The following is a 55954-nucleotide window of genomic DNA, read 5'->3' as shown; positions in this document are numbered from 1 at the left end:
AACGCCGAGAACCTGCGCGAGGCGCTCCGCGTGCTACCGCGGGAGCTGCTCCTCGTCGAGACGGATGCCCCGTACCTGACCCCGGTGCCGCTGCGCGGCCGGCCGAACGCCCCGTACCTCGTGCCGCTCACGGTGCGGTTCATGGCCGAACTGCTCGAGGTGCCGCTCGACGGGCTCTGCGCCCAGCTCGCGGAGAACACCGAGCGCGTCTACGGCTCGTGGCAGGAGGGCCTCGCATGACCGCACCGCGCCAGGGGCTCCTCGGCCCCGCCGAGATCCGCGACCTCGCCGAACTGCTCGGCGTGACCCCGACGAAGAAGCTCGGCCAGAACTTCGTGCACGACGGCAACACCGTGCGGCGCATCGTGCAGCTCGCCGGCGTGCAGCCGGGCGAGACGGTGCTCGAGATCGGCCCGGGCCTCGGCTCGCTCACGCTCGGCCTCACCGAGGCTGGGGCCGACGTCATCGCCGTCGAGATCGACGGCCGGCTCGCCGAGCAGCTCCCGAAGACGGCCGAGCTGCTGCAGCCCGGCGCCGCGCTCCGGGTCGTGCACCAGGACGCGCTGCGGGTCACCGAGCTGCCGGGCGACCCCGTGCGGCTCGTCGCGAACCTGCCGTACAACGTCTCGGTGCCGGTGCTGCTGCACCTGCTCGAGCACTTCCCCTCGCTCCGCGCCGGCATCGTCATGGTGCAGGCCGAGGTCGGGCACCGGCTCGCCGCCGGCCCCGGCTCGAAGGTCTACGGCGCGCCGAGCGTCAAGGCCGCCTGGTACGGCGACTGGCGCATCGCCGGGCAGGTCTCGCGGCAGGTGTTCTGGCCGGTGCCGAACGTCGACTCCGTGCTCGTCGGCTTCGAGCGCGATGCGGAGCCGGGCACCGAGGCCGAACGCCGGGCGACCTTCGAGCTCGTCGACGCCGCGTTCCAGCAGCGCCGCAAGATGCTGCGGCAGGCGCTCTCCGGCGTGCTCGGCGGCAGCGCCGCCGAGGCATCCGCGGTGCTCGAGCGCGCCGGGGTCGACCCGCAGTCGCGCGGCGAGCAGCTCGGCATGCCGGAGTTCCTCGCGATCGCGCGGGCGCGCGGCACGGCGGGTGACGCCGCGGGCGGAGCCGAGCTCGGCTAGCGTGGACGCATGACGATCGCCGCAGCCCAGCCGTCGGTGCACGTGCGGGCGCCCGGCAAGATCAACCTCTTCATGCGCGTCGCCGAACCGGGAGACGATGGCTACCACGACGTCGCCACGACCTACCAGGCGGTCTCGCTCTACGAGGACGTCGTCGCGACGCCCGCCGCGGGGTTCGAGGTCTCCTTCTCGGGCAGCGTCGACGTGTCCGGGCTGCCCGTGGACGACTCGAACCTCGCGATCCGCGCCGCCCGCCTCCTCGCGGAGGAGGCCGGCGTCACCGAGGGCGTGCACCTCGCGATCGACAAGCACGTGCCGATCGCGGGCGGCATGGGCGGGGGGTCGGCGGATGCCGCTGCCGCCCTCGTCGCCTGCGACGCCCTCTGGGGCACCGGGCTCACCAAAGACGAGCTGCACGGCCTCGCCGCGCAGCTCGGCGCCGACGTGCCCTTCGCGCTCGCCGGCGGCACCGCGATCGGCACCGGTCGCGGCGACCGGTTGAGCCCCGTGCTCGCGACGGGCTCCTTCCACTGGGTGCTCGTCTTCGCCGAGTTCGGCCTCTCGACCCCCGCGGTGTACGGCGAGCTCGACCGGCTGCGGGGCGAGGGGCAGGTGCCGCCCGACGCCCTCGCGCCGGCCGGGGCGCCCACCGTCGATCCCGCGGTGCTGCAGGCGCTGCGCGCGGGGGATCCGGCGCTCCTCGCCGGCGCGCTGCACAACGACCTCGCCGCCGCGGCGATCGGGCTCGCGCCCGAGCTCGACGAGGTGCTGCGCCTGGGGGCCTCGGCCGGCGCCCTCGCCGGGCTCGTCTCGGGCTCCGGGCCCACGCTCGCCTTCCTCGCCGAGGGCGGGGACGAGGCGATCTCGCTCGCCGTCACCCTGTCGTCGGCGGGGCACACGGCCGCGCACGTGCACGGACCCGTGCACGGCGCCCGCGTCGTGCGCTGAGCAGGCGGTACCCGGGGCACGGGCGGCGGGGGCCGACTGGGCCCGCGCTGCCGGCGCACGGCTCGCGCACGGCGAGAGCAACTAGGCTCGACGGGACATGGCACACCTCCTCGGCGCCGAGCGCCTGCATCTCGAGTTCCCGACGCGCACGGTCTTCGACGAGGTCACCCTCGGCCTCGACGAGGGCGACCGGATCGGCATCGTCGGCCGCAACGGCGACGGCAAGTCGACCCTGCTGAAGCTCCTCGCCGGCCGGCTCGAACCGGATGCCGGGCGGGTCACGGTGCGCCGCGGCATCCGCATCGGCATGCTCGACCAGACCGACACGGTCGACCCGGACACAACGGTCGCCGAGGCCGTCGTCGGCGGCATCGACGAGCACGTCTGGGCGGGCGACCCGAAGGTGCGCGACGTCATCGCCGGGCTCCTCGGCGACGTGCCCTGGGACGGCCGCGTCGGCGACCTCTCCGGCGGCCAGCGCCGCCGCGTCGGGCTCGCGGCCCTGCTCGTCGGGGACTGGGACGTGCTCTTCCTCGACGAGCCCACGAACCACCTCGACGTCGAGGGCATCGCCTGGCTCGCCCGGCACCTGCAGGAGCGCTGGAACCGCAGCGACGGCGCGCTCGTCGTCGTCACGCACGACCGGTGGTTCCTCGACGAGGTCTGCACCGGCACCTGGGAGGTGCACGACGGCATCGTCGAGCCCTTCGAGGGCGGGTACGCCGCGTACGTGCTGCAGCGCGTCGAGCGCGACCGGATGGCGGCCGCGAGCGAGGCGAAGCGGCAGAATTTGATGCGCAAGGAGCTCGCCTGGCTGCGCCGGGGCGCGCCCGCGCGCACCTCGAAGCCGAAGTTCCGCATCGACGCCGCCAACCAGCTCATCGAGGACGTGCCGCCCGTGCGCGACCGGGTCGAGCTCAGCCGGCTCGCCGTCGCCCGGCTCGGCAAGGACGTCGTCGACCTCCTCGACGCCGGCGTCGACTATCCGGCGCCCGGCGGCGGCACCCGCACCGTGCTGCGCGACGTCGAGTGGCGCATCGCGCCGGGGGAGCGCACCGGCATCCTGGGTGTGAACGGCGCCGGCAAGTCGACCCTCCTCGGCCTCGTCACCGGGGCCGTCACGCCCACCCACGGCCGGGTGAAGCGCGGCACCACCGTGCGCATCGCGACCCTCAGCCAGGAGCTCGCCGAGCTGGCCGAGTGGGCCGACGAACGCGTCAGCGCCGTCGTCGCCGCGCAGCGCGCGAGCTACACGATCGGCAGCGGTTCGAAGGCCGTGGAGCTCACGCCCGGACAGCTCCTGGAGCGCCTCGGCTTCACGAACCAGCAGCTCTCGACGCCCGTGCGCGACCTCTCCGGCGGGCAGAAGCGGCGGCTGCAGCTGCTGCTCATCCTGCTGACCGAGCCCAACGTGCTCATCCTCGACGAGCCGACCAACGACCTGGACACCGACATGCTCGCCGCGATCGAGGACCTGCTCGACTCCTGGCCCGGCACCCTCCTCGTCGTCAGCCACGACCGCTACCTGCTCGAGCGGGTCACCGATCAGCAGTTCGCCATCGTCGACGCGAAGCTGCGGCACCTGCCGGGCGGGGTCGACCAGTACCTGGAGCTCCGCGCGCAGCAGCAGCGCGGCGGTGGCGCGGGTGGCGGTGCGGCGAGCGGGGCGGCGCGGGTCGCGGCGAGCGGGGCGGATGCCTCGGTCGGCGCAGCCTCGGCCGCCGCTCCTGCGCTGTCGGGCGCCGAGCGGCGCACGGCCGAGAAGGAGCTCTCGTCCGTCGAGCGGCGGATCGAGAAGCTGCAGCAGCAGATCGCCGCGGCCCGCGACGGCTTCGCCGAGCTCGACCAGAGCGACTACGAGCGGCTGAACGCCGAGATGGCGAAGGTGACCGCCGCCGAGGACGAGGTCGCCGAGCTCGAGGAGCGCTGGTTCGCGCTCACCGAGCAGCTCGGCTGAGCGGGCGGCGGCGCCCGGCGGCGCGGTGCTCGGCGGCGCGGTGCTCGGCCTCCCCGTTCAGGCGGATGCCTCGCGCGCGGCGCGCTCGGTGAACCAGTCGAGCGCGTGCCGGCCGGAGGAGAGACCGTAGTCGAGCGTGGCGCGCTGGTAGGCGAGCACCTCGCGGAACTCCTCGGGCACCTCGAGGCCGGCGAGCTGCCGCTCGACGGCCTCGAGCTCGGCGACGTTCGCCGCCGCCCGCTCGCGGATGCGGTCGAGCACGCCTGCCCGTTCCGCGGGGTCGAGCAGGCCGAGGAAGAACAGTCGGGAGAGCGCCGCCGTCTCGAGGTCGGGCCCCTCGATGGGTCCGTCGATCCACTGCCGGAACGCCGCGCGGCCGGGCTCGGTCGTGCGGTACACCTTGCGACCCCGGCCGCCGGGCTCCACGCTCTCGACCTCGATGAGCCCGCTCGCGAGCAGCCCGTCGAGCGCCCGCTTGATGCTGCCGGAACTCGCGCTGTAGACCAGCCCGACGCCCGCCTCGAAGCTCTTCACGAGGTCGTAGAGGCTCTGCGGGGCGAGCATGAGCAGCCCCAGGATCACGTGTGCCACGAGCCGAGCCTAGCTGCTTGACGCTCGTAGACATGTCTACTAGACATGTCTACGAGAGTGATTGGACCCAGTAATGAGCTTCGCCACCGCCGCGGCCGCGGCATCCGTCCCGCACGAGCTCGACCGCGAGCTCACCGCCTTCGTCAAGCGGCTCGCCGCCCGCCGCCTGCACCACGTGAGTCTCGCCATCGCCGACGAGCGCGGGCGGAGCTGGTCGGGCGCCGCCGGGCCCGGCGCGAGCATCGACGCCCCGTTCTTCATCGCCTCCATCACGAAGCGCTTCATCGTGACCCTCGTGCTGCAGGCCCACGAGCGCGGCGAGCTCGACCTCGACACCGCGATCCCGGCGTACCTGCCGGCCGAGGTCACGACGCGGCTGCACGTCTGGAAGGGCGTCGACCGCACGCCGGAGATCACGGTGCGCCACCTCGCGAGTCACACCTCCGGCCTGCCCGACTTCTACGAGCGGCGCAGCGGCGGGACGAGCCTCTACCGGCAGCTCCGCGCCGGCCACGACCTGGATTGGACCTTCGAGGACGCGATCGCGATCGCGCGCGACGAGCAGCGCCCGCACTTCCCGCCGCAGGACCTCGCCGCGCCGAGGCAGCGGGCCTCGTACTCCGACACCGGCTTCCTGCTGCTCATCCGCATCCTGGAGCTCGTCACCGGACGGAGCTTCGCGCAGCTCGTCGCCGAGCGCATCGCCGCGCCGCTCGGGCTGGGCCGCACCTGGCACCCCGGCGGCGCCCCCGCCGACCCGGCGACGCCGGCGCCGCTCCCGCTGCACGTGCGGCGGCGGCCCGTGCAGCTCGACGGCGTGTACGCCTCGAGCCACGACCTGTTCAGCACGACGGCCGAGCTCATCGCCTTCGAGCGGGCGCTCGTGGCCGGCGAGCTGTTCGTGGACCCCGCGACGAGCGCGCTCCTGACCGAACGGCGCAACCGGCTGCGGAACGCCCCGAGCCTGCGCTACGGCCTCGGCACGATGAGCTTCGGCGTCAGCCGATTGAACCTGCCCCGCCGCGGTCCGGTCACGCTCGTCGGCCACTCCGGCTCGACCGGCACGTGGCTGTTCAGCTGCCCGGAGCTCGGCGTGGTGCTGGCCGGCACCGTGGACCAGACGCAGGCGCAGGTGCTGCCGTTCCAGATCATGGTGCGCTGCCTGCAGCGCTGGACGCGGTGACCCGCGGCGCTGGACGCGGTGACCCGCGGCGCGGAGCCGAAGCATCCGTCGTCATATATGACGTCACTCGCAGAAGCTGTGACGCCATGTGACCAGGTGGTCAACAGCGCGAAGAACCTTCGCCTACCGTAAGAGGGCACCCGCGTTCGCGGCATCGAAGCCCCCACCGACATCCTCCGTGGCGGAGCCATGCCGGCCCACAGCCCAACGGCCCTCGAACGCGCGCCCACCACGAGAGGACCCACCATGTCACGACGTTCCCGCATCACCTCCGTCATCGCCGCGCTCGCCGCGGTGCCCCTCGTCGCCTCGCTCGCGGCCTGCGCCGCCACCGGCGCGGCCGACGACGGCGGCGAGACCGTGAAGATCGGCGTCGTCGGCAAGTCCGACCCGCAGTGGGCGCCGTTCGTCGAGGCCGCCGCCGAGGAGGGCATCACGGTCGAGCTCGTCGACTTCGGCGACTACAACCAGCCGAACCCCGCGCTCACCGAGGGCGAGCTCGACCTCAACCAGTTCCAGCACATCGTCTACCTCGCGGACTACAACGTGAACGCCGACGCCGACCTCACCCCGATCGGCTCGACGCAGATCTACCCGCTCGGCCTGTACTCCACGAAGTACGACGACGTGAAGTCGATCCCGGCCGGCGAGACCGTCGCCGTGCCCGACGACCCCTCGAACCTCGCCCGTTCCCTGCTCGTGCTGCAGTCGGCCGGGCTCGTCGAGCTGAAGGGCGGCGGCTCGATCTTCTCGACCATCGCCGACATCGACGAGGCGAAGTCGAAGGTCAAGGTCACGCCGCTCGAGGCCGCCATCACGGCGACCTCGCTGCCCGACGTCGCCGCCGCGATCATCAACAACGACTTCGTCGAGGACGCCGGGCTCACCTTCGCCGACGCGATCGCGCAGGACGACCCGAGCGACCCCAACGCGCTGCCCTACGTGAACATCTTCGCCGCGCGCGCCGAGGACAAGGACAACACGACCTACGCGAAGCTCGTCGAGCTCTTCCAGACGAACGAGAAGGTCCAGGCCGGCCTCGACGAGGCATCCGGCGGCACCGGCGTCTCGCTGCAGGTCCCGGTCGCGGAGCTCGAGCAGTCGCTCGCCGACGTCGAGGCCGACACGGCCGCCCAGAAGGGCTGACCGACGCCCCACCAATCGGCTCCCGGGCGGCGCGCACCGCGTCGCCCGGGAGCCGTCGGCGCGTTCCGCGCCGCACCCGAGGAGGAACCCGCATGGCCATCGTGAGCCTCGCGAACGTCAGCAAGTCGTACCCGTCGCCCGAACGGGGCGCTCCGCGCATCGTCGCCGTCGACGACGTCAGTCTCGAGATCGAGGCCGGCGAGGTCACCGGCATCATCGGCTACTCCGGCGCGGGCAAGTCCACGCTCGTGCGGCTGATCAACGCGCTCGAGCCCGCGACCGACGGCACCGTCACGATCGACGGCCGCGCCATCACCGGGCTGCCGGAGCGGGAGCTGCGCGCCGTGCGGCTCGGCATCGGCATGATCTTCCAGCAGTTCAACCTCTTCGAGGCGAAGACGGTGGCGCAGAACGTCGCGTATCCGCTCAAGGTGGCCGGCTGGGGCAAGGCCGAGATCACGGCGCGCGTGCAGGAGCTGCTCGACTTCGTCGGGCTCGCCGACAAGGCCCGCGCCTACCCGGATCAGCTCTCCGGCGGGCAGAAGCAGCGCGTCGGCATCGCCCGGGCGCTCGCCACCCGCCCGCGGATCCTGCTCGCCGACGAGGCGACGAGCGCGCTCGACCCCGAGACGACGCAGGAGGTGCTCGCGCTGCTGAAGCGAGTGAACGAGGAGTACGGCGTCACCATGGTCGTGATCACGCACGAGATGGACGTCATCCAATCGATCGCGACGAAGGTCGCCGTGATGGACGGCGGCCGGGTCATCGAGCAGGGTGACGTCTTCGACGTCTTCTCCGATCCGCAGCACGCCTCCTCCCGCAAGTTCGTCTCGACCGTCGTGCAGGGCGTGCCCTCGCCGGCGGAGCTCGCGGTGCTGCGCGAGCGCCACGCGGGCCGGATCGCGACGTTCTCGTTCCGCGACGGGGATGCCGCGCAGGCCCGCGTCTTCGTCGAGCTCGCACAGGCCGGGCTCGAGTTCGAGCTCGTGTACGGCGGAATCAACGACATCCGCGGTCGCGCCTTCGGCCACCTCACGCTCGCGATCCGCGGCGAGGAGGCCGCGATCGACCGGGCGCTCGCCCGCATCGGCGAGCTCGTGGCGGTCACCGAGCCGCCGATCGGGGACGGCGCGGTCGGCGACGGTGCGGTCGGGGGCGGCGCGGTCGGGGACGGCGCGGTCGGCGACGGTGCGCAGGACGGGGAGGCCCGCTGATGGACAAGCTCATCGACCTCGGACCCGAGTTCTGGACCGCCGCCGGAGAGACGCTCTACATGGTGTTCTTCACCATGCTGTTCGGCGGGCTCGCCGGCCTCGTGCTCGGCATCGGCCTGTACGTCACGCGCACGGGCGGGCTGCTGCCGAACGTCGTCGTGAACAACGTGCTGAACGTGCTGATCAACTTCTTCCGGCCGATCCCGTTCATCATCTTCATCGCCGCGGTGCAGCCGCTCACCCGCGCCGTCATCGGCATCGGCATCGGCACGAACGCCGCGGTGTTCGCCCTCTCGCTCGCGGCCTCCTTCGCCATCGGGCGCATCGTCGAGCAGAACCTGCTCACCGTGAAGCCGGGCGTGATCGAGGCGGCTCGCTCGATGGGCGCCGGCCCGTGGCGCATCCTCACCACGGTCGTGATCGGCGAGGCGCTCGGGCCGCTGATCCTCGGCTACACCTTCATCATCGTCGCGGTGATCGACATGTCGGCGATGGCCGGATTCCTCGGCGGCGGCGGCCTCGGCTACTTCGCGCAGCTCTACGGCTACCGGCAGTTCGAGCCGATCGTCACCTGGGCGGCGGTGCTGCTCATCATCGTGTTCGTGCAGATCGTGCAGTACCTCGGCAACTGGCTGGCCCGCAAGGTGCTGCGCCGCTAGCTGTGCTTGGTCGGCTGGCCGAACGCAGCGCCGCCCGCGCCGGGTCGGCGCGGGCGGCGAGGCGATCAGTGCGCGGCGGCGACCGTCGAGAGCTCGATCGGCGCGGCGGGCAGCTTCACGCTCTCGACGACCTCACCGGCGTCGAGGTCGACGAGGTGGACGGTCGAGGCGGCCGGATCGGTCACGTAGGCGCGGTGCCCGTCGACCCGGAGCGCGGGCCGGGCCTGCTGCCAGTCGAGCGGCTCGGTCCACTCGTGGAGCACGGGGATCGTCGCGGTCACCGCGCCGGCGGCCGGGTCGATGACGTGGATCGCGCCGTCGGTGCCGAGCACGAGCGCCTCGCCGTGCGGGCCGCGGGCGAGTGAGCGGAAGGTGTAGCTCGTGCCGAGCTCGACGAGCCGCAGTGCGCCCGCCTCGGTGTCGACGAGGCTCACCCGGGTCGGCCGTTCGAGTTCCGCCTCGGCATCCGCCTTGTAGTCGCCGAGCACGACGGCCGACTCCGGCGAGCCGGCCTGCGTGCCGATGCGGCCGTAGGTGTCGGGCGAGGCGACCTTCGTGAAGGCGCCGTCTCGGAAGACGAGCGCGCCGTCCTGGCAGCCGACGACGATCGCCCCGCCCGCAGCCACGGTCTCGCCGTGCACGCCGGGGCAGCGTTCGTCGCGGGCGAGCTCGGCACCCGAGGCGTCGACGACGGCGACGCCCGTGCGCGTCTCCTCGGTGCCGAGCGTCGCAAGGACCGCACCGCCCGGCAGCGCGACGGCGACGCCGTGGTGCGCCGCCGCGCTCTCGTGCGTGCGGAGTTCCAGCGTCTCCAGCCCGCCTGCGGCGACCGCGTCGGCGAGCCCGGATGCCTCGAAGAGCTGCACCTCGCCGGTGCCGTCGGCGAAGAGGGCGGTGACGCCGTCGTTCGTGGTGACGTGCCCCGGGTGGTCGGCCTCGAAGACGAGCTCGGTGAGCTGCGGGGTCTCACCGTAGTAGTGCGCGTGGTCGCCGTGCTGCTCCGCCTCGAGGCCGGTGTCGAGCACGCGGAAGCCGGCGTCCGTGGAGACGAGCACGTGCCGGCCGTCGCCCGCGGGGTTCACCCGGAGGAAGCCGGGCAGTTCGAGCTCGGCGGCGACCTCGAGGGTGTCGCCCTCGAGCACGAGCAGGCCGCCGTCGTAGCTCGCGACGAGGCGCGGGGCGGCGAGCTCGCGGGCGGCGGGCTCGGTCTCGGTCTCGGGCTGGGCGGCCGGCGCCTGGCCGCCGGGGGAGGCGCAGGCAGTGAGGGCGAGGAGCAGGACGGGCGCGGCGGCGGCGCCGGCCAGGCGGAGGCCTCGACGACGAGGCGGGGGACTGGTGCGTGTGATCATGGCCGTCACGCTATCGTTAACGATAATCATTCTCAAACACGGAACCACGGGCCATCGAGTTGCCCGACTTTCATCAAAGTCGGGCAACTCGGTGGGGCGCGGGTCAGGCGAGCGGGCCGTGCACCGGCCTGGCGTGTTCCGGGGGCTCGCCGATCTCCTCGACGGTATGGCCGCTGCAGGCGATCGCGGTGACGCTGGCCCGCTCGACGCGCGACACGGCGAACCACCGCATCGCGTCGCGCAGCCGGCACCAGCCCACGAGGTACCATCGGCCGTTCGTGGCGGCGAACAGCACGGGCTCGACGTCACGGGTGGTCGAGACGCCGTCCGCCGCGGTGTAGCGGATGCGGACCACCCGCTGCTCGGCCAGCCCCTCCTCGAGCGCCGAGCTGACGGCGCGCGAGGAGGGCGGGAGCGCATCGACCCAGATGCGGTGGGCGAGCTCCTCGGCTCGCGCGCGGGTCCGCGGGTCGAGGACGTCGAGGATCTTGCGGATGCCGGCGGCCGCCAGGTCGGCGTACGGGGCGTCGGCTGCGGCGGAGGTCGCGGCGAGGAGCGCGACGGCCTGCGCAGGGGAGAGGGTGACGGGCGGCAGCGTGGCGCGTTCGGCGAGCCCGTAGCCGCCGCCCGGGCCGGGGCGGGACCAGACCGGCGCCCCGCTGCGCTCCAGGGCATCGAGGTCGCGCTTGACCGTGCGCACCGACACCTCGAACTCCCGCGCCAGGCGGTCGGCGGAGACGCCGCGGGCACCGCTGCGTCGCAGCATCTCGGACAGGGCGTGCAGGCGTTCGGCGCGCTTCACGATCCGGTCTCAGCGAGATCCGACAGGAATCGAATTCATGTCAGAAATAGTGACACACCGGTGTCCGCGAGGACTGCGAGGGTGGTCGTATGACCACCACTGCGAACCACCCGCCCATCGTCCTCGTCGCCGGGCACTGGCTGGGCGCCTGGGCCTGGGACGACGTCCTGGCCCACTTCGGAGCCGACCGCGCCCGCGCCGCCGCACTGACCCTGCCCGGCCTCGACCGGGCCGACCCCGAGCGCGCGTCGAGGACGCTCGACGAGCAGGCGGCCGCGATCCTGGACGCGATCGCGCAGCACGGCGACCGCCCCGTCGTCCTCGTCGCCCACAGCGGGGCCAACGCGCCCGTGAGTCTCGTGCTCGACCGTCATCCCGAGCTCGTCGCCCGCGTGGTCTGGGTCGACTCCGGCCCCGTGGCCGACGGCAGCGCGTTCGCCCCCGGTCTCCCGGACGAGCTCGACGAGCTGCCCCTGCCGGCGTTCGAGGCGCTCGGCGAGCAGGCGAGCCTCGACGGGCTGAGCGTCGCGGACCTCGACCGATTCCGGGAGCGGGCCGTGCCGCAGCCCGCGCCGGTGCTCCGTCAGCCCGTCGCGCTCCGGAACGAGGCCAGGCACGGCGTCCCCACGACCCTGGTGTGCTGCTCGATCCCGGGTGAGCAGGTGCGGGAGCTGGTGCAGGCGGGGCACCCCATGTTCGCCGAGCTCGCGAAGCTCGACGGCTTCGACGTCGTCGACCTGCCGACCGGGCACTGGCCCATGTGGAGCCGGGCGGCCGAGCTCGCGGAGGTCCTCCTCGCGGAGGCGTCCACGACGACGGTCGACGCCTAAGCGGGCTCCTCGAAGCTCACGATGAGCTTGCGCAGGAGCCCCGCGAGGCGCTTCTGCTCCGCGGGCGGCAGGCTGCCGAGCAGCTCCGCCTCCGCGTCGACGAGGCGGGTGATCGCGGCATCCACCCGGGTGAGCCCGGCCTGGCTCATCTCGACGAGGATGCCTCGGCCGTCGTGCGGGTCGGTCTGCCGGCTGACGAGCCCGCGGGCGACGAGCCGGTCGATGCGGTTCGTCATGGCGCCGCTCGAGACGAGCGTCTGCTGCAGCAACGCCTTCGGCGAGAGGCGGTAGGGCGCACCCGCGCGGCGGAGCGCGGAGAGCACGTCGAACTCCCACGACTCGAGCTCCGAGCGGGCGAAGGCCTGCTTGCGCTCGCGGTCGAGGTGCTTCGACAGCCGGGCGACCCGGGACAGCACCTGCAGCGGCGAGAAGTCGAGGTCCGGGCGCTCCCGCTCCCAGTCGGCGACGATCCGATCCACCTCGTCCGCGTGCGTCATCCGGCCATTATCGCCCGAGCCGCGGTCGCGCTCACGCCGCAGCGCCACTGGCCGTCACGCCGCCGCCCCGCCGGCGACATGCCGCGGCGCGCGCCGTGGCAGACTTGATGGCGCGCCCGGCACGCCGCGGCGCGGTCCGCCATGGTGTAACGGCAGCACGACAGCCTTTGGAGCTGTGAGGCCCAGGTTCGAATCCTGGTGGCGGAGCATGAGCGATCAGAACCTCGCGATCATCGTCCTCGCGGCAGGACAGGGCACCCGCATGAAGTCGGCGACCCCGAAGCTGCTGCACCCGCTCGCCGGCTCGCCGGTCGTCGGGCACGTGCTGCGCACCGCGCGGGCGCTCGACGCCGCGCACGTGCTCGCCGTCGTGCGCCACGAGCGCGACCGCGTTGCCGAGACCATCGAGGCGGAGCTGCCGGGCACCACGATCGTCGACCAGGACGAGATCCCCGGCACCGGCCGCGCGGTCGAGCAGGCCGTCGCCGCGCTGCCCGCCGACTTCGCCGGCGAGGTGCTCGTGCTGAACGGCGACGTGCCGCTGCTCGACGCCGACACCCTCGCCGCGTTCCTCGCGCAGCACCGCGACACGGGCTCCGCGGCATCCGTGCTCTCGGCGATCTACGACGACCCGCACGGCTACGGCCGCATCGTCCGCAGCGCCGCCGGCGCCTTCGACCGCATCGTCGAGCAGAAGGACGCGAGCGAGGTCGAGCGGGCCATCCCCGAGATCAACGCCGGCATCTACGCCTTCGGCGCCGCCGCGCTCCGCGACCAGCTCGCGAACCTCACGACCGAGAACGCCCAGGGCGAGAAGTACCTCACCGACGTCATCCAGCTGCTCCGCGAGGCCGGCAGCGAGGTCGAGGCCGTTCCGGTGGCCGAGCCGTGGCTCGTCGCCGGCATCAACGACCGCGCGCAGCTCTCCGAGACGGCGGCCCGGCTGAACGCGCTCATCGTGCGCGGCTGGCAGCTGAACGGCGTCACGATCGAGGACCCGGCGACCACCTGGATCGACCTCGCGGTGACCATCGAGGCCGACACCACCATCCGCCCCGGCACGCAGCTGAAGGGCGCGACCACGATCGCCACGGGCGCGGTCGTGGGCCCCGACACCACCCTCGTCGACTGCGAGATCGGCGCCGGCGCCCACGTGAAGCGCACCGACGGCACGCTCGCCGTGATCGGCGCTGGGGCCGAGGTCGGCCCGTTCTCGTACCTCCGCCCCGGCACGGTGCTCGGCGACAGCGGCAAGATCGGCGCCTTCGTCGAGACGAAGAACGCCGAGATCGGCCGCGGCAGCAAGGTGCCGCACCTGAGCTACATCGGCGACACCCGCATCGGCGAGCAGTCGAACGTCGGGGCCGGCTCGATCACCGCGAACTACGACGGCGTGAACAAGCACCGCACCGAGATCGGCTCCCACGTGCGCACCGGCTCGCACGGGGTCTTCGTCGCGCCCGTTACCATTGGAGACGGCGTCTACACGGGCGCCGGAACGGTCGTCCGAAAAGACGTCCCCGCCGGAGCGCTCGCCGTGAACGTCGCACCGCAACGCAATATCGAGGGGTGGGTCACGACGCATCGTGCCGGGACCGCGGCCGCTCAGGCGGCCGAGGCCGCGGGCACGGCCGCCGCGACCGACGCCGAGTGACACGAGGCCGGACCGGCTGAGAGGACGAACACATGTCGGGTATCGAGACCACCGGATCCAAGCGCCTCGTGCTGGTGTCGGGGCGCGCGCATCCGGAGCTCGCGGAGCAGATCGCCCACGAGCTGGGCGCCGACCTGGTGCCGACCGATGCCCGCACCTTCGCGAACGGCGAGATCTACGCCCGCTACGACGAGAGCGTGCGCGGCTCCGACGCCTTCGTCATCCAGTCGCACACCTCGCCGATCAACGAGTGGCTCATGGAGCAGCTCATCATGGTCGACGCGCTGAAGCGGGCCTCGGCCAAGCGCATCACGGTGGTCGCCCCGTTCTACCCCTACGCGCGTCAGGACAAGAAGGGCCGCGGCCGCGAGCCGATCTCCGCCCGTCTCGTCGCCGACCTGTTCAAGACCGCCGGCGCCGACCGCATCATGTCGGTCGACCTGCACGCGGCGCAGATCCAGGGCTTCTTCGACGGCCCCGTCGACCACCTCTTCGCCATGCCGGTGCTGCTCGAGGAGTTCAAGAACTCGCTCGACCCCGCGACTCTCACGGTCGTCTCGCCCGACATGGGCCGCGTGCGCGTCGCCGACATCTGGAGCGACAAGCTCGGCGCGCCGCTCGCGATCATCCACAAGCGCCGCGACCCGCTCGTGCCGAACCAGGTCTCGGTGCACGAGATCGTCGGCGACGTGAAGGGCCGCGTCTGCCTCCTCGTCGACGACCTCATCGACACCGGCCGCACGATCGTGAAGGCGGCCGAGGCGCTCAAGGCGGCCGGCGCGATCGGCGTCGTCGTCGCCGCGACGCACGCCGTGTTCTCGAACCCGGCCGTCGAGATCCTGCAGTCCGACTTCATCGACCGCGTCGTCGTCACCGACACCCTGCCGATCCCGGCGGAGAAGCACTGGGACCGGCTCACGATCCTGCCGATCGCGCCCCTCCTCGCCCGCGCCATCCACGAGGTCTTCGAGGACGGCTCCGTCACGAGCATGTTCGACGGCGCGGCCTGATGGCCGAGCCCGGCGAGCAGGCGGCGTCCGGGCGCCCGGCGCTGCCCGGCCGTCCCTGGGTCGCGAGCTACGCCGAGGGCGTGCCCGACGACCTCCCCGCCGCCGAAGGCTCGCTGTACGACCTCATCCGGCACTCCGTCGAGACGTACCCCCAGCACGTCGCGCTCGAGTTCTTCGGGCGCGAGACGACGTACGCCGAGCTCGGCGCCGAGATCGAGCGGGCCGCCGAGGGCCTCCGCCTCCTCGGCGTGCAGAAGGGCGACCCCGTCGCCATCGTGCTGCCGAACTGCCCGCAGCACATCGTGGCGTTCTACGCCGTGCTCCGCCTCGGCGGCATCGTCGTCGAGCACAACCCGCTGTACACGCCGCGCGAGCTGCGCCACCAGTTCGAGGACCATGGCGCGCGGGTCGTCATCGCCTGGGACAAAGTGGTCGACACCCTGCAGGCGTTCCCCGCCGACCTGAAGCTCGCGCACATCGTCTCGGTCGACCCGACCCGGGCGATGCCGTTCGGCACGCGCCTCGCGCTCCGGCTGCCGATCGCGAAGGCCCGCGAATCCCGGGCCGCGCTCACGACGAAGGTGCGCGGCACGGTGCCCTGGCCCGAGCTCGTCGAGGCCCAGCCGATCGACGCGCACATCATCGCGCCCGAGGTCGACGACGTCGCCCTCATCCAGTACACGAGCGGCACGACCGGCAGCCCCAAGGGTGCGACCCTCAGCCACGCGAACCTCATCGCGAACGCGGCCCAGGCGCGCAGCTGGGTGCCCGAGATCCCCCGCGGCAGCGCCGTCGTCTACGCCGTGCTGCCGATGTTCCATGCCTACGGGCTCACCCTCTGCCTCACCTTCGCCATGAGCATGGGCGCCCGGCTCGTGCTCTTCCCGAAGTTCGACCCGGACCTCGTGCTGAAGGTCGTGAAGCGCCGACCGCCGACGTTCCTGCCGGCCGTCCCGCCCATCTACGAGCGGCTCACCGCCGCCGCGGCCGCCGAGGGCGTGCCGCTCGCCGGCATCCGCATCGCCATCTCCGGCGCCATGCCGCTCTCGCCCGCCGTCGTCGAGCCGTGGGAGGCCGCGACCGGCGGCTACCTCGTCGAGGGCTACGGGCTCTCCGAGTGCTCGCCGGTGCTGATGGCGAACCCCGTCGCGCCGAACCGCAAGGCCGGCACGGTAGGCCTGCCGCTGCCGGGCACGGAGTGCCGCGTCGTCGACCCGGAGGAGCCGACGCGCGACGTCGAGCCGGGCGCCGAGGGCGAGCTCGTCGTGCGCGGCCCGCAGGTCTTCTCCGGGTACTGGAAGAAGCCCGACGAGACCGCCGCGGTCTTCGTCGAGGACCCCGACGGCGGCGCGCCGTGGTTCCGCACGGGCGACATCGTCTCGATCGACGACGAGGGCTTCGTGCGCATCGTCGACCGCATCAAGGAGCTCATCATCACGGGCGGCTTCAACGTCGCGCCGAGCGAGGTCGAGGAGGCGCTGCGCACGCACCCCTCCGTCGCCGACGTCGCGGTGGTCGGGATGCCGGACGCGCACTCGGGCGAGCAGGTCGTCGCCGTCGTCGTGCTGAAGCCGGGCCAGCAACTCGACGAGGCCGGCATCCGCCAGGCGGCGCGCGACCAGCTGACGCCCTACAAGGTGCCCAAGCGGGTCGTCGCGGTCGACGAGCTGCCGCGCTCGCTCATCGGCAAGGTCATCCGGCGCGAGGTGCGCACGCGCCTCATCAACGCCGAGGCCGGCCAGGGCTGACGCGGCCGAGTGCGCCGGGGGTGAGCTGATGAGGTTCCTCGATGGGGAGACCAGGGCGGCGCTCGATGCGCTCGCGGCGCTCGACGGCGGGACCGCACCGAGCGGGCGAGCGGATGCCGCGGCGGCGCTCGAGCGGGTCCGCGCCGTCCGACGGCTGCTGCGCGCGCTCGAGGCCGAGCCCGCCGTGCTCGCCGCGGTGCGCGAGGCCCGCGACGGCGGGGCGGACTGGGCGGAGGTCGCGGAGGCCGCCGGGCTGAGCGAGGGCGCCGCGAAGCAGCGCTGGGCGGGCGACGACGCGGCCATCGCCGAGCGGCGCGAGGCGAGCCGCAAGCGCAAGCGCGAGCGGCCGTCGAGCCGGCCGAGCGAACTGCCCGGACTCTCCGTCGCCGAGGCCGCGGCGAAGCTCGGCGTCACGGCGCAGGCGATCTACCTGCGGGTCAGCCGCGGCCAGCTCGCGTCGCGCACGGTGGAGCTGCCGGACGGGCGCAAGTACAAGCGGGTCTTCCCGGACGGCGACGCGCCGGAGGACTGAGCCCGAGGCGCGAGGCGCGAGCTATGCGGGCACCTCGTCGGGGCCGAGCACGCGGGGCGGCGCCCCGGGCAGCAGGCCGAGATTCGCGACCGGGCGGGGTTCGCCCGAGGCGTCCGCATAGCAGATCCAGCCCGCTCCGCCCGGGCCGAAGAGCTCGAGCGCCACGTGCGAACCGGCCGCGTCGCGGTCGTACGCCGAGACGATGACGGCGCAGCTGCGGGCCGCGCTCGACTGCGCGACCGAGACGGTCGAGAGCACGACCGGGGCGAGCATCGCCACGAGCGCGACGATGACGGTGACGCGGATGACCCGGCGCCGGCGCTCCCAGCGGCTCGGGCCCTCCGGGGCGGGGCCGTCGTCGGCGAAGGCGAGCTCGGCGGGCACCTCGTCCCAGTCGCGCGGGCCGCGCGGGCCCGGCTCGCCGGGCTCGGCGGGGTGGCGGGGTTCGAGGTCGCGCGGGGCCATGGGATCCAGTCTCGCATCCGCGGCTGGGAGCGGGGCGGCGCGCCCGCGCAGTGCCCCCGCTCAGCGCGCCCGCGCAGTGCCCCCGGCTCAGGGACCCGCGAACACCGAGGCGATCCCGGCGGCGGCCGCGGCGAGCGTCGCCGCCGAGACGGCGAGCATGAGCCAGGGAGCGGGCGTGTAGCGGCCCGCGCTGAGCTCGCGGCGGCGGATGCCGCCGACCGCGCCCACGGCTCCGGCCGCGAAGAAGAGCACCGTGCCCGTCGCCACGAGCCACGGTTCGCCCGCGACGAGCCCGGTGCGCAGCGCGAGCAGCGCGTTCACGGCGACCACGAGCGCCGTGCGCGTCCACGACAGCGCCGTGCGCTCGGGCTGCAGCCCCGGGTCGCGGATGACGGCGCTCACGGCAGGATCAGGAACACCGTGAGCACGACGGAGGTCACGAGGCACACGCCCGCGAGCACCGGCAGCGACCAGCTGAAGCGCAGCGGCCGGTCGTGCCGCATCGCGATCTCGTTGCTGCGCCAGCGGAAGTACGAGAGCAGCCCGAGCCCCGCCGCGGCGACCCCGAGGCCGACCGAGAGCACTGTGACGACCGCGCGCGGGCCGATGCCGGCGGCGAACTCGTGCAGCAGCACGCCGCCGGCGATGAGGGCGAGCGCCGTGCGGATCCAGGCGAGGAAGGTGCGCTCGTTCGCGAGCGAGAAGCGGTAGTCGGGGTCCTGCCCCTCCTGCTTCCAGCGGGGTTCCGGCATGCGCGGCCTCCTCGGCGGTGTCTGCGGTGTGCGTCGCGGGTCGTCGCGAGCCTAACGGCCGCGAGCCCGGCCCGCGTGCAGCGGGGCCGGGCTCGACGGGTCATCCTGCGTTCAGTGCGACGAGGGCGTCGTCTCGATCTCGCTGCGGTCGCCCGACCAGAGGGTGTGGAACACGCCCGGCTTGTCGACGCGCTGGTAGGTGTGCGCGCCGAAGAAGTCGCGCTGACCCTGCACGAGGGCGGCGGGCAGGCGCTCGGCGCGGAGCCCGTCGTAGTAGGCGAGCGAGGACGAGAACGCGGGGGCGGGGATGCCGGCCTGCGCCGCCGCCACGACCACGCGCCGCCAGGCCTGCTGCGCACCGGCCACGGCGTCGCGGAAGTACGGCGCGACGACCAGGGCCAGGAGCTCGGGGTCCTCGGCGTAGGCGTCGGCGATGCGGTTCAGGAAGCGGGCGCGGATGATGCAGCCGGCGCGCCAGATGCGGGCGATGTCGCCCTTCTTGACGTCCCAGCCGAACTGGGCGGCGCCCGCGATGATCTCGTCGAAGCCCTGCGAGTAGGCGATGATCTTCGAGGCGTACAGCGCCTGGCGGACGTCCTCGATGAAGGCGTCGGCGTCGGCGACGGCCCAGCCGCCGTCGGGGCCGGGGAGCGAGGCGGCGGCCTCGCGCTGCGCGCGCTGCGAGGAGAGGCTGCGGGCGAAGACGGCCTCGGCGATGCCGGAGACGGGGACGCCGAGGTCGAGCGCGTTCTGCACCGTCCAGGCGCCGGTGCCCTTCGCGCCGGCCGAGTCCAGGATGACGTCGACGAGGGGCGCGCCGGTCTCGGCGTCGACCTGGCGCAGCACCTCGGCGGTGATCTCGATGAGGTAGCTCTCGAGCTCGCCGGTGTTCCACTCGGCGAAGATGTCGGCGATCTCCGCCGGGGTCTTGCCGGTGCCCTGACGGATGAGGTCGTACGCCTCGGCGATGAGCTGCATGTCGGCGTACTCGATGCCGTTGTGCACCATCTTCACGAAGTGGCCCGCGCCGTCGGTGCCGACGTGGGTGACGCAGGGGGCGCCGTCCTCGGGGGCGCGGGCGGCGATGGTCTCGAGGATCGGCCCGAGCGTCTCGTACGACTCGGCGGTGCCGCCGGGCATGATCGAGGGGCCGTTCAGCGCGCCCTCCTCGCCGCCGGAGATGCCGGTGCCGACGAAGTGGATGCCGGTCGGGCTGATCTCGCCCTCGCGGCGGATGGTGTCGTGGAAGTTCGCGTTGCCGCCGTCGACGATGATGTCGCCGGGCTCGAAGCGGCTCACCAGCTCGGAGATGACGGCGTCGGTGCCGCGGCCGGCCTGCACCATGATGATCGCGGTGCGCGGCGTCGCGAGCGAGGCGACGAATTCGTCGTAGCTCTCGGCGGCCACGAAGCCCGCCTCGGGGTGCTCGGTCACGAGGGTGCGGGTGCGCTCGGGGGAGCGGTTGAACACCGCAACGGTGTTGCCCTCCCGGCTGGCCAGGTTTCGGGCCAGGTTCGAACCCATGACGGCGAGTCCGACGACTCCGATGTTCGCGACGGCTTCAGGCAAGGCATTCTCCTCGGAACGGGAAAGTGGGGTCTTCTCAGCGTAGTGCGCGGAGCGGGTGCGGTGTTCCGCGCGACGTCCGCCGACGCACGGTTCGGCGACGACCGGCCATCGGGTAGACTGGGCGATTGAACTTCGGCGAGGGAGGCCGCGAGCGGGCGAGAGCCGGCTCGAGGCATCCGTGATCGACGCGGTCGAATGCGACTCACGGCGATTCCTCACGCGCACCCCTCGGGTGCCGCGCGTTCGAGTTGAAGAGAACAGACCCCAGATCTGGGCCGGCAGAGTGCACCATCCCGGAGCGCAGCAGCGTGAGCCCGCAAGGAGAACCATCATGGACGAAGACAACAAGGTCGAAGCGCTCGAGCGCGACTCGTTCGGCAAGGGTGCGGCGCGCAAGCTCCGCGCCGCCGGCCGCATCCCCGCCGTCGTGTACGGCCACGGCACCCAGCCGGTGCACGTGAGCCTGCCCGCCCACCAGATCGGCCTGATCGTGCGCAAGGCGAACGCCGTGCTCGACCTGCAGATCTCGGGCAAGAGCCAGCTCGCGCTCGTCAAGGACGTGCAGAAGGACCCGGTGCTGCAGATCATCGAGCACCTCGACCTCATCGTCGTGAAGAAGGGCGAGAAGGTCCAGGTCGAGGTGCCGGTGCACCTCGAGGGCGAGTCGGCTGCGGGCACCGTCGCCGACCTCGACTCGCACACCCTCACCCTCGAGGTCGAGGCCACCCACATCCCCGAGAACGTCGTCGTCTCGGTCGAGGGCCTCGAGGAGGGCACCCAGATCCACGCGAAGGACGTCACCCTGCCGAAGGGCGCCTCGCTCATCAGCGACGCCGACGCGCTCGTCGTGAACGTGCACGTGCCGCAGAAGGTCGCCGACGTCGAGGAGACCGCCGAGGGCGAGGAGGCCGCCGAGGCCCCCGCCGAGGAGGCGGCCGCGGAGTAAGCTCCGAGCCACGCACGAGGGCCCGCCCCGATCCCCGGATCGCGGCGGGCCCTCGTCGTTCCGGGGCGGCCTGCGTGCGGCCAGGCCGGGCGGCTCGGGCCCCGCCGTCCGGTACGCTCGGACATCGGGCCGATCGGCCCGATGGACCGGATCGGAGCGCGGCATGGCGTGGTTCCGGCGGCGGCGGCGAGAGGATCCCGAGGTGGCGCAGAACACCTGGCTGGTGGTCGGCCTCGGCAACCCCGGCGCGCAGTACGCGGGCAATCGGCACAACGTCGGCCAGATGGTGCTCGACGAGCTCGCCGGGCGGCTGGGCGCGGCCTTCAGGAGCCACAAGACGCCGTCGCGCGTCGCCGAGGGCTTCCTGCGCCCCGGCGGGCCGAAGCTCGTGCTCGCGAAGCCGAACAGCTACATGAACACCTCGGGCGGCCCGGTCTCGGCGCTCGCGAAGTTCTACGACGTCCCCGCCGAGCGGCTCGTCGTCGTGCACGACGAGCTCGACCTGCCCTTCGACACCGTGCGACTCAAGCAGGGCGGCGGGCACGGCGGACACAATGGCCTCCGCGACATCTCGAAGGCGCTCGGCGCCGACTACCTCCGCGTGCGCGTCGGCATCGGCCGCCCGCCGGGCCGCCAGGACCCGGCCGACTTCGTGCTCAAGGACTTCTCCGGCACCGAACGGCAGAGCCTGCCGAACCTGCTCGCCGACGCGGCCGACGCGGTCGAGGCCATCGCCGACGACGGCCTGCTCGCCGCGCAGCAGCGCTTCCACGCGCCGAGCTGAGCCGGGCTGCGTCGCGCGTCAGATCAGCCCGCGCAGGAACTCCTCGGGGCTGATGCCCGCCGCCCGCGCCCGCTCGACGAGCCTCGCGTGCTCGTCGGCGGTGAGCTCGAGCGTCATCGCCAGCCAGTCGGACGCCGGGTCGTCGAAGTCGAAGAGCGTGGCGTCGGCGGGGGAGCGATCGTCGTGCGGCGAGGGCGCCTCCTCCTCGAAGAGCTCGGCCGCTCCGTGCAGCTCGGGCTCGCCGATCGGCCCAGCCGTCGCGAGCGCCGGCGCGGCATCCGCCTCGCACGCCCCCGACCAGCCGGGACCGGCCGGCACGGTGGAGCCGCGCCGGTACGCCTCGGCGACCGCGCGGGCCCGCGCATCGGCGGCCTCGTTCAGCGCGTGGCCGGCGTGGCCCTTCACCCACTCGAAGCGGTAGCGGCGGCCGGCGATGGCCTCGTCGATCTGCTGCAGGAGCTCGACGTTCAGCACCGGCTTGCCGTCGGACTTGCGCCAGCCCTTGCGCTTCCAGTTCGGCATCCACTTCGTCACCGAGTTGATGACGTACTGGCTGTCGCACTTGACGAGGAGCTCCTCGTCGAGGTGCGCCGTCGCGCGGAACAGCTCGAGCACGGCGGTCAGCTCGCCCTGGTTGTTCGTGGCGTGCTTCCAGCCGCCAGCCGCCCAACAGTCGTCGGCGACGTACCAGGCCCAGCCGGCCGGTCCGGGATTGCCGAGGGCGGAGCCGTCTGCGGCGGCGATGATCATGCGTGGGTCCTTCCGTCGGGCCGCGCCAATCGTATCCGGCACCACCGCGGACGGCGGACGGCGGATGCCTCGACCGGCCGTCGTGTCGGCGGTGCGACGTAGACTTCTCCGGTGAGTCTGCAGGGTCTGAACACGGCGCTCTCGCGCGCCTCCACGATCGAACGCGCCCTCCGGGAGGCCCAGCACAGCGCGGACTTCTCAGCTCCGGCGGGGCTCGATGCGCCGCTGCTCGCCGGGCTCCTCGACCGCCGCAGCGCGGCGGGGCTCGCCCCGGTGCTGCTCGTCGTCACGGCGACGAGCCGCGAGGGGGAGTCGCTGCGCGGCTCGCTGGCCCCCTATCTGCCGGCCGACGCCGAGCTCCTCGAGTTCCCGGCGTGGGAGACCCTGCCGCACGAGCGGCTCTCGCCGAGCGCCGAGACGGTCGGGCGGCGGCTGCACGCCATCCGCCGTCTGCACGACTGGGCCGCGAGCCCGGGCGAGCGGCATCCGCTCGTCGTCGTCGCCTCGGTGCGCGCCGCCCTCCAGCCCATCGCCGACAATCTCGCCGAGCTCGAGCCCATCGAGCTCGTCGCGGGCGGGCGCGGTTACGACCTCTCCGAGCTCGCGCTGCGGCTCGTCGACCTCGCCTACGCCCGCGTCGACATGGTGGCCCGCCGCGGCGAGTTCGCCGTGCGCGGCGGCATCCTCGACGTCTTCCCGCCCACCGCCGACCACCCGGTGCGCGTCGAGTTCTTCGGCGACGAGGTCGAGGAGCTGCGGGCCTTCTCCGTCGCCGACCAGCGCTCGCTGCCCGAGCCGGTCGAGCGCGTGCACCTCGCGCCGAGCCGCGAGCTGCTGCTCACCCCGGCCGTCCGCCAGCGGGCGCGCGAGATGGTGCACGAGTTCCCGAGCCTGTCGCAGATGCTCGAGAAGATCGCCGAGGGCATCCCGGTCGAGGGCATGGAGTCGCTCGCCCCGGCCCTGACCGAACGGCTCGTGCCGCTCACGCACTACCTCCCCGCCGAGTCGGCGATCGCCGTCATCGCCCCCGAGCGCGTCGCCGGCCGGGCCGCGAGCCTCGCCGAGACCAACCGGGAGTTCCTCGCCGCCGCCTGGAGCGCCGCCACCGTCGGCGCCGGCGCGCCCATCGACCTCGACGCGGGCGACTTCCTGAGCCTGCGCGAGCTCCGCGACGCCGCGATGTTCAGCGCACCGGGCGAGCCCGATCCCAAGCGGGCGTGGTGGACGCTGTCGCCCTTCGACGCCGGCGAGGCCGCCGACGACGTCGAGCACGACGCGAGCTACGTGCGCATCGCGGCGAACGCCGTGCCGAGCTTCCAGGGCAATGTGACGGGCGCCGTCGAGCACGTCGCCGAGCGCATGCGCGAGGGCTGGTCGCTCGTCGTGGCCGCCGCAGGACAGGGCCTCGTCGAGCGCGCCCGCGACGTGCTCGCCGAGGCGGGGCTCGCCGCCCGGCTCGTCGACGAGGTGCCGGACGAGCCCGAGCCCGGGGTCGTCCTCCTCGTGCAGGCCGAGGCCGCGCGTGGCTTCGAGGTGCCCGAGGCGAAGCTCGGCCTGCTCGCCGAGGCCGAGTTCTACGGGCGTTCGGCGGCCTACGACCAGCGCGCGGGCAAGAAGCTCGCCACCCGCCGCCGCAACGTCGTCGACCCGATCCAGCTGAAGCCCGGCGACCACGTCGTGCACGCGACGCACGGCATCGGCCGCTTCGTCGAGCTCGTCCAGCGCGAGGTCGCCACGGGCACCCGCCCGAAGGGGCCGAGCCGCTCGGCCGGCATCGCCCAGCAGCCGACCACGGTGCGCGAGTACCTCGTGCTCGAGTACGCGCCGTCCAAGCGCGGGCAGGCCGGCGACCGGCTGTTCGTGCCGATGGACCAGCTCGATCTGCTGAGCCGCTACGTCGGCGGCGAGGCGCCGTCGCTCTCGAAGATGGGCGGCAGCGACTGGGCGCAGGCGAAGGGGCGCGCGCGCAAGGCGGTGCGCGACATCGCCGTCGAGCTCGTGAAGCTCTACTCGGCGCGGATGGCGGCGAAGGGCCACGCCTTCGGCCCCGACACGCCCTGGCAGCACGAGCTGGAGGAGGCATTCCCCTACACCGAGACGAACGACCAGCTGCAGACCATCGACGAGGTGAAGGCCGACATGGAGCGGCCGATCCCGATGGACCGACTGCTCGCAGGCGACGTCGGCTTCGGCAAGACCGAGGTCGCCGTGCGCGCCGCGTTCAAGGCGATCCAGGACGGCAAGCAGGCCGCGATGCTCGTGCCGACGACGCTCCTCGTGAAGCAGCACTTCGAGACCTTCACCGAGCGCTTCGCCGGCTTCCCGGTGCACGTGCGCGCGCTCAGCCGGTTCCAGACCGACAAGGAGGCGCGCGAGACGATCGCGGGCCTCGCCGACGGCACCGTCGACCTCGTCATCGGCACCCACCGCATCCTCACCGAGAAGGTGCGGTTCAAAGACCTCGGGCTCATGATCATCGACGAGGAGCAGCGCTTCGGCGTCGAGCACAAGGACGCGCTGAAGAAGCTCAAGACCAACGTCGACATCCTCGCGATGAGCGCGACGCCCATCCCGCGCTCGCTCGAGATGGCCGTCACCGGCATCCGCGAGATGTCGACGCTCGCGACCCCGCCCGAGGACCGCCACCCGATCCTCACCTTCGTCGGCCCGTACTCCGAGCAGCAGGTGGGCGCCGCCATCCGCCGCGAGCTGCTGCGCGAGGGCCAGGTGTTCTTCGTGCACAACCGGGTCTCGTCGATCAACCGCGTCGCCGCCCAGCTCGCCGAGCTCGTGCCCGAGGCGCGCATCGCCGTCGCGCACGGCCAGCTGCCCGAGCACGCGCTCGACCAGATCGTGAGCGACTTCTGGGAGCGCAAGTTCGACGTGCTCGTGTCGACGACGATCATCGAGACCGGCCTCGACATCTCGAACGCGAACACGATCATCATCGACCGCGCCGACAAGTACGGGCTCTCGCAGCTGCACCAGTTGCGCGGCCGGGTCGGCCGCGGCCGCGAGCGGGCGTACGCGTACTTCCTGTACGACCCGGCGAAGCCGCTCAGCGAGACCGCGCACGACCGGCTCTCCACGATCGCCGCGAACAACGAGCTCGGCGGCGGCATGCAGATCGCGCTGAAGGACCTGGAGATCCGCGGCGCCGGCAACCTGCTCGGCGCCGAGCAGGCGGGGCACATCGCGGGCGTCGGCTTCGACCTCTACCTGCGCATGATCGGCGAGGCGGTGTCGGCGTTCCGCGGCGAGGTCGCCGAGGGCCAGACCGAGCTGCGGCTCGAGCTCCCCGTCGACGCGCACATCCCCGAGGACTACGTCGACAGCGAGCGGTTGCGGCTCGAGGCCTACCAGAAGCTCTCGGCCGCGAGCGGGCCGGCGTCGAAGGAGGGGCAGATCGACCAGGTCCTCGAGGAGCTCGTCGACCGCTACGGCACGCCGCCCGAGTCGGTCGAGCACCTCGTCGCGGTGTCGCGGCTGCGCCGCCAGGCGCAGCTCGCCGGGCTCGCCGAGGTCATCGCGACGGGATCGAAGCTGCGCATCGCACCGGCGAAGATCCCCGACTCCAGGCGCGTGCGGCTCGAACGGCTGTACCCGGGGGCGAAGCACTTCGCCCAGAACGACGTGATCCTCGTGCCGTTCCCGACGCCCGGGGGCGAGGCGCCGGGCGACGGCGACCTCATCGAGTGGGTGTCGCGGCTCGTGGCGAACATCTTCGAGCAGGCGCCGGCGGCCGCCGAGCAGGGCTGAGCAGCAGGGCCAGGCTGAGCAGCAGGGCCAGGGTTGAGCAGCAGGGCCAGGGCCCGTGGGGCGGGCCCGTGGGCCGCGGCTCGCACGCGCGCCGGGAGAGGCGCGCCGGGAGGAGATCGTCGCCGAGGGAGGATGCCTCGGGGCATCCGGTCCTCCCGAAGTGCGATCCTCCTGCCGCCCGGCCGGCCTAGGGCTTCAGGTGGCCCCACTCTGCCAGGAACTCCGCGACCGTCATGGACTCGAGGTCGGTGCGGATCTGCTGCAGCAGCCCGTCGGCCTCGACGAGCGAGCCGGCCTTCGTGCGGATGACGGGGGCCGCCGTGTCGGCGCGCACGACCACGAGCTCCGCGACGGAGGGGCCGCCGAGGCTCGTCGCCTCGCCCGCGACGAGCAGCACGGTGTGCACGAGCTTGCCGAGGCCGCGGAGCCGCCGGGGGCGGAGCTCCGCGCGCAGGTGCGCGCTCGCCGGATCGGCACCGTCGGGCAGGCCGTCGCCGGGCAGGCCTGCGTCATCGGGCAGCTCGGGGCCGCCGGGGTCGTCCGCCGCGCTCATCGTGAGAATGCTCCGCCCACGCCGGCCCGTGCGCCGCGGCGGCGGTACTGCGCGGAGCGCAGCGACACGGCGACGGCGGAGACGACGATCGCGATGCCCGAGCCGAGCAGCACTGCGAGCGTGCCCTCGTCGGCGACCTCGGGCAGCCCGGCGAAGGCGAGCTCGTTCATGAGCAGCGACACCGTGAAGCCGATGCCGCCCAGCGCGCCGACCACGAGCAGATCGCCCCAGGTGAGCGGCGTGCTGTCGCGGCGGCGCGCCACGAGCGCCCCGATGCCGCCGCCGATCAGGATGCCGACGATCTTGCCGACGGGGAGGCCGACGAGGATGCCCCAGAACGCCGGGTCGAGCTGCGAGGGGCTCAGCTGCGGCACCGCGACCATCGCCGCGGAGAGCGCGAAGAGCGGCAGCACCACGCCGTTCGACCAGGGCTCGAGCGCGTGCACGGCTCGGCCGCCGGGGCGACGGGCCATCACGAGGCCGAGGGCGACGCCCGCGATCGTCGCGTGCACCCCCGACTGGTAGACGAAGTACCAGGCGAGCACGCCGAGCAGGATCAGCACGCCCACGATGGGCCACTGCGGGCGGCGCGCGAGGATCCACGCTGAACGGGGCTTCATCATGCGGCTGACCGCGCCGAACAGGGCGATCGCGATGCCCGCGAAACCGAGCGAGGCGAGGTCGGCGTCGCTCGTGAAGAAGAAGGCGATGATGAGGATCGCGATGAGGTCGTCGAGCACGGCGAGGGCGAGCAGGAACACCCGCACACGGGTCGGGAGCCAGGTGCCGAACACGGCGAGCACGCCGAGGGCGAAGGCGATGTCCGTGGCGGTGGGGATCGGCCAGCCGTCGACCGTCGCGGTGCCGGCGGTGAACGCCAGATAGATGAGGGCCGGCACGATGACGCCGCCGACCGCGGCGATCGCCGGCAGCAGCGCCTTCGAGAGGCTGTTCAGCTCGCCGATCACGAGTTCGCGCTTCAGCTCGACCGCGACGATGAAGAAGAAGATCGCGAGCAGTCCGTCGCTGATCCAATGGCCGATCGAGAGGTCGAGGCCGAGCCATGGCAGTTCCAGGTGCTCGCTCTTCATCGCGAGCAGGCCCGGGCCCGCCGAGGTGTTCGCGAGCAGGAGGCCGAGGGCGGCGGCGACGAGCAGGAGCACGGCGGCCCAGCGCTCGGATCGGAGGAGGTTCATGCGAGCCTTTCGTACGGTCTTCGATCTCATTCGCCGACCAGACTTCCCGGCACTCCGCGAACGATCCTACCGTGCGGGTGCTGCGCCGCCCCTACGCTGGGGCGGTGACCCTCTCGCTCTGGGCGACGCTGCTCGCCGCCTGCTTCGTGATCAGCTTCACGCCGGGCGCCGGGGCGATCAACACGATGGGCAACTCGCTCGCGGTCGGCTTCCGCCGCTCGATCTGGGGCATCCTCGGCCAGCAGGCCGCCCTCGTGGTGCACATCGTCATCGTCGCGGCGGGCGTCGGGGTGCTCGTCACCGGCTCGCCCGTGCTCTTCGAGATCATCCGCTACGCGGGCGCCGCCTACCTCGTGTACCTCGGCATCCGCCAGATCCTCGCGAAGCCGAGCGTCGCGACGGAGCCGACGGATCCGACGGAGCCGACGGAGCCGGTGGAGCCGGGGGAGACGGAGGCGGACGCGGATGCCGCGCCCACCGCCCTCGCACCCGGCGAGTCGCGCTGGTCGATGTTCCGGCGGGGGCTGTGGGTGAACCTGCTGAACCCGAAGGCGATCGTGTTCTTCCTGGCCTTCCTGCCGCAGTTCATCCGCCCAGGGCTGCCGCTGCTGCCGCAGTACCTCGTCGTCGGGACGACCGTGGTGATCGTCGACGTCATCGTGATGTGGGGCTTCTTCGCGGTCGCGGCGCAGGGTCTGCGCCGGCTCACCGCCTCCGCGCGGGGCCAGCGGATCGTGAACCGGCTGTTCGGCAGCCTGTTCATCGGCGTCGGCGTGCTGCTCGCGGTCGTGCACTAGGCCCGCCCGCCGCCTGCCCGCCTAGGCTGGGCGCATGACCGCCGCCGCTCACCCCGCCCTCGACGAGCTCATCGCCACGGTCGCGCTGCTGCGCGCCCCCGGCGGCTGCCCCTGGGACGCCGAGCAGACGCACGCCTCGCTCGTGCAGTACCTCGTCGAGGAGTGCTGGGAGCTCATCGACGCGATCGAGTCCGGCGACCGCGCCGAGATGATCGAGGAGCTCGGCGACGTGCTCTACCAGGTGCTCTTCCACGCCGACCTCGCCGCGCACACCCCGGGCGAGGAGTTCGATCTCGAGGACGTCGCCCGGCACATGACGGCCAAGATGGTGGCGCGGCATCCGCACGTCTTCGGCGATCGCGAGGCGGAGACCGCCGAGGACGTCGTCGGCTTCTGGGACGAGCTGAAGGCCGACGAGAAGCCGCACCGCACGAGCGTGCTCGACGGCGTGCCGATGGGCATGCCGGCGCTCGCGCTCGCCGCGAAGGTGCTGACGAAGGCCGAGAAGGCGGGCGTCGCGCCGAGCCCGCGGGCGGATGCCCCGGGCGAGCTGTCCCCGGGCGAGTCGTTCCCGGGCGAGTCGTTCCCGGGCGATGAGGCCGAGCTCGGCGAGGCGCTGCTCCGGCTCGTCGCCGAGGCTCGCGACCGTGGCCTGGACGCCGAGCGCGCGCTGCGCGGCGCCGTCCGGGACTTCACCGACGTGGTGCGGGCCGCCGAGGCATCCGCGCAGACCGGGCCGCGCTAGCCGACCGGAGCCTCCGGCGGCCCGGCGCATCCGGCAGCCCGGCGGCGCGGGCACCCGCCCGCGCCTGGAAGAATGGGCGCATGGCCCAGACCGTCACGCCTCCGCGCGGCATGCGCGACTTCCTGCCCGCCGAGAAGGCCCGCCGCGAGCACGCGCTCGGCGTCATCCGCGGGGTCTACGCCGCGCACGGCTTCGACGAGATCGAGACGCCGGTCATGGAGGACAGCTCGAGGCTCCACGCGGGCCTCGGCGGCGACAACGAGAAGCTCGCCTTCGCGGTGATGAAGCGCGGGCTCGGCGAGGCGGAGCTCAGCGCCGCGGCCGCGGCGGGCGACCCGCTCTCGCTGGCCGACCTCGGCCTGCGCTACGACCTCACGGTGCCGCTCGCCCGGTTCTACGCGACGCACCGCGCGGCTCTGCCGCCCGTGTTCCGCTCCATCCAGATCGCCCCGGTCTGGCGGGCCGAGCGCCCGCAGAAGGGGCGCTACCGCCAGTTCGTGCAGTGCGACATCGACATCATCGGCGACGCCACCCCGCTCGCCGAGCTCGAGCTGCTGACGGCGACGGTCGCGACGCTCGACGCGCTCGGGCTCGCCGGCTGCACCATCCGCCTGAACGACCGGCGCATCCTCGCCGGCATCCTCGCCGCCTGGGGCGTGCCCGCCGAGCTCCGCGAGCGCGCGCTCATCACCGTCGACAAGCTCGACAAGATCGGGGTCGACGGGGTCGCCGCCGAGCTCGTCGAGACCGGTGCGGTCGCCTCGCCCGACGTCGTCGTCGAGGCGCTGCACGGGCTCACCGCCGCCGACTGGCACCTGCACGACGGCGTCGTCCCTCCGCCCGCCTGGCTCGATCTCGACGCCTACGCCGAGCTCCGCGCGCTGCGCGAGGCGCTGCCCGGCGCGGCCATCGAGTTCGACCCGACGCTCGTGCGCGGCATGGGCTACTACACGGGCACGATCTTCGAGATCGCGCACCCCGAGTTCGGCTACTCGCTCGGCGGCGGCGGACGCTACGACGGCATGATCGGCCGCTTCCTCGGCCAGGAGGTGCCGGCCTGCGGCTTCTCCATCGGCTTCGAGCGCATCGTCGACCTGCTGGAGCTCCGCGACGCCGGCCGCCCGCGCGCCGTCGTCCTCGTGCACGACGGCGCGGTGCCCGCCGAACGGCTGCTCGCGATCAAGCGCGAGCTCGTCGCCTCCGGCGTCCGCGTCCGGCTGGAGCGCCGGGTGAAGAACTTCCGCGCGCTGCTCGACCGGGTCACCGCCGACGGCTTCGACGCCTTCGCGAGCGTGACGGCCGAGACGGCGGATGCCTCGGCGCTCGAGTTCCGGGAGCTCGGCGAGTAGCCGGCGCCCCGCGGCGTCGGCTCCCCGCGGAGTTGTGGCTCCCGCCGACGCCCCTAGACTGGGCGGCGGATCACGATGGCGTCGTCCACACCTTCCCAACCCCACGAAGCCCCCATCAGAGGAGTCCACTGTGGCATTCATCGAAGCAGTCGGCGCGCGCGAGATTCTCGATTCGCGCGGCAACCCCACCGTCGAGGTCGAGGTCCTCCTCGACGACGGATCGCTCGCCCGGGCGGCCGTGCCCTCGGGGGCGTCGACCGGGGCGTTCGAGGCGTACGAGCTGCGCGACGGCGACGCCGACCGCTACCTCGGCAAGGGCGTGCAGAAGGCCGTCGACGCCGTGCTCGACGTGCTCGGCCCGGCCATCGAGGACCTCGACGCGAGCGACCAGCGCCTCGTCGACGCCGCCCTCATCGAGGCCGACGGCACCGACAACAAGAGCCGTCTCGGCGCGAACGCCATCCTCGGCGTCTCGCTCGCCGTCGCGAAGGCCGCGGCCGACGCCTCCGACCTGCCGCTGTTCCGCTACCTCGGCGGCCCGAACGCGCACGTGCTGCCCGTGCCGATGATGAACATCATCAACGGCGGCGCCCACGCCGACACCGGCGTCGACATCCAGGAGTTCATGATCCTCCCGGTCGGCGCGCCGACCTTCTCCGAGGGCCTCCGCTGGGGCGTCGAGACCTACCACGCGCTGAAGAGCCTGCTGAAGGCCAACGGTCTGTCGACCGGCCTTGGCGACGAGGGCGGCTTCGCCCCCGACTTCGCGCACAACCGCGCCGCGCTCGACTTCATCTCCGAGGCCGTGCAGAAGGCGGGCTTCACCCTCGGCACCGACATCGCGCTCGGCCTCGACGTCGCGTCGACCGAGTTCTTCGAGAACGGCGTCTACCGCTTCGAGGGCAAGGACCGCAGTGCGGCCGAGATGAACGCGTACTACGCGGAGCTCGCCGACGCGTACCCGCTCGTCTCGATCGAGGACCCGCTGGCCGAGGACGACTGGGCCGGCTGGGCCGAGCTCACCGCCTCGCTCGGGCAGAAGCTCCAGCTCGTCGGCGACGACCTGTTCGTGACCAACCCGAAGCGCCTCGCCGACGGCATCGCGAAGCACGCCGGCAACTCGATCCTCGTGAAGGTGAACCAGATCGGCACCCTCACCGAGACCCTCGACGCCGTGAAGCTCGCGCAGCGCGCCGGCTACACCGCGGTGCTCTCGCACCGTTCGGGCGAGACCGAGGACACGACGATCGCCGACCTCGCGGTCGCGACCGACTGCGGCCAGATCAAGACGGGCGCGCCCGCCCGTTCCGAGCGGGTCGCCAAGTACAATCAGCTTCTGAGGATCGAAGAAGAGCTCGGTGAGGCCGCGGTGTACGCCGGCCGCACGGCGTTCCCGCGCTTCACGGCGTAAGACGATCGCAGCGCGAGCTGCGACAGCAGGGGGTGGCCAGGCGGCCGCCCCCTGCTGCGTTCCCCGGGCGATCGGCCGGGAAGGAGGCGCGATGAGCGGACCGAAGCGTCCCCAGCGCCCCGGGCGGCCGCAGCCCCCGAAGCGCGCGACCCCCGCGGCCCCGGAGCCCGAGCCCACGACCACCCCGCCCGCTCCGGCAGGATCGACCGGCTCGCGCAGCACCCGGCGACGCACCGCCTCGGCGGCCGCCGAGGCGCCCGAGGCCGGAGCCGTGCGGCAGGGATGGCTCGGCGGCATCCGCTTCTCGGGGTTCTCGCTCATCATGATGGGCCTGCTCGTGCTCGCCGTCGTCGTGCTCGCGCCCACGGTCTCCTCCTTCGCCGCGCAGCGGCAGCAGATCGCCGAGCTGCGCGCCGAGGTCTCCCAGCAGGAGGCCGAGCTCACGAAGCTCCGCACCGAGCGCGAGCGCTGGAGCGACGAGACGTTCATCGTCACCCAGGCGCGCGAGCGGCTCTACTACGTGCTGCCCGGCGAGGTGAGCTACCTCGTCATCGACGACCGCAGCGACGCCGACAAGACCGAGGCCGAGCACGCCGTCTCCGCCGACGTGACCGAGGCGGAGCACGACTGGCTCTCGAGCCTCCTCGACTCCGTCATGACCGCCGGCCTCGCACCCGGCGCGACCGAGCCGAGCGCCCCACCCGCCGACCCAGCAGCGACCACGCCGCCCGCCGCGGCCACCTCCGGAGGTACCCGATGACCCGCCCGCCGTTCGAGCCCGTCGCCGAGCGCGACCTCCGCATCGTCTCGGCGCAGCTCGGCCGAGCGGCGCGCAACGTCGTCGGCATCGCCGCCCGCTGCGTGTGCGGTGCGCCGACGGTCGTCGCGACCGCCCCCCGCCTCGCCGACGGCACGCCGTTCCCCACGTTCTACTACCTGAGCCACCCCGCCGCGACGGCCGCGATGAGCTTCCTTGAGGCCGCGCAGCTCATGGTCGAGTGCAACGAGCTGCTGCACGCCGACGCCGAGGTGGCCGCCGGCTACGCCCGCGCCCACGAGGAGTACCTGGCCGACCGCGCGCAGTTCGGCGAGGTGCCCGAGATCGCGGGCGTCTCCGCCGGCGGCATGCCCACCCGGGTGAAGTGCCTGCACGCCGTCGCCGCGCACGCGCTGGCGGCCGGCCCGGGGGCCAACCCCATCGGCGACCTCGCGCTCGCCCGCTCGAGCTGGACGCCCGAGGTGTGCCAGTGCGCCGACTACGGCGTGGACGAGGCCAGCGGCGCGCCGCCCGCAGCGGAGCCCGCCCGATGACCGGCCGCCGGCGCGGCGGGCGCGCCTCGCGGATCGTGCGCGGGCTCGCCCTCGCCGCCGCGACCGCGGCGCTCGTCGGCGTCGGCGCGGCTCCCGCGCACGCGGACACGGTGCGCGACCTCGAGTACTGGCTGAGCGAGTACGGCTTCTCGACCGCCTGGAACACGACCAAGGGCAAGGGCGTCACGGTCGCGGTGATCGACACCGGCGTCGCCGGCACCGTGGTCGAGCTGAAGGGCGCGATCACGGGCGGCACGGACGTCTCGGGCCTCGGCTCGCCCGACGGGCAGACCCCGGTCGGCGAGAAGCCCGAGCACGGCACGATGGTCGCCTCGCTCCTCGCGGGTCGCGGCTCGACGCCCGGGAACGGCGTCATCGGCGTCGCGCCCGAGGCATCCATCCTCACCGCCTCCGTCGCCTTCGGCGAGGAGACCGGGGCGAGCGCCTCGAACGACGACCAGATCGCCGAGGCCGTGGTCTGGGCGGTCGACAACGGCGCCGACGTCATCAACATGTCGCTCACCCGCAACACCCGCGACTGGCCCGAGAGCTGGGACGCCGCGTTCATGCACGCCTTCGAGCACGACGTCGTGATCGTGGCGGCGGCGGGCAACCGCGGCAGCGGCACCACCGAGGTCGGCGCCCCCGCCACGATCCCGGGCGTGCTCACCGTGGCCGGCGTCGACCGGGAGGGCAACGCGAGCTTCGACGCGAGCTCGCAGGGCATCACGATCGCGGTCGCGGCCCCGAGCGAGGACCTCGTCGGGGTGCGCCCCGACGGCTCCTACGTGCAGTGGAGCGGCACGAGCGCCGCCGCGCCGATCGTCTCCGGCCTCGTGGCGCTCGTGCGCGCCGAATACCCTGATCTCGATGCGGCGAACGTCATCAACCGCGTCATCTCCACCGCCGACCCCAAGGGGCATCCCGTCGGCGGGCCGCTCTACGGCTACGGCCTCATCGACCCCGTCGCCGCCCTCACCGAGGACGTGCCGAAGGTCGACGCGAACCCGCTCGGCAGCCTCTCGGACTGGATCCGGTTGCACCGCCGGGCGAGCGGCGAGGCGCCCGCGACGGAGGCGCCCGACGAGCAGATCGTGCCGATCGCCGACCCGCCGCTGCCCGAGTCGGCGAGCACGCAGACGCTGCTCCCCACCTCGTGGACGCTCGCATATATCACGATCCCGCTCTCACTGGTCGCGGGATTTGGTACGCTAGCAGCGCTGTTGGGCATCGGCGCCACTCGGCATATCAGGCGGAGCACCCGCGGCGGCGGGGACTGACCGCCCATCCCCACAAATCAAGGAGTCCATTCACCGTGCCCAAGATTCTCATCGTCGGTGGCGGGTATGCAGGTTTCTACACCGCGTGGAAGCTCGAGAAGTGGCTGCGTCCCGGCGAAGCCGAGGTCACCGTGGTCGACCCGCTGCCCTACATGACGTACCAGCCCTTCCTGCCCGAGGTCGCGGCCGGCTCGATCGAGGCCCGCCACGCGGTCGTCGCGCAGCGCCGCCACCTCAAGAAGACGAACGTCGTCACCGCCAAGGTCACGAAGATCGACCACGCGGCCAAGACCGCGACGATCACGCCCGCCGAGGGCGAGCCGTGGCAGTTCGACTACGACATCGTCGTGGTCACCGGCGGCGCCGTCTCGCGCACCTTCCCGATCCCCGGCATCGCCGAGAACGCGATCGGCCTGAAGACCATCGAAGAGGCCGTCGCGATCCGCGACCGCCTGCTCTCGAACTTCGACAAGGCGTCCAACCTGCCCGCCGGTCCCGAGCGCGACCGACTGCTCACCGTCACGGTGGTCGGCGGCGGCTTCGCCGGCATCGAGGTGTTCGCCGAGCTGCGCTCCTTCGCGAGCGCCCTGCTCGAGTACTACCCGCAGCTCAGCTTCGAGGACACCCACTTCCACCTCATCGAGGCGATGGGCCGCATCATGCCCGAGGTGTCGCTCCCGACGAGCCACTGGGTGATCAAGCACCTCGACCAGCGCGGCGCGCAGATCCACCTCGACACGCAGCTCACGAGCGCCGTCGACGGCAAGATCGAGCTGTCGACGGGCGAGAGCTTCGAGTCCGACCTCATCGTCTGGACCGCCGGCGTCATGGCGAACCCGGCGATCGTCCGCACGAGCGACCTGCCCGTCGAGGAGCGCGGCCGCATCAAGACCCGCGCCGACCTCCGCGTCGGCGACGACGACGACATCGTGGCCGACGCCTGGGCGGCCGGCGACATCTCGGCCGTGCCCGACCTCACCGGCGGCGGCGTCGGCGGCTACTGCGTGCCGAACGCCCAGCACGCCGTCCGTCAGGGCAAGCTGCTCGCGAAGAACGTCGTCGCGGTGCTCCGCGGCGAGGAGCCGAAGAACTACGTGCACAAGAACCTCGGTGCCGTCGCGGGCCTCGGCCTCGGCTCGGGCGTGTTCCAGTCCGGCAAGCTCGCCATCAAGGGCCTGCTCGCCTGGTTCGCGCACCGCGGGTACCACGGCCTCGCGATGCCCAGCTGGGAGCGCAAGTTCCGCGTGTTCTGGGGCTGGTGGAACAACTTCTGGCTCGGTCGCGACATCGTGTCGCTGTCGGCCGTGCAGCGCCCGCGCGCCGCGTTCGAGGAGTTCGCCGCTCGTCCCAAGCCGGCCGCCGACGCCGCGCCGACGACGACCGCCGCCCCCGCGAAGGCGGAGCCCAAGGCAGCGCCCGCGAAGGCGGAGCCCAAGGCTGCGCCGGCGAAGGCCGCCGCGAAGAAGGCCCCGGCTGCGAAGAGCGAGGCCGGCGAGGCCGCGCCGAAGAAGGCTCCGGCGAAGCGCACGCCCGCGAAGAAGGCCGCTCCGGCCGAGCCGGCAGCCGAGGCCCCCGCCGCCGAGGCGAAGGCCGAGGAGGTCGTCGCCGCCAAGTAGGCGGTACAGCGCCTGACTACGCAGCGCCTGACTACGCAGCGCCTGACTACACTGTGACGCGGCGTCGCCCCCTGGGCGGCGCCGCGTTCGGCGTCTCGGGCGTGTGCGCCCCGGGAGGCCGTGCCCCCATAGCCCAACCGGCAGAGGCAGGCGGCTTAAACCCGCTCAAGTCTGGGTTCGAATCCCAGTGGGGGCACGCCGGGCGGCGGCAGGCGCCGCCGTGCTCGAGCCCGGCCGCAGTCTGGGCTCGAATTCCAGTGGGGGCACGCGTGCGTGAATATCAGCTCCAGCTATACTTGCCGCATGTCGGATCTCATTCGAGCGGCCCGCGACGAACTCGGCATCACCGGTGCCGAACTCGCGGCGCGCCTTGGAGTGACCGCGGGCGCCGTCTCCCAGATGGAGCGGTCCGAGCGATCGGGCAGCATCAGGCTTGACACCCTCTCCCGCGCCCTCGAAGCGATGCAGCTTCGACTGCGACTCTCCATGACCCCGGTCACCGCCTACGCCGACTACACGCCGGCGGCGGTCACCGACCGGGTCAACGAGGCGCTCGACCGACGCGAACCGAGTCTCGCCCTCCGGGTGATCTCCCATGCGGCCGATGTGATCGCGAGTGACGTCGACGCGCTCAGCGCGGTCGAACTCGCGGATCGTCCGTCCACCATCAAGGACGAACGATGGGAACAGCTGTTCCGCGCCGTCTACGGCCGCGCGATCTCCGAGTCCCGTCGCCCCGACTGGGCAGCCACGTCGAGGCTGCCCCGTCGCTGGTACGTGTCTCGATTCCCCTCGCTGCAGGAGAAGGCGAAGGCGACGACGCCGGACTACCTTCGAGCGCTCAACATCTACGTGGACGCGAACTCCTTGAGCACCCGATGAGCGCGTTCGGTGCACCCGAGGTCCGCGCCCTCCTCGACGAGCTCGCGGAACGGCTCGCGGCGGCCGGCATCTCCGGATCGATCAAGATCGCCGGCGGCGCGGCGATGCTGCTGAACTACCCCGACGACCCGGGGGTGCGGGTGACGCGCGACATCGACGCCATGATCGAGCCGAGCGGGGACCTCGAACGAATCGTCGCGGAGATGGCCGAGGATCTCGGGCTGCCCGCTCGGTGGCTCAATGCGGCGGGAAGCGGCTGGCTCCGGGTCTCAGGAACTCCCGTCGCATCGGGATCGCTCTCGGTGTCGGTCGCCTCGCCGAGGGAACTGATCGCGATGAAGCTCGCGGCGGGGCGTGACAAGGATGCCAGCGATCTGGTCCTGCTCGCCCGACACGAGGGCTTGACCGACCCGGCCGAACTCGTCGACATCGCCTACGAGGTGTACGGCGAGGACTCGGTCGAGCTGCCGGACGGGCGCCAGTCGTACCTGTGGTTCGCGACTGACGTGATGGCCGAAGTGCGGCGCCTGGCGCGACGCGAGCACTGACCGCCCTCAGTCGAGGTGGTCGAGCCGGCGCAGGATGAGGCCCTCGCGCAGCGCCCAGGGAGAGACGTCGAGCTCGTCGACGTCGAAGGCGCGCATGGCCTCCGAGAGCACGACGGCGCCGGCGACGATCTGGAACGTGCGGTCGGCCGTGATGCCGGGCAGCGCGGGGCGCGCGTCGGCGGGGATCCGGGCGAGCCGGGGGATCCAGTCGTCGAGGCCCTTGAGCTTCAGCATGGCGCGGCCCGACGATCCCACCCCGTCCTCGGTCCAGCCCGCGAGCCGGGCGAGCGAGCGGATCGTCTTCGAGGAGCCGACGACGTGGTCCGGGCCGACGTACGCGCGGAAGTCGCCGAGCGCGCCCTCGATGACGCGCCGCGCGTGCTCGCGCAGGCGGCCGACCTGCTCGACCGAGGGCGGGTCGTCGGGCAGGAAGGCGATCGTCGAACGCCCGGCGCCGAGCGGGAGCGAGCGGGCCACGTCGGGCACCTCGTCGCCGCCGAGCGCGATCTCCAGCGAGCCGCCGCCGATGTCGAAGAGCAGGATGCGGTCGGCCGACCAGCCGTACCAGCGGCGCACCGCCAGGAAGGTGAGCCGGGCCTCGTCCTCGCCGGAGAGTACGTCGAGCCGGATGCCGGTCTCGCGCTCGACCAGGTCGAGCAGATGCTCGCCGTTGGCGGCCTCGCGGATCGCCGAGGTGGCGAAGGCGAGCAGCTCGTCGATGCCGGCTTCGCGCGCCGCCCTGGCCGCCTCGCCGACGGCCGAGAGCACGGCCCGGACGCCCTCCGGGCTGATCGCGCCGTCGGGCTCGAGGTAGCGCATGAGGCGCAGCACCGACTTGTTCGAGGCCGTGGGGATGGGGCGGGCGCCGGGGTGGGCGTCGACCACGAGGAGGTGGACGGTGTTGGAACCGACATCGAGAACACCGAGGCGCATGAAGCGAGCGTAGCGATCCCGGGCCGGATGCTGCATACTGAGGCGACTGGGTCAACTGTCCCAGTTCGTCGCGACGCGGTCGTCGCGACGACTCGACGGCGAGGAGGACGCGATGGCGCGGATGTCTGCCGCCGACCGCCGCTCGGCGCTCATCGAGGCCGCGCTGCGAGTCGTGTCCCGCGAGGGCCTCGCGCAGGCGACGACGCGCGCGATCGTGGGCGAGGCCGGCATGAGCCTCGCGAGCTTCCACTACGCCTTCGAGTCGCGGGACGAGCTCGTCGACGAGCTCATCGGCACCGTCGTGGCCCGCGAGCGGAAGGCCGTCGCCCCCGAGGAACTCATCGCCGCGGCCGGCGAGGGCGCGAGCCTCGCCGAGCTCGTCGAGGCCGGCCTGCTGCGCTACTTCGAGCACCTCCGCGCCGACCCGGAGCACGAGCAGGCCATGCTCGAGCTCACCCAGTACGCGCTCCGTTCGCCGGAGCGGCATCCCCTCGCCGTCGCGCAGTACGAGCGCTACGCCGAGCTCGTCGTCGAGGCCCTCGAGGCCGCGGCCGAGCTCACCGGCGCACGCTGGCGGCTGCCCGTCGAGCACGTCGCCCGGGTGCTCGTCGCCTTCACCGACGGCCTCACCATCACCTGGCTGGTCGACCGCGACGACGCGGCCGCCGCCCGCGTCGTCGCCGCCGCGGCCGACGCCCTCTCGAGAATGGCGGACCCCCGATGACCCGAATCGACCCCGGCGCGTCCGACCCCGGCGCCGGGCCCGGCTCCGCGCCCGGCCCGCACGGCATCGGCGTGGGCACGGCGAGCGGCGCGGTCGGCGCCTTCGCCGAACCGATCCGCCGCGTCTCGGCGGGGTGGATCGCGGCCTTCGCGACCGTCTGGTTCGGCGTGTGGATGGCGCAGCTGACCCCCGTGCAGCTGCTGCTCCCCGCCCAGATCGACGCCGAGCTGCACCCGGAGAACTGGGTCGACTCGGTCGTCGCCTTCGGCATCATCTCCGGCATCGCGGCCGTCGCGACGATCATCGCCTACCCGCTCACGGGCGCCATGAGCGACCGCACGACGAGCCGCTTCGGCCGACGGCGGCCGTGGATCGCGATCGGCGCGCTCGTCTTCGCGCTCTCGCTCGTGCTGCTCGGCTTCCAGACGGAGATCTGGGCGATCGGTGCGGCGTGGGTCGCGGCATCCGTCGGCTTCTGCATCATGACCGCCGCGCTCACCGCGACGATCTCCGACCAGGTGCCGGTCGGCCAGCGCGGCTTCGTGTCCGGCTGGATGTCCGCCCCGCAGGCCGTCGGCATCATCGCGGGCCTGCTGCTCGTCACCGAGCTCGTCGCGGGCCAGGTGGCCGGGTACGCGGTGCTCGCCCTCCTGCTCGTGCTGCTCGCCGTGCCGTTCCTGCTGCGCCGGGATCAGCCCCTGCTCGCCGCCGACCGCGCGCGGGTGACCGCGCGGGGCATCCTCTCCTCCCTGTGGATCAGCCCCCGCCGCTACCCCGACTTCGGCTGGACGCTGCTCAGCCGCGTGCTCGTCTCGGTCGGCAACGCGCTCGGCACGAGCCTGCTGCTGTACTTCCTGATGTTCGGTCTGAAGGACGAGAACGCCGAGGACGACCTCATCGTGCTCACGCTCATCTACATGGTGTTCGTGGTGCTCGCCTCGCTCGGCCTCGGCCGGTGGTCGGACCGCACCGGCAAGCGCCGGGTGTTCGTCTTCGTCGCCTCCGGGCTGCAGGCGCTCGCCGCGCTGCTGCTCGCCCTCGTGCCCGACCTCACCGTCGCGATGATCGCCGCGGGCCTGCTCGGCGCCGGCTACGGCTGCTTCCTCTCGGTCGACCAGGCGCTCGCGACGCAGGTGCTGCCGGATGCGGCGAGCCGCGGCAAGGACCTCGGCATCATGAACATCGCCTCCGCCGTGCCGCAGGCGATCGCGCCGCTCATCGGCGCGGCCGCGGTCGTGCTCACCGGCTCCTTCCTGCTCGTGTTCGTGCTGTCCGCCGCCTTCGCCGCGGCGGGCGCGTTCGCGGTCGCCAGAGTGCGGAGCGTCGCATGAGCGCCGCGAAGCGGCCGGCCGCGACACCCGGCACGACGACGAAGCAGACCGCGACGACGAAGCAGACCGCGACGACGAAGCAGACCACGATGACGAAGCAGACCGCGACGACGAAGCAGACCACGATGACGAAGCAGACCGCGACGACGAAGGAGGCCACCGGCGTGACGGCCATCGATCTCCGGCTCACGGGCCGGCCGACGGCGGATGCCGCGGTCTGGCGCGACCCGGCCGAGTACTGGACCCGGATGACCGCGGCCACCGCCCACCTCGACGCGCCCGTCGGCGCGCTTCACCTGGGCGCGCTGCGGCACAACGCCGCCGACATGGTGCGCCGGGCGCAGGGCACGCCCATCCGGGTCGCCTCGAAGTCGATCCGCGTGCGCGGCGTCATCGAGGCGCTGCTCCGGATGCCCGGGTACCGGGGCGTGCTCGCCTACACGCTCGCCGAGGCGATCCGGCTCGCCGACACCGTCGACGACGTGGTCGTCGGCTACCCGACGGCCGAGCGCGGCAGCATCCGGCGCCTCGCCACCGACCCCGAGCTCGCCGCGAAGATCACCCTCATGGTCGACTCGCCCGCCCAGCTCGACCTCGTCGACGTGGTGCTGCCCCCGGGCGAGCGCGAGACCATTCGCGTGTGCCTCGAGCTCGACGCCTCCTGGCAGGCGCCCGTGCTCGGCCACCTCGGCGTCCGCCGCTCGCCGATCCACGAGCCCGACGACGCCGGCGCCTTCGCGGCCTACCTCGCCGCCCGGCCGGGTTTCGCGCTCGTCGGCGTCATGTCGTACGAGGCGCAGATCGCCGGCGTGCAGACCGCGCCTCCCGGCAAGCCCGTCGACGGGGCCGTGAACCGGTGGATGCAGTCGCGCTCCATGCCCGAGCTGCTGGAACGCCGCGCCCGGGCGATCGCGCGCATCCGCGAGCACGCCGAGCTCGAGTTCGTGAACGGCGGCGGCACCGGCTCGCTCGAGGCGACGAGCGCCGACCCGTCGATCACCGAGATCGCCGCCGGCTCCGGCATCCTCGCCGGCCACCTCTTCGACGGCTACACGCAGTTCGCGCCGGCACCCGCGGCCGCCTTCGCGCTCGACGTCGTGCGCCGGCCGAGCGCCGAGCACGCGACGATCCTCGGCGGCGGCTGGATCGCCTCCGGCCCGCCCGGGCCCGACCGCCTGCCGCGCATCGTCTGGCCGGAGGGGCTCGAGCTCCTGCCGCGCGAGATGGCCGGAGAAGTGCAGTCGCCCGTGACCGGCCGCGCCGCGAGGCGGCTCCGGGTGGGCGAGCGGGTCTGGCTCCGGCACACGAAGTCCGGCGAGCTCGCGGAGCACCTGAACGCCTTCGCGGTCGTCGACGGCGACGCGGTCGTCGGCGAGCTGCCGACGTACCGCGGCGAAGGCTGGGCGTTCCTGTGACGGGGACGACGACGGACGGCGCGCGCGAGCGCGGCGCGGTGACGAGAGGACGGGATGCCGTGGCGGCGACGGGCGCGATCTGGCGCAACTGGGGGCGCACCGAACAGGCGCGTCCGGTGCGGGTCGAGCGACCCGCGAGCGCGGAGGCGGTGCAGCGCGCGGTGACCGCGGCGGCCGCCGCGGGACTCGCGATCAAGCCCGTCGGCGCCGGCCACAGCTTCACCGGCATCGCCGTGGCCCCGGGCGTGCAGCTCGACCTCGACGCGATCGAGGGCGTCATCGACGTGGACGTCGAGCGCGGCCGGGTGACGCTCGGCGCGGGCACCCGACTGCACCGACTGCCCGCCCTGCTCGCGCCGTACGGGCTCGCACTGCCGAACATGGGCGACATCGACCGGCAGTCGATCGCCGGCGCCACCTCGACCGGCACGCACGGCACCGGCCTCGGCTTCGGCGGGCTCGCCACCCAGATCGTCGGTGCGAAGCTCGTCACCGGCACGGGGGAGCTGCTCACCGTCGACGAGGCATCCCGCCCGGAGCTGCTGCCGGCCGTGCGCCTCGGCCTCGGCGCCCTCGGCGTGCTCGTCGAGCTCACGCTCCAGCTCGTGCCGCGGTACGTGCTGCACGCCGACGAGCATCCGGAGCCGCTCGCCGAGGTGCTGGACGGCTGGGACGAGCGCGTGCGCGACGCCGACCACTTCGAGTTCTACTGGTTCCCGCACACCGAGATCGCGATGACGAAGACGAACACCCGGCTGCCGGGCGATGCGCCCCGCAAGCCGCTCGGCCGGATGGCGCGCTACCTCGACGACGAGCTGCTCGCGAACGGCGTCTACCGCGGCGTCTGCGCGCTCGGCACCGCGGTGCCGCCCGTTGTGCCGTTCTTCGCCCGCCAGGTGGAGCGGCTGCAGGGCAGCCGCGACTTCGCCGACTTCTCGCCGAAGGTGTTCGTCACGAACCGCACCGTGCGCTTCCGCGAGATGGAGTACGCCGTGCCGCTCGCCGCCGTGCCCGAGGCGCTGCGGGAGGTGCAGCGGCTCATCGAGCGGCGCGGCTGGCGGATCAGCTTCCCGGTGGAGGTGCGCGCGGCCGCGGCCGACGAGAACTGGCTGTCGACGGCGCACGGCCGGGAGACGGGGTACCTCGCGGTGCACCGCTACTTCCGCGAGGACCCGACGGAGTACTTCCGCGCGGTCGAGGAGATCATGCTCGCCCACGAGGGGCGGCCGCACTGGGGCAAGATGCACACGCTCGACGCCGCCGCGCTGCGCGAGCGCTACCCGCGCTTCGACGACTTCCTCGCCGTGCGCGAGCAGCTCGACCCCGAGCGGCGCTTCCGCAACGACTATCTCGACCGGGTGCTCGGCGCGTAGCCGGGCCGCGCGGCTCGCCGGACGCTCGTCGGCTACGGCGTGCGTCGGCGGAGGGTGACGGAGCCGACGACGATGGAGCCGACGATCCAGGCGCCGATGACGAGCAGCTTGCCGACGACCCACGCCGTGGACTCCGAATCGGCGGCGACGGCCTGCAGGGCGTCGATCGCGTAGCTGAGCGGCAGCCACTCGCTGATCGCTTCGAGGACGGCGGGCAGCTGGTCGCGGGGGATGAAGATGCCGCCGAGCAGGATCTGCGGAAACACGAGCACGGGCATGAACTGCACCACCTGGAACTCGGTGCGCGCGAAGGCGCTCGCGAGGAGCCCGAGCGCCGTGCCGAGCAGCGCGTCGGCGACCGCCACGGCGAACAGCAGCCAGATCGAGCCCGAGATCTCGAGCCCGCACACCCACACGGCGAACGAGACCGCGACGGCCGTCTGCACGACGGCGAGCAGCCCGAAGGCGAGCGCGTAGCCCAGGATGAAGTCGCCCTTGCCGAGCGGCATCGACAGCAGCCGCTCGAGCGTGCCGCTGCGCCGTTCACGGAGGGTCGCGATGCTCGTGACGAGGAACATCACGATGAACGGGAACAGCGCGATCATCGCGGGCCCGATGCCGCTGAAGACATCGGTGTCGGTGAAGATCCAGGCGACGAGGCCGATCAGCAGGCTCGGCACCACGACGAGCAGGCCGATGGTGCGCGGGTCGTGCCGGATCTGCGCGAGCACCCGGCCCGCGGTCGCGAAGGTGCGGGTGAGGGTCATCGCGACTCCTCCGGCGCGCGCTCGGCGGGAGCGGGGGATGCCGCGTGGCGACCGTGCCCGCCCGCGTCGGCGGCCTCGGCGGGGGAGCGGAGGTCGGGCTCGCCGCGTTCGATCAGCCGGAGGAAGGCCGCCTCGACGTCGTCGGTGCCGGTGACCTCGAGCACCCCGTCGACGGTGTCGTCGGCGAGGAGTTCGCCGTCGCGCATGAGCAGCAGGCGGTCGCAGCGCTTCGCCTCGTCCATGACGTGGCTCGAGACGAGCAGCGTGACCCCGTCGTCGGCGAGCGCACGGAACAGCGCCCACAGCTCGACGCGCAGGACCGGATCGAGGCCGACCGTCGGCTCGTCGAGCACGAGCAGTTCCGGGGAGCCGAGCAGCGCGGCGGCGAGGGAGACCCGGCCGCGCTGACCGCCGGAGAGCGTGCCGACGAGCCGCTCGGCGACCGGCCCGAGCTCCGTACGGCCGATCACGCGTTCGACGTCGGACGCGGGGGCGCCGAGCACCCGGCGGAAGTAGCGCAGGTTCTGCCGCACGGTGAGGTCGTCGTACACGCTCGGCTGCTGGGTGACGTAGGCGACGCGGGTGCGGAGCGCCGTGCTGCCGGCCGGCAGCCCGAGCACCTCGATCTCGCCCGAGCGGATGACCTGCACGCCGACGATCGCGCGCATCAGCGTCGTCTTGCCGCTGCCGCTCGGGCCGAGGAGCCCGACGATGCGGCCGCGCGGCACGGCGAGCGAGAGCCCGTCGAGCACCTCGTTCCGCCCGCGGCGGACGTGCAGCCCGCGGACCACGACGGCGGCGCCGCCCGAGGCATCCGCGTTATTCATCATGCGGGGAATTCTTCGCCGCGGGCCCTCCGCTGTCAAGCCCCGCGCCGCTCTGAAACCCCGCGCCGCCGTCGAGGTGGAACTGCACGACGGGCGCGAGCCGGCGCACGATCTCGCCGGGATCGAGGCTCGCGAGCGGCTCGGCGACGAGCACGTAGCGCACCATGATGAGCCCGACGAGCTGCGAGACCGCGAACTCGGCGCGCAGTTGCGCCTCGCCGTCGTCCACGCCTGCCTCGACGAGCCGGGTCGCGATGCGGTGCATGAGCTCGCGGCGGAGGAACTCCCGGAGCATCCGCGAGACGGGGCCGTGACCGACCGCGCCGCGGAGCGCCGCGAGGGCCGCCGGACGCACGGCCGGCGAGTCCCAGGCGCGCAGGACCCCGGCGACGAGCCCCGCACCGACCGCGTCGAGCGGCCCGTCGAGGGCGCCCTGGACGATGCGGTCCGGGCGGAGCGGCACCTCGACCACGGCGGCGACGAGCGCCTGCTTGTCGTCGAAGTAGTGCCGGATCAGCGCCGGGTCGACCTCCGCGCGCCGCGCGATCGACCGGATCGACGCCGCCTCGTAGCCGCGCTCGGCGAACTCCTGCGTCGCGGCGGCGATGATGCGGCCGCGCGCCGCGCCGACCTGCGCGGCCCGCGGGCGGCCGCGGCGGCGACCGGTGACCCGGGTGCCCTCCTGCTCCACGAGCGAGAGCCTACGCCCCGGCTGCGCGTGCGCGACACGTCGGGCGCGAGCCGAGAGTGAGAAGCCTTCGAGTCTCATGGGAAACCCGGTCGCCGCCCGGGCGCGCGGATAAGATGAGACGGCACCCCGATTCCCGCAGGCTAGGAGCTGATCAGCCATGGAATGGCTCATTCCCGTCATCATCGTCGTCGCGCTGGTCCTCATCATCGGCATCTACCTGTGGGCCACGTACAACTCCCTCGTCACGCTCAACGTGCGCGTCGACGAGGCGTGGAGCGACATCACGGTGCAGCTGAAGCGCCGCGCCGACCTGATCCCGAACCTCATCGAGGCCGTCAAGGGCTACGCCGCGCACGAGAAGTCCGTGTTCGAGTCGGTCACCCAGGCCCGCGCCGAGACCCTGCAGGCGCAGGGCCCGGTCGAGGCCGGAGCCGCCGAGAACCACATGCAGCAGGCGCTGAAGTCGATCTTCGCGGTCGCCGAGGCGTACCCGCAGCTGCAGGCGAGCCAGAACTTCCTCCAGCTGCAGTCCGAGCTCGTCGACACGGAAGACAAGATCCAGGCCTCGCGCCGCTTCTACAACGGCGGGGTGCGCGAGCTGAACACGAAGATCAAGGTCTTCCCGAACACCCTCTTCGTGCGGGGCCTCGGCTTCCACGAGCGCGAGTTCTTCGAGGTCGCGGAGCCGGCGGCGATCGCCGAGCCGCCGCGCGTGCAGTTCTGACGCGACTGGAGCGCTGACGCCACCCGATGTATCGCGCAATCGCCAAGAACAAACGCAACACCGTCTTCACGATCCTGCTCTTCCTGCTGATCATCGGCGGGCTCGGCTGGCTCGCGGCCGCGATCTACGGCAACCTGACGATCGTCATCATCACGCTGGTGGTGGCGATCGGCTACGCCCTCATCCAGTACTTCACGGCCGACCGGCAGGCGCTCGCCATGTCCGGCGCCATCGAGATCACCTCGAAGGCCGAGCACCCGAGGCTCTGGCGGGTCGTCGAGAACCTGTCGATCACGACCGGCACGCCGATGCCGCGCGTCTACGTCGTCTCCGACCCGGCGCCGAACGCGTTCGCGACCGGTCGCGACCCGCAGCACGCCTCCGTCGCCGCGACCACGGGCCTGCTCGAGCTGATGGACGACGCGGAGCTCGAGGGCGTCATGGCGCACGAGCTCGGGCACGTGCGCAACTACGACATCCGGCTCTCGATGATCGTGTTCGGCCTCGTCGTCGCCGTCGGGTTCATCTCCGACATGCTCGTGCGCATGGCGTTCTTCGGCGGCCGGGGCAACAACAACGGCAACCCCATCGTCATGATCTTCGGCATCGTCGCGATGCTGGTCGCGCCGCTCGTCGCGACGCTCGTGCAGCTCGCGGTCTCCCGCCAGCGCGAGTACCTCGCCGACGCGACCGGCGCGATGACCACGCGGCACCCCGATGCGCTCGCGCGGGCGCTGCTCAAGCTCGAGGCGTACGGCCGGCCCATGCAGCGGCAGAACACCTCGATGGCGCACCTGTGGATCGCCGACCCGCTGAAGCCCGGCATCGTCGACCGCCTCTTCGCCACGCACCCGCCGATCCCCGAGCGCGTGAAGCGCCTCGAGGAGATGGGCGGCAGCTTCTAGGCTGCGCGGGACGCGAGGTGCGCCCGGCGCCGGCTCATTGCTCGGCGTGCGCCCGGTGCCGGCTCATTGCTCGGCGTGCGCCCGGTGCCGGCTCATTGCTCGGCGTGCGCCCGGTGCCGGCTCATTGCTCGGCGTGCGCCTCGAGGAACGCGTAGACCTCGACGTCGTCGACGCCGGGGAACGTGCCGGAGGGCAGCGGCGAGAGCACGTGCGCGTGCAGCCGGGCGCTCGGCCAAGCCCGTCCCGACCAGCGCTCCGCGAGGCCGTCGGGCGCGCGACGGCAGCAGTTCTCGTCGGGGCAGCTCGACGTCGCCCGCAGCGTCGTCTCGCGGCCGCGGAACCACTTCGCCTGGTTGAACGGCACGCCGACCGTGATCGAGAACTCCGCGGCATCCGTGCGCCCCGTCTGGGTCGCGCACCAGAAGGTGCCGGCCGGGGTGTCGGTGTACTGGTAGTTCTCCGTCGTGCGGTTGGTGTGCTCGAAGGCGGTGCGGGCGCTCCACTTCTTGCACACCCACTGGCCCTCGATCGAGCCCGTCACATCGGTCGGCAGCGGCAGGCCGTCGTTCTCGTAGCCCTTCAGGAGCGCCCCGTCGCCCGCCACTCGGAGGAAGTGCAGCGTCATGTCGAGGTGCGAGGTCGCGAGGTTCGTGAAGCGCAGCGCCGCCGCCTCGTGGGTGACGCCGAAGGCGTCGCGGAAGTCTTCGATCGCGAGCCGCCGCTCCTTCTTCGCCTCCTGCAGGAAGGCGACGGATGCCTCCTGCGGCATCAGGCACGCGGCCGCGAAGTAGTTGATCTCGAGGCGCTGCCAGAGGAACTCGTCGTAGCTCGCCGGCGGCGTGTGGCCGAGCAGCCGGTGCGCCATCGCCTGCAGCGCCATCGAGCGCAGACCGTGACCGCCCGGGATCGAGGCCGGCGGCAGGTAGATGCGGCCGTTCTCGAGGTCGGTGATGGAGCGCGTCGAGTCGGGCAGGTCGTCGACGTAGATCAGCTTGAAGCCGAGCCGCTCGGCCATGACGCTCACCTCGCGGTGGGTGAGGGCGCCCGAACGGTGTCCGGAGGCGCGCACCTGCTCCTCGGCGAGCCGCTCGATGTCGGGGAGGAAGTTGGCGCGCTCGCGCATCCGCTCCCGCATCTCGGTGTTCGCCCGCCTGGCCTCCTCGGGCGTGGCGATCGCCTCGCTCGCGCGGCGCTGCAGCTCGCGGTGCAGCCCGACGATCGACTCGAGCGTCTCGTCGCTGATGCCGCGGCTCGCGCGGATCGGCGGCAGACCGAGGCTCGCGTACAGCGGGCTCGCCTGCGCGCGGCCGAGTTCGAGCTCGAGAGCCGCGCGCCGGCTCGGCGCCTCGCGGGAGAGCAGCTCGGCGAGCTCGACGCCGAGGGCGGCGGAGAGGGCGTCGAGGGTCGACAGCTTCGGCTCGCGCTTGCCGTTCTCGATGAGCGAGAGCTGACTGCCGGCGAGATCGACGAGCTCGCCGAGCTGGTCGAGCGTGAGCCCGCGTTCGCCGCGGAAGTGGCGGATGCGGTGCCCGAGCGTCGCGAGGTCTGCTGTACCGGCCTTCATGGCTTAAGGATATCGAAAGATCGGCGATTCTTTCCATCTATTTCGTCCAGATGACTGGGCGGTCTTCCCGCATTCTTGAAGGACAGACCCATTCCGGTCCCGCCGAGCGGCACCGCGCGGCACTCAGCAGGAAGGCGCGACGACGATGACCCTCTCCGAGTTCTCCATCGGAACGGACTCCGACGCCCGCGAGACCCCCCGCGGCACCACCGACCCGGCCCTGCGCGCCTGGGTCGACGAGATCGCCGCCCTCACCAAGCCCGACGAGATCGTCTGGTGCGACGGCTCCAAGCAGGAGGCCGACCTCCTCACGAAGCAGCTCGTCGCCGAGGGCAAGCTGATCAAGCTCAACCCCGAGTGGCGCCCCAACAGCTACCTCGCCCGCACCGACGCCTCCGACGTCGCCCGGGTCGAGGACCGCACCTTCATCTGCTCGACCTACGAGGAAGACGCCGGCCCCACGAACAACTGGCGCGACCCGCGCGAGATGCGCGAAGAGCTCGTCGACGTCTTCGACGGCTCGATGAAGGGCCGCACGATGTACGTCGTGCCCTTCTCGATGGGCCCGCTCGGCGGCCCCATCTCGCAGCTCGGCGTCGAGATCACCGACTCGCCGTACGTCGTGCTCTCGATGGGCATCATGACCCGCATGGGCGAGCAGGTCTACCGCCTCATCGAGGCGGGCGAGCCGTGGGTGCGCACCGTGCACTCGGTCGGCTACCCGCTGGTCGACGGCGTCGGCCAGCGCCGCGACGAGATCGAGTGGCCCTCGAACCCGACCAAGTACATCGTGCAGTTCCCGGACTCGCGCGAGATCTGGTCGTTCGGCTCGGGCTACGGCGGCAACGCCCTGCTCGCGAAGAAGTGCTTCGCGCTGCGCATCGCCTCGGTGATGGCGCGGGACGAGGGCTGGCTCGCCGAGCACATGCTGCTCATCAAGGTCACCTCGCCCGCCGGCAAGGTCTACCACATCGCCGCGGCGTTCCCCTCGGCGTGCGGCAAGACGAACCTCGCCATGCTCCGCCCGACCATCCCGGGCTGGACCGTCGAGACGATCGGCGACGACATCGCCTGGATGCGCCCCGGCGACGACGGCCGCCTCTACGCGATCAACCCCGAGGCCGGCTTCTTCGGCGTCGCGCCGGGCACCGGCGAGACGACGAACCCGACCGCGGTGCAGACCCTCTGGGGCAACACGATCTTCACGAACGTGGCGCTCCGCCCCGACGGCGACGTCTGGTGGGAGGGGCTCACCGACGAGGTGCCCGACGAGCTCACCGACTGGCAGGGTCAGCCGTGGACCCCGGCCTCCGGCCGTCCCGCCGCGCACCCGAACTCGCGCTTCACGGTCGCTGCCGCGCAGTGCCCGCAGATCTCGGACGACTGGGACGCCCACGACGGCGTGCCGATCGACGCCATCCTGTTCGGCGGCCGCCGGGCGACCAACGTGCCGCTCGTCGCGCAGGCCCGCTCGTGGAAGCACGGCGTGTTCATGGGCGCCACGATCTCGAGCGAGAAGACCGCCGCGGCCGAGGGTACCGTCGGCGAACTGCGCCGCGACCCCTTCGCGATGCTGCCGTTCTGCGGCTACAACATGGCCGACTACTGGGGCCACTGGGTGAAGATGGGCCGCGTGCTGGGCGACCGCGCGCCGCAGATCTTCCAGGTCAACTGGTTCCGCAAGGGCGCCGACGGCTCCTTCCTCTGGCCCGGGTTCGGCGAGAACTCGCGCGTCATCGAGTGGATCGTCGGTCGCCTCGAGGGCGAGGCGGGCGCCGCCGAGACCCCGATCGGCCTGCTGCCCGCCGAGGGCGCGCTGAACCTCGAGGGCCTCGAGATCACGGGCGACGAGCTCGAGCAGCTCTTCCACGTCGACCCCGCCTCGTGGCTCGCCGAGTGCGAGCTCACCGAGGAGTACTTCGCCCAGTTCGGCGACCGGGTGCCCGCCGCCCTCCGCGCCGAGCTGTCGAGCCTCCGCTACCACCTCGAGCACGGGCAGGTGCCCGTGACCGACTGAACGAGGTCCCGTCGATCGTGCGCCCCGGCCACCGGGGCGCACGATCGAGCGGAGGAGGATCGCGCCGGGGTCCCAGGTCTGGCGCGATCCTCGTCCGCTCGATCGACTCGATGACGGGAAACGGCGCGGGATGCGTCATCATGGGATGCGCAGACCGATGGATGCTGCGGGCGCTGTGGGCACGGGAAGGCGCACCGCCCGCGGCATCCATGGGTCTACGGACCCGCCGCGGGCGTTGTGGGCACGGGAAGGCGCACCGCCCGCGGCAAACACCTTCTCTCGAGTTGCCCAACTTTCATGAAAGTTGGGCAACTCGAGGAGTTGAGCTCTGGCCTCCCGAGGCTCCGAACCTCCGACTTGCCCGACTTTCATGAAAGTTGGGCAACCCTCCGCAGGTGCGAGCGGGGACGCCGCGGCATCCACAGAATCGTCGTGGCCGGAGTGGCGGGCGTCCCCGACCCCGCAAGGTGTGGGCATGACGTCGCATGCAGAGCTCCCGGTAGAGATCGATCCCGGAGTCGGGTTCAGCGTGCGCGCTGCCCGAGGCGCCGGGGTCGGGCGGGGCCGACTCCAGAACGCGTCGCTTGCGGCTCCGGTCTACGGCATGCGGATCGACGCCGCGACGCAGGTCACGCGCATCGATCGGTGTCGGCTGCTGCTCGGAAGGCTCGAGCCGCCCGTCTACCTCAGCCACCGTACCGCCGCGGAGATCTGGCGGCTTCAGCTGCCGGTGGCCCTCGACGATCCGATCCATCTCAGCGTGCTCGCGCCGCGTCGGGCCCCTCACGCGGCCGGGATCCGCGGCCACCAGCTCCGGCTGCGGCCCGGTGACGTCGCCACGGTCGACGGGCTCCCGGTGACGACCCCGGTGCGCACCTGGCTCGACCTCGGGGCGGACGGAGCATCCGTCGAAGAGCTCGTCATCGCGGGCGATCGGATCGTGCACCGGCGGTCACCGCTCGCGGGCCTCGGCGATCTCGTACGCAGGACGAACGGATGGCGCGGACGCGGCGGCGCTCGTCTGCGTGCCGCACTGCCGTTGCTCGATCCGGGGAGCGATTCCTCTCCGGAAACCCGGGTGCGGCTGGCGATGGCGGCGCGGGGGTTCCCCCAACCGGTGACGCAGCACCGCGTGTTGGATGGCGCGGGCGGATTCGTCGCGGTGTCCGATCTCGCCTTTCCCGCGTTCCTGGTGGCCTGCGAGTACGAGGGAGACCATCATCGGAGCGATCCCCGGCAATGGAGCAGCGACCTCGCCCGGTTCAACCGCTACACCGCCGCGGGCTGGGCGGCGTTCCGGCTCAGCGCGACCGACCTCGCTGCGCTGGGCGAGGCACTCGATCTCGTCGAGCACGCGCTTCGCGCCCGCGGCTGGCACGGCCCGAGGTAACCGGCCGCACGGACTTGCCCGACTTTCATGAAAGTCGGGCAAGTCCGTGGAACGGTTCACGAGTTGCCCGACTTTCATGAAAGTCGGGCAACTCGGGTATGCCGGCAGCGGTCAGACGAGCAGCTGGTGCTCGGCGAGCTCGCGGTAGAGCGGCACGGTGGCGACGAGCTCGGCGTGGGTGCCCTCGCCGATGATGCGGCCGCCGTCGAGCACGACGATGCGGTCCGAGTCGACGACGGTCGAGAGCCGGTGCGCGATGACGATGAGCGTGCGGCCGGCCGCGACCTCGTCGATCGCCTCGCGCATCATCCGCTCGTTCACCCCGTCGAGCGAGGACGTGGACTCGTCGAGCAGCAGGATCGGCGGCGCCGCGAGCAGCGCCCGGGCGATCGCGAGCCGCTGCCGTTCGCCGCCGGAGAGCATGATGCCGTCCTCGCCGACCTGCGCGCCGAGGCCCGCGGGGTCGCGCGCGAGGACGCCGCCGAGGTTCACGGACTGCAGCACGTGCTCGCACTCCTCGTCGCTCGCCGTCGGGTTGCCGAGCAGCAGGTTGTCGCGGATCGTGCCGGCCAGCACCGGGGCATCCTGCTCGACGTAGCCGATCTGCGCGCGCAGCTCGCCGCGGTCGATGGAGCGCAGGTCGAGCCCGCCCATCCGCACCTGGCCGACCGAGGGGTCGTAGAAGCGCTCCACGAGCGAGAGGATCGTCGACTTGCCGGCCCCCGATGGGCCGACGAGGGCGACGCGCTGGCCGCGCGGCACCGCGAAGGAGACGCCGCGGAGCACGGGCTGCCGCTCGGTCACGGAGGGCTCGGGGGCGTGCGCGTCGGCCGAGTCGTTGCCCGGGTCGGCGGGATCCTGCGGCGAGGTCTGCGCGTAGGCGAAGTGCACGTCGTCGAACTCGATCGCCGGGGCATCCGGGCGGACGCCCTCGTTCGCGGGGCCGACGACGACGGCGAGCGGGGCGAGCTCGCGGTCGTGCGCGTCCTCGTCGGGCAGATCGAGGATCTCCTGGATGCGGCCGAGCGCGCCGAGCGCCTGGTTCACGGAGGTGATCGCGCCGAAGGCCTGACCGAGCGGCAGGATCATCATGAACAGGAAGAGGATGAACGCGACGAGGTTCGCGACGGTGATCGCGCCCGACGCCACGCGGAAGCCGCCGACCCCCAGCACGACGAGGAACGACACCTGCATCGCGATTCCGGCGATCGGCACGATGAGCGCGGAGATCTTCGCGACCTTCACGCCCATCCGCCAGGCGCCCTCGGCCTCGGCCTGCACGTCGGCGAGCTCGCGCTCCGTCGCGCCGGCCGCACGGATGGTGCGCACCGAGCTGATCGCGCGCTCGACCGAGGCGGCGACGTCGCCGACCTTCGCCTGCGCGGCGTGCGAGGCCTCGCGGACGCGGGCCGAGAGCAGCGTGACGGTGGTGATCGCGACCGCGATGACGAGCACGGTGAGCCCGAGCAGCACCGGGTCGATGATGAGCATCGCGATGAGCGCGCCGACGAAGGTCACCGCGCCGCCGACGGCCTCGACGAGGCCCTGGGTGAGCACCGCCCGCAGCATCGTCGTGTCGCTGCCGACGCGCGAGACGAGGTCGCCCGTGCGGCGGGTGTCGAACTCCGCGATCGGCAGGCGCAGCAGCTTCGCGACGAGCTGCTTGCGGCTCGAGAGCACGACGCCCTCGCCCGTGCGCTGCAGCAGGTAGTGCTGGTAGCCGGTGATGATGCCGCTGACCACGACGAGCGCGACGAGCGCCCACACGATCCAGCCGAGCGGGTCGCCCGCCTCGACGACCGTGATGACCTGGCTGACGAGGAGCGGCTGCGCGAGGCTCGCGAGCGCGCCGACGATCGAGAGGATCGCGACCCAGACGAGCACGGGGCGGTGCTCGAACACGAAGGGCAGGAGCTGCCGGAAGGTGGCGCGCGGGCCGGGAGGAGTCTCGCGGCGGCCGAAACGGGAACGGGCGGGAGAGGTCGGGGTGCTCATCGGTCTAGCAGCCTACGCGGTCGTCCTCGGAGAACGCCCGGGCGTGGTCCCGGAGCGAGCGCGGTACGGCACGATGGAGGGATGACCCGTCCTGCGCTCGTCGCGATCTCGCACGGCACCTCCTCGCCCGACGGCAGCGCCGCCGTCCGCGGCCTCGTCAAGGCCGTCGGCGCGCGGCTCATGCGGGGCGGCGGCATGCTGCCTGGTCCGGCCGGGCACGCGGCGGCGGGCGCGGCCGCCCTGCGCCTCGGCCACGTCGACGTCGAACAGCCCGACGTGCCGGCCACGCTCGCGAGCCTGCCCGCCGGGATGCCCGCGGTCGTCGTGCCGCTGCTGCTCTCGGCGGGGTACCACGTGCACGTCGACCTCACCGAGGCCGTTGCCGCCGAGCGGACGCGGACGGTCGTACTCGCCGGGGCCCTCGGGCCCGACGACCGGCTCGCGCGGGTGCTCGTGCGGCGCCTGCTGGAGGCGGAGTGGCGGCCGGGCGACGCCGTCGTGCTCGCCGCCGCCGGTTCGAGCGATGCCCGTGCCGTGACCGACTGCGCCGCCATGGGGGAGCGGCTCGCCCGCGAGCTCGGCGCGCCCGTCACGGTCGGCTACCTCTCCGCCGCCGAGCCGACGCTCGAGGCGGCCGTCCGGCGGGCGGATGCCGAGGGCGGCGCCTCGCGCCGCGTCGTCGTCGCGAGCTACCTGCTCGCGCCCGGCTACTTCCAGGATCTCGCCGTCGACACCGCCCGCGCGGCGGGGGCGGCGGCCGTCACCGAGCCGCTGCTGCGCGCGGGCGTGCTGCCCCCGGACGAGCTGGCCGAGCTCGTCGTCGACCGCTTCAGCGCGGCCGCCGCCCGCCTGTCGACCATGTGACGCACAACGGCGCGCCGAGACATTCGGCGCCGCCGCCCGCCTGTCAACCATGTGACGCAAAACGGCGCGCCGAGACATCCCGTTTCCTCGCGTGACGACCGCGTCGTCACGAACGTGCCGCCCGAATCCCGCTGGCCTAGCGTCGCAGCCACGGCGACCACCGCCGTCCCTCCGACGGGGGTGAGTAGCAGGGAGCGGGCATGACGCTGGGTGAGACGGAGACGAGGCCGGCCGAGCAGGCCGCGCCGGCCCGGCGCGCCGCCGGGGTGCGCCCGGCGCGCGGCACGACCAAGCCCAACGGGCAGTGGAAGGTCGACGGCCGCGCCCCGCTCAACGCCAACGAGGAGTGGAAGCAGCAGGACGGCGGGCTCGCCGTGCGCGAGCGCATCGAGCAGACGTACGCGGCGGGCGGGTTCGCCAGCATCGACCCGACCGACCTGCACGGCCGCTTCCGCTGGTGGGGGCTCTACACGCAGCGCA

General features: G+C 72.8%; 52 protein-coding genes, 2 tRNA genes and 1 pseudogene (2 of these 55 only partly in view). 38 read left to right on the top strand and 17 right to left on the bottom strand.

Annotated elements, in window-relative coordinates; all coding sequences use genetic code 11:
* The 4 genes from MTP13_RS17965 to MTP13_RS17950 all read left to right on the top strand — a co-directional run.
* Positions 1-240 carry the end of a TatD family hydrolase gene (locus MTP13_RS17965; RefSeq protein ID WP_243569001.1) on the top strand. 642 nt of this gene lie to the left of the window's left edge, so the window shows 240 of its 882 coding nt (coding positions 643-882); its start codon lies beyond the left edge, outside the window; the stop codon is at positions 238-240.
* The gene (gene rsmA / locus MTP13_RS17960) at positions 237-1121 is read left to right on the top strand and encodes a 16S rRNA (adenine(1518)-N(6)/adenine(1519)-N(6))-dimethyltransferase RsmA (RefSeq protein ID WP_243569000.1); all 885 of its coding nucleotides are present in this window, start codon (positions 237-239) and stop codon (positions 1119-1121) included. The genes MTP13_RS17965 and rsmA overlap by 4 nt, the downstream gene beginning before the upstream one ends.
* Positions 1122-1130: 9 nt before the next feature.
* A complete protein-coding gene (locus MTP13_RS17955) occupies positions 1131-2069 on the top strand; it encodes a 4-(cytidine 5'-diphospho)-2-C-methyl-D-erythritol kinase (protein WP_243568999.1) in 939 nt (312 codons plus the stop codon).
* Between the two features lie 97 nt (positions 2070-2166).
* Complete coding sequence (locus MTP13_RS17950) at positions 2167-4026, top strand: ABC-F family ATP-binding cassette domain-containing protein (protein ID WP_243568998.1); 1860 nt, start codon at positions 2167-2169, stop codon at positions 4024-4026.
* 57 nt (positions 4027-4083) lie between these two features.
* Here MTP13_RS17950 and MTP13_RS17945 read toward each other — a convergent pair whose 3' ends face one another.
* Positions 4084-4617, bottom strand: coding sequence for a PadR family transcriptional regulator (locus MTP13_RS17945; protein WP_243568997.1), 534 nt, complete (start codon positions 4615-4617; stop codon positions 4084-4086).
* 73 nt (positions 4618-4690) lie between these two features.
* Between MTP13_RS17945 and MTP13_RS17940 the strand changes: the two genes are divergently transcribed.
* The 4 genes from MTP13_RS17940 to MTP13_RS17925 all read left to right on the top strand — a co-directional run bounded on the left by MTP13_RS17940 (position 4691) and on the right by MTP13_RS17925 (position 8819).
* Positions 4691-5800, top strand: coding sequence for a serine hydrolase domain-containing protein (locus MTP13_RS17940; RefSeq protein WP_243568996.1), 1110 nt, complete (start codon positions 4691-4693; stop codon positions 5798-5800).
* Between the two features lie 246 nt (positions 5801-6046).
* Positions 6047-6946, top strand: coding sequence for a MetQ/NlpA family ABC transporter substrate-binding protein (locus MTP13_RS17935; RefSeq protein WP_243568995.1), 900 nt, complete (start codon positions 6047-6049; stop codon positions 6944-6946).
* Between the two features lie 92 nt (positions 6947-7038).
* Complete coding sequence (locus MTP13_RS17930; RefSeq protein ID WP_243568994.1) at positions 7039-8160, top strand: methionine ABC transporter ATP-binding protein; 1122 nt, start codon at positions 7039-7041, stop codon at positions 8158-8160.
* Entirely contained in the window at positions 8160-8819 is a 660-nt protein-coding gene (locus tag MTP13_RS17925) for a methionine ABC transporter permease (RefSeq protein WP_243568993.1), read from the top strand. Before MTP13_RS17930 ends, MTP13_RS17925 begins: the two co-directional genes overlap by 1 nt.
* A 65-nt stretch (positions 8820-8884) precedes the next feature.
* Here MTP13_RS17925 and aztD read toward each other — a convergent pair whose 3' ends face one another.
* Together aztD and MTP13_RS17915 are read right to left on the bottom strand one after the other, a co-directional pair.
* Positions 8885-10168: a zinc metallochaperone AztD gene (aztD, locus tag MTP13_RS17920; RefSeq protein WP_243568992.1), complete on the bottom strand. Its 1284-nt coding sequence runs from the start codon at positions 10166-10168 to the stop codon at positions 8885-8887.
* Between the two features lie 103 nt (positions 10169-10271).
* On the bottom strand, positions 10272-10970 hold the full coding sequence (locus tag MTP13_RS17915) for a helix-turn-helix transcriptional regulator (RefSeq protein WP_243568991.1): 699 nt from the start codon (positions 10968-10970) through the stop codon (positions 10272-10274).
* An 89-nt stretch (positions 10971-11059) separates the two neighbouring features.
* Here MTP13_RS17915 and MTP13_RS17910 point away from each other — a divergent pair, with 89 nt between their 5' ends.
* On the top strand, positions 11060-11800 hold the full coding sequence (locus MTP13_RS17910) for an alpha/beta fold hydrolase (protein ID WP_243568990.1): 741 nt from the start codon (positions 11060-11062) through the stop codon (positions 11798-11800).
* Here the strand turns inward: MTP13_RS17910 and MTP13_RS17905 are convergent.
* A complete protein-coding gene (locus MTP13_RS17905; RefSeq protein WP_189086583.1) occupies positions 11797-12297 on the bottom strand; it encodes a MarR family winged helix-turn-helix transcriptional regulator in 501 nt (166 codons plus the stop codon). The genes MTP13_RS17910 and MTP13_RS17905 overlap by 4 nt on opposite strands.
* 135 nt (positions 12298-12432) lie before the next feature.
* Here MTP13_RS17905 and MTP13_RS17900 point away from each other — a divergent pair.
* The 5 genes from MTP13_RS17900 (at position 12433) to MTP13_RS17880 (ending at position 17241) form a co-directional block, all read left to right on the top strand.
* Positions 12433-12504: transfer RNA gene (locus MTP13_RS17900), tRNA-Gln, on the top strand.
* A gap of 1 nt (position 12505) precedes the next feature.
* On the top strand, positions 12506-13951 hold the full coding sequence (gene glmU, locus MTP13_RS17895) for a bifunctional UDP-N-acetylglucosamine diphosphorylase/glucosamine-1-phosphate N-acetyltransferase GlmU (protein ID WP_243568989.1): 1446 nt from the start codon (positions 12506-12508) through the stop codon (positions 13949-13951).
* 32 nt (positions 13952-13983) lie between these two features.
* Positions 13984-14961 carry a ribose-phosphate diphosphokinase gene (locus MTP13_RS17890; RefSeq protein WP_243568988.1) on the top strand — a complete coding sequence of 326 codons (978 nt, stop codon included), beginning with the start codon at positions 13984-13986 and terminating at the stop codon, positions 14959-14961.
* Positions 14961-16709 (top strand): long-chain-fatty-acid--CoA ligase, encoded by a 1749-nt coding sequence (locus tag MTP13_RS17885; RefSeq protein ID WP_243568987.1) that lies wholly within the window; start codon positions 14961-14963, stop codon positions 16707-16709. Before MTP13_RS17890 ends, MTP13_RS17885 begins: the two co-directional genes overlap by 1 nt.
* A 28-nt stretch (positions 16710-16737) precedes the next feature.
* On the top strand, positions 16738-17241 hold the full coding sequence (locus MTP13_RS17880; protein ID WP_243568986.1) for a hypothetical protein: 504 nt from the start codon (positions 16738-16740) through the stop codon (positions 17239-17241).
* 21 nt (positions 17242-17262) lie between these two features.
* Here MTP13_RS17880 and MTP13_RS17875 read toward each other — a convergent pair whose 3' ends face one another.
* From MTP13_RS17875 to gndA, 4 genes are all read right to left on the bottom strand, one after another.
* Complete coding sequence (locus MTP13_RS17875; RefSeq protein ID WP_243568985.1) at positions 17263-17706, bottom strand: hypothetical protein; 444 nt, start codon at positions 17704-17706, stop codon at positions 17263-17265.
* Between the two features lie 87 nt (positions 17707-17793).
* Positions 17794-18108 (bottom strand): DUF202 domain-containing protein, encoded by a 315-nt coding sequence (locus tag MTP13_RS17870; protein WP_243568984.1) that lies wholly within the window; start codon positions 18106-18108, stop codon positions 17794-17796.
* Positions 18105-18458 carry a YidH family protein gene (locus MTP13_RS17865; protein ID WP_243568983.1) on the bottom strand — a complete coding sequence of 118 codons (354 nt, stop codon included), beginning with the start codon at positions 18456-18458 and terminating at the stop codon, positions 18105-18107. The genes MTP13_RS17870 and MTP13_RS17865 overlap by 4 nt, the downstream gene beginning before the upstream one ends.
* Before the next feature lie 111 nt (positions 18459-18569).
* Positions 18570-19982 (bottom strand): NADP-dependent phosphogluconate dehydrogenase, encoded by a 1413-nt coding sequence (gene gndA / locus MTP13_RS17860; protein ID WP_243570885.1) that lies wholly within the window; start codon positions 19980-19982, stop codon positions 18570-18572.
* 376 nt (positions 19983-20358) lie between these two features.
* On the opposite strand from gndA, the gene MTP13_RS17855 reads away from it, so the two are divergent.
* Complete coding sequence (locus MTP13_RS17855) at positions 20359-20973, top strand: 50S ribosomal protein L25/general stress protein Ctc (protein ID WP_189086575.1); 615 nt, start codon at positions 20359-20361, stop codon at positions 20971-20973.
* Positions 20974-21136: 163 nt separating this feature from the next.
* Complete coding sequence (gene pth / locus MTP13_RS17850) at positions 21137-21757, top strand: aminoacyl-tRNA hydrolase (protein ID WP_243568982.1); 621 nt, start codon at positions 21137-21139, stop codon at positions 21755-21757.
* Between the two features lie 18 nt (positions 21758-21775).
* Here the strand turns inward: pth and MTP13_RS17845 are convergent, their stop codons facing one another.
* On the bottom strand, positions 21776-22507 hold the full coding sequence (locus MTP13_RS17845) for a ribonuclease H family protein (protein ID WP_243568981.1): 732 nt from the start codon (positions 22505-22507) through the stop codon (positions 21776-21778).
* A gap of 111 nt (positions 22508-22618) precedes the next feature.
* On the opposite strand from MTP13_RS17845, the gene mfd reads away from it, so the two are divergent.
* Complete coding sequence (mfd, locus tag MTP13_RS17840) at positions 22619-26266, top strand: transcription-repair coupling factor (protein ID WP_243568980.1); 3648 nt, start codon at positions 22619-22621, stop codon at positions 26264-26266.
* A 187-nt stretch (positions 26267-26453) separates the two neighbouring features.
* Here mfd and MTP13_RS17835 read toward each other — a convergent pair whose 3' ends face one another.
* Entirely contained in the window at positions 26454-26819 is a 366-nt protein-coding gene (locus tag MTP13_RS17835) for a hypothetical protein (RefSeq protein WP_243568979.1), read from the bottom strand.
* A complete protein-coding gene (locus MTP13_RS17830) occupies positions 26816-28015 on the bottom strand; it encodes a Na+/H+ antiporter NhaA (RefSeq protein WP_243568978.1) in 1200 nt (399 codons plus the stop codon). The genes MTP13_RS17835 and MTP13_RS17830 overlap by 4 nt, the downstream gene beginning before the upstream one ends.
* 104 nt (positions 28016-28119) lie before the next feature.
* Here MTP13_RS17830 and MTP13_RS17825 point away from each other — a divergent pair, with 104 nt between their 5' ends.
* The 11 genes from MTP13_RS17825 to MTP13_RS17775 all read left to right on the top strand — a co-directional run bounded on the left by MTP13_RS17825 (position 28120) and on the right by MTP13_RS17775 (position 37954).
* A complete protein-coding gene (locus MTP13_RS17825) occupies positions 28120-28812 on the top strand; it encodes a LysE family transporter (RefSeq protein WP_243568977.1) in 693 nt (230 codons plus the stop codon).
* Between the two features lie 34 nt (positions 28813-28846).
* Complete coding sequence (locus tag MTP13_RS17820) at positions 28847-29557, top strand: nucleoside triphosphate pyrophosphohydrolase (RefSeq protein ID WP_243568976.1); 711 nt, start codon at positions 28847-28849, stop codon at positions 29555-29557.
* A gap of 80 nt (positions 29558-29637) precedes the next feature.
* Positions 29638-30906, top strand: a complete 1269-nt coding sequence (gene hisS / locus MTP13_RS17815; protein WP_243568975.1) for a histidine--tRNA ligase — start codon at positions 29638-29640, stop codon at positions 30904-30906.
* Between the two features lie 130 nt (positions 30907-31036).
* On the top strand, positions 31037-32317 hold the full coding sequence (gene eno, locus MTP13_RS17810) for a phosphopyruvate hydratase (RefSeq protein WP_243568974.1): 1281 nt from the start codon (positions 31037-31039) through the stop codon (positions 32315-32317).
* Between the two features lie 91 nt (positions 32318-32408).
* Positions 32409-33077 carry an FtsB family cell division protein gene (locus MTP13_RS17805; protein WP_243568973.1) on the top strand — a complete coding sequence of 223 codons (669 nt, stop codon included), beginning with the start codon at positions 32409-32411 and terminating at the stop codon, positions 33075-33077.
* Positions 33074-33628: a DUF501 domain-containing protein gene (locus MTP13_RS17800; protein ID WP_243568972.1), complete on the top strand. Its 555-nt coding sequence runs from the start codon at positions 33074-33076 to the stop codon at positions 33626-33628. The genes MTP13_RS17805 and MTP13_RS17800 overlap by 4 nt, the downstream gene beginning before the upstream one ends.
* Positions 33625-34908 (top strand): S8 family serine peptidase, encoded by a 1284-nt coding sequence (locus MTP13_RS17795; protein WP_243568971.1) that lies wholly within the window; start codon positions 33625-33627, stop codon positions 34906-34908. Before MTP13_RS17800 ends, MTP13_RS17795 begins: the two co-directional genes overlap by 4 nt.
* A 35-nt stretch (positions 34909-34943) precedes the next feature.
* A complete protein-coding gene (locus MTP13_RS17790) occupies positions 34944-36524 on the top strand; it encodes an NAD(P)/FAD-dependent oxidoreductase (RefSeq protein WP_243568970.1) in 1581 nt (526 codons plus the stop codon).
* A 122-nt stretch (positions 36525-36646) separates the two neighbouring features.
* A tRNA-Leu gene (locus MTP13_RS17785) sits at positions 36647-36720 on the top strand.
* 77 nt (positions 36721-36797) lie between these two features.
* A complete protein-coding gene (locus MTP13_RS17780) occupies positions 36798-37406 on the top strand; it encodes a helix-turn-helix domain-containing protein (RefSeq protein ID WP_243568969.1) in 609 nt (202 codons plus the stop codon).
* Complete coding sequence (locus MTP13_RS17775) at positions 37403-37954, top strand: DUF6036 family nucleotidyltransferase (RefSeq protein ID WP_243568968.1); 552 nt, start codon at positions 37403-37405, stop codon at positions 37952-37954. Before MTP13_RS17780 ends, MTP13_RS17775 begins: the two co-directional genes overlap by 4 nt.
* Before the next feature lie 6 nt (positions 37955-37960).
* Here MTP13_RS17775 and MTP13_RS17770 read toward each other — a convergent pair whose 3' ends face one another.
* Complete coding sequence (locus tag MTP13_RS17770) at positions 37961-38887, bottom strand: Ppx/GppA phosphatase family protein (RefSeq protein ID WP_243568967.1); 927 nt, start codon at positions 38885-38887, stop codon at positions 37961-37963.
* A 112-nt stretch (positions 38888-38999) separates the two neighbouring features.
* Here MTP13_RS17770 and MTP13_RS17765 point away from each other — a divergent pair, with 112 nt between their 5' ends.
* The 4 genes from MTP13_RS17765 to MTP13_RS17750 all read left to right on the top strand — a co-directional run bounded on the left by MTP13_RS17765 (position 39000) and on the right by MTP13_RS17750 (position 43730).
* Positions 39000-39611 carry a TetR/AcrR family transcriptional regulator gene (locus tag MTP13_RS17765; RefSeq protein ID WP_243568966.1) on the top strand — a complete coding sequence of 204 codons (612 nt, stop codon included), beginning with the start codon at positions 39000-39002 and terminating at the stop codon, positions 39609-39611.
* A complete protein-coding gene (locus MTP13_RS17760) occupies positions 39608-40942 on the top strand; it encodes an MFS transporter (protein ID WP_243568965.1) in 1335 nt (444 codons plus the stop codon). The genes MTP13_RS17765 and MTP13_RS17760 overlap by 4 nt, the downstream gene beginning before the upstream one ends.
* Before the next feature lie 248 nt (positions 40943-41190).
* Complete coding sequence (locus MTP13_RS17755) at positions 41191-42357, top strand: alanine racemase (RefSeq protein ID WP_243570884.1); 1167 nt, start codon at positions 41191-41193, stop codon at positions 42355-42357.
* A 59-nt stretch (positions 42358-42416) separates the two neighbouring features.
* Complete coding sequence (locus MTP13_RS17750; protein WP_243570883.1) at positions 42417-43730, top strand: D-arabinono-1,4-lactone oxidase; 1314 nt, start codon at positions 42417-42419, stop codon at positions 43728-43730.
* Between the two features lie 32 nt (positions 43731-43762).
* Here MTP13_RS17750 and MTP13_RS17745 read toward each other — a convergent pair whose 3' ends face one another.
* The 3 genes and pseudogenes from MTP13_RS17745 to MTP13_RS17735 form a co-directional block, all read right to left on the bottom strand.
* Entirely contained in the window at positions 43763-44497 is a 735-nt protein-coding gene (locus tag MTP13_RS17745; RefSeq protein WP_243568964.1) for an ABC transporter permease, read from the bottom strand.
* Positions 44498-44820: 323 nt separating this feature from the next.
* A pseudogene (locus MTP13_RS18315) lies at positions 44821-45324 on the bottom strand (ABC transporter ATP-binding protein); the annotation flags it as partial.
* A complete protein-coding gene (locus tag MTP13_RS17735) occupies positions 45317-46015 on the bottom strand; it encodes a TetR/AcrR family transcriptional regulator (protein WP_243568962.1) in 699 nt (232 codons plus the stop codon). The pseudogene MTP13_RS18315 and the gene MTP13_RS17735, both read right to left, overlap by 8 nt.
* A 157-nt stretch (positions 46016-46172) precedes the next feature.
* On the opposite strand from MTP13_RS17735, the gene MTP13_RS17730 reads away from it, so the two are divergent.
* Together MTP13_RS17730 and MTP13_RS17725 are read left to right on the top strand one after the other, a co-directional pair.
* Positions 46173-46739: a LemA family protein gene (locus MTP13_RS17730; RefSeq protein ID WP_189086555.1), complete on the top strand. Its 567-nt coding sequence runs from the start codon at positions 46173-46175 to the stop codon at positions 46737-46739.
* A gap of 26 nt (positions 46740-46765) precedes the next feature.
* A complete protein-coding gene (locus MTP13_RS17725) occupies positions 46766-47644 on the top strand; it encodes a M48 family metalloprotease (protein ID WP_243568961.1) in 879 nt (292 codons plus the stop codon).
* A gap of 121 nt (positions 47645-47765) precedes the next feature.
* Here the strand turns inward: MTP13_RS17725 and MTP13_RS17720 are convergent, their stop codons facing one another.
* Positions 47766-49208: a helix-turn-helix domain-containing protein gene (locus MTP13_RS17720; protein ID WP_243568960.1), complete on the bottom strand. Its 1443-nt coding sequence runs from the start codon at positions 49206-49208 to the stop codon at positions 47766-47768.
* 145 nt (positions 49209-49353) lie between these two features.
* Here MTP13_RS17720 and MTP13_RS17715 point away from each other — a divergent pair, with 145 nt between their 5' ends.
* Both MTP13_RS17715 and MTP13_RS17710 read left to right on the top strand, forming a co-directional pair.
* Positions 49354-51225, top strand: coding sequence for a phosphoenolpyruvate carboxykinase (GTP) (locus tag MTP13_RS17715; protein ID WP_243568959.1), 1872 nt, complete (start codon positions 49354-49356; stop codon positions 51223-51225).
* Positions 51226-51694: 469 nt separating this feature from the next.
* The gene (locus MTP13_RS17710; RefSeq protein WP_243568958.1) at positions 51695-52615 is read left to right on the top strand and encodes a hypothetical protein; all 921 of its coding nucleotides are present in this window, start codon (positions 51695-51697) and stop codon (positions 52613-52615) included.
* A gap of 111 nt (positions 52616-52726) precedes the next feature.
* On the opposite strand, the gene MTP13_RS17705 is transcribed toward MTP13_RS17710, so the two are convergent.
* The gene (locus MTP13_RS17705; protein ID WP_243568957.1) at positions 52727-54610 is read right to left on the bottom strand and encodes an ABC transporter ATP-binding protein; all 1884 of its coding nucleotides are present in this window, start codon (positions 54608-54610) and stop codon (positions 52727-52729) included.
* Between the two features lie 81 nt (positions 54611-54691).
* On the opposite strand from MTP13_RS17705, the gene MTP13_RS17700 reads away from it, so the two are divergent.
* Complete coding sequence (locus MTP13_RS17700) at positions 54692-55474, top strand: sirohydrochlorin chelatase (protein WP_243568956.1); 783 nt, start codon at positions 54692-54694, stop codon at positions 55472-55474.
* Positions 55475-55674: 200 nt separating this feature from the next.
* Positions 55675-55954 carry the beginning of a nitrite/sulfite reductase gene (locus MTP13_RS17695; protein WP_243568955.1) on the top strand. Its footprint extends 1469 nt past the window's final position, so the window shows 280 of its 1749 coding nt (coding positions 1-280); it begins with the start codon at positions 55675-55677; its stop codon lies beyond the right edge, outside the window.

The sequence above is a fragment of the Agromyces soli genome (assembly GCF_022811605.1).
GTDB lineage: Bacteria > Actinomycetota > Actinomycetes > Actinomycetales > Microbacteriaceae > Agromyces > Agromyces soli.
Note: the sequence above shows the minus strand (reverse complement) of the source record. Positions and strands in the feature narration are given on the sequence as shown.

Excerpts from the sequence above, each read along its gene's own strand:
- MTP13_RS17770 (WP_243568967.1), bottom strand. The coding sequence starts at position 38,887 with ATGCGCCTCGGTGTTCTCGATGTCGGTTCCAACACCGTCCACCTCCTC.
- gndA (WP_243570885.1), bottom strand. The coding sequence starts at position 19,982 with ATGGGTTCGAACCTGGCCCGAAACCTGGCCAGCCGGGAGGGCAACACC.
- MTP13_RS17805 (WP_243568973.1), top strand. The coding sequence starts at position 32,409 with ATGAGCGGACCGAAGCGTCCCCAGCGCCCCGGGCGGCCGCAGCCCCCG.
- MTP13_RS17890 (WP_243568988.1), top strand. The coding sequence starts at position 13,984 with ATGTCGGGTATCGAGACCACCGGATCCAAGCGCCTCGTGCTGGTGTCG.
- MTP13_RS17795 (WP_243568971.1), top strand. The coding sequence starts at position 33,625 with ATGACCGGCCGCCGGCGCGGCGGGCGCGCCTCGCGGATCGTGCGCGGG.
- MTP13_RS17705 (WP_243568957.1), bottom strand. The coding sequence starts at position 54,610 with ATGAGCACCCCGACCTCTCCCGCCCGTTCCCGTTTCGGCCGCCGCGAG.
- MTP13_RS17875 (WP_243568985.1), bottom strand. The coding sequence starts at position 17,706 with ATGGCCCCGCGCGACCTCGAACCCCGCCACCCCGCCGAGCCCGGCGAG.
- MTP13_RS17820 (WP_243568976.1), top strand. The coding sequence starts at position 28,847 with ATGACCGCCGCCGCTCACCCCGCCCTCGACGAGCTCATCGCCACGGTC.
- MTP13_RS17880 (WP_243568986.1), top strand. The coding sequence starts at position 16,738 with ATGAGGTTCCTCGATGGGGAGACCAGGGCGGCGCTCGATGCGCTCGCG.
- MTP13_RS17955 (WP_243568999.1), top strand. The coding sequence starts at position 1,131 with ATGACGATCGCCGCAGCCCAGCCGTCGGTGCACGTGCGGGCGCCCGGC.
- MTP13_RS17910 (WP_243568990.1), top strand. The coding sequence starts at position 11,060 with ATGACCACCACTGCGAACCACCCGCCCATCGTCCTCGTCGCCGGGCAC.
- MTP13_RS17745 (WP_243568964.1), bottom strand. The coding sequence starts at position 44,497 with ATGACCCTCACCCGCACCTTCGCGACCGCGGGCCGGGTGCTCGCGCAG.
- glmU (WP_243568989.1), top strand. The coding sequence starts at position 12,506 with ATGAGCGATCAGAACCTCGCGATCATCGTCCTCGCGGCAGGACAGGGC.
- MTP13_RS17935 (WP_243568995.1), top strand. The coding sequence starts at position 6,047 with ATGTCACGACGTTCCCGCATCACCTCCGTCATCGCCGCGCTCGCCGCG.
- MTP13_RS17775 (WP_243568968.1), top strand. The coding sequence starts at position 37,403 with ATGAGCGCGTTCGGTGCACCCGAGGTCCGCGCCCTCCTCGACGAGCTC.
- MTP13_RS17835 (WP_243568979.1), bottom strand. The coding sequence starts at position 26,819 with ATGAGCGCGGCGGACGACCCCGGCGGCCCCGAGCTGCCCGATGACGCA.
- MTP13_RS17730 (WP_189086555.1), top strand. The coding sequence starts at position 46,173 with ATGGAATGGCTCATTCCCGTCATCATCGTCGTCGCGCTGGTCCTCATC.
- MTP13_RS17885 (WP_243568987.1), top strand. The coding sequence starts at position 14,961 with ATGGCCGAGCCCGGCGAGCAGGCGGCGTCCGGGCGCCCGGCGCTGCCC.
- MTP13_RS17930 (WP_243568994.1), top strand. The coding sequence starts at position 7,039 with ATGGCCATCGTGAGCCTCGCGAACGTCAGCAAGTCGTACCCGTCGCCC.
- MTP13_RS17950 (WP_243568998.1), top strand. The coding sequence starts at position 2,167 with ATGGCACACCTCCTCGGCGCCGAGCGCCTGCATCTCGAGTTCCCGACG.
- MTP13_RS17725 (WP_243568961.1), top strand. The coding sequence starts at position 46,766 with ATGTATCGCGCAATCGCCAAGAACAAACGCAACACCGTCTTCACGATC.
- hisS (WP_243568975.1), top strand. The coding sequence starts at position 29,638 with ATGGCCCAGACCGTCACGCCTCCGCGCGGCATGCGCGACTTCCTGCCC.
- MTP13_RS17720 (WP_243568960.1), bottom strand. The coding sequence starts at position 49,208 with ATGAAGGCCGGTACAGCAGACCTCGCGACGCTCGGGCACCGCATCCGC.
- pth (WP_243568982.1), top strand. The coding sequence starts at position 21,137 with ATGGCGTGGTTCCGGCGGCGGCGGCGAGAGGATCCCGAGGTGGCGCAG.
- aztD (WP_243568992.1), bottom strand. The coding sequence starts at position 10,168 with ATGATCACACGCACCAGTCCCCCGCCTCGTCGTCGAGGCCTCCGCCTG.
- MTP13_RS17765 (WP_243568966.1), top strand. The coding sequence starts at position 39,000 with ATGGCGCGGATGTCTGCCGCCGACCGCCGCTCGGCGCTCATCGAGGCC.
- MTP13_RS17940 (WP_243568996.1), top strand. The coding sequence starts at position 4,691 with ATGAGCTTCGCCACCGCCGCGGCCGCGGCATCCGTCCCGCACGAGCTC.
- MTP13_RS17845 (WP_243568981.1), bottom strand. The coding sequence starts at position 22,507 with ATGATCATCGCCGCCGCAGACGGCTCCGCCCTCGGCAATCCCGGACCG.
- MTP13_RS17715 (WP_243568959.1), top strand. The coding sequence starts at position 49,354 with ATGACCCTCTCCGAGTTCTCCATCGGAACGGACTCCGACGCCCGCGAG.
- MTP13_RS17865 (WP_243568983.1), bottom strand. The coding sequence starts at position 18,458 with ATGCCGGAACCCCGCTGGAAGCAGGAGGGGCAGGACCCCGACTACCGC.
- MTP13_RS17925 (WP_243568993.1), top strand. The coding sequence starts at position 8,160 with ATGGACAAGCTCATCGACCTCGGACCCGAGTTCTGGACCGCCGCCGGA.
- MTP13_RS17700 (WP_243568956.1), top strand. The coding sequence starts at position 54,692 with ATGACCCGTCCTGCGCTCGTCGCGATCTCGCACGGCACCTCCTCGCCC.
- MTP13_RS17760 (WP_243568965.1), top strand. The coding sequence starts at position 39,608 with ATGACCCGAATCGACCCCGGCGCGTCCGACCCCGGCGCCGGGCCCGGC.
- MTP13_RS17755 (WP_243570884.1), top strand. The coding sequence starts at position 41,191 with ATGACCGCGGCCACCGCCCACCTCGACGCGCCCGTCGGCGCGCTTCAC.
- MTP13_RS17855 (WP_189086575.1), top strand. The coding sequence starts at position 20,359 with ATGGACGAAGACAACAAGGTCGAAGCGCTCGAGCGCGACTCGTTCGGC.
- MTP13_RS17905 (WP_189086583.1), bottom strand. The coding sequence starts at position 12,297 with ATGACGCACGCGGACGAGGTGGATCGGATCGTCGCCGACTGGGAGCGG.
- rsmA (WP_243569000.1), top strand. The coding sequence starts at position 237 with ATGACCGCACCGCGCCAGGGGCTCCTCGGCCCCGCCGAGATCCGCGAC.
- MTP13_RS17800 (WP_243568972.1), top strand. The coding sequence starts at position 33,074 with ATGACCCGCCCGCCGTTCGAGCCCGTCGCCGAGCGCGACCTCCGCATC.
- MTP13_RS17830 (WP_243568978.1), bottom strand. The coding sequence starts at position 28,015 with ATGAACCTCCTCCGATCCGAGCGCTGGGCCGCCGTGCTCCTGCTCGTC.